We start from the raw sequence: 41,147 nt of genomic DNA, 5'->3' as shown, positions 1-41,147 counted from the left end.
AGGACGGCGCAGCCTTCGAAGCTGGCGGTAATCCTGTGGGAGGACGGCGCAGACTTCGAAGCTGGTGGTAATCCTGTGGGAGGACGGCGCAGCCTTCGAAGCTGGTAGTAATCCTGTGGGAGGACGGCGCAGCCTTCGAAGCTGGCGGTAATCCTGTGGGAGGACGGCGCAGCCTTCGAAGCTGGCGGTAATCCTGTGGGAGCGGCCTTGTGTCGCGAAAGGGCCGCAACGCGGCCCCAGTGTTCAGTACAGGAGAAAGGTCACGTCAGCGGGTACAACGCTTCATCGAACTGCGCCAGGCGCGGGAACACCAGTGGCTGGTCGTCCGAGAGCTGCTCCAGACGCTGCCGGTATTGCTGCAGAAAGTCCTGCCGCGCAGCAGCACTGATGTAAGGCACATGCCAAGCCACGAACGGCGGCAGCACTTCGAACCCGACATAGGCCAGCGTGCCCCGCAGGATCGGCCGCAGCATGTCTTCCAGCGGCCCGTGAATCGCGCCATCGCCAAACATGTGCTCGCGCCCGCCCAGGGTCACGGTCACCAGCGCCCTCTTGCCGGCCAAGCCGCCCTGGTCGTAGAAGCGCTTGCCGCCATAGCACACCCCCGACACCAGCACACGGTCGATCCAGCCCTTGAGCATGGCCGGGCCCGAGAACCAGAAGATCGGGAAGTTCAACACCAGCAGATCGGCCCACAACAGCTTGTCCAGCTCCTGCTGGATATCTGCGGCAATGGCACCGCGCTTGACGCCCTGACGCTGCTCCAGCGCATACACGAGGTACTCGGGGTTCTCGCGCTGGGTAAAGTCATCGGCACTGGCCACCGGGTTCCAGCCCATGGCGTACAAGTCACTGACCTGCACCTGATGACCTTGGGCACGGAAGGTTTCCACAGCCTGGTCACGCAGGGCTGCCGTGAACGATTGCGGTTCGGGGTGAGCGTGGACGATCAGTACATTCACAAGCATTCTCCTCACACAAAACAGGTTATCTTGCCGCAGTGGTTCAGCACTGCACCGCTTTGACCTCGACGAACTCCGCCAGGCCCTCCTCGCCCCACTCACGGCCGTTGCCCGACTGCTTGTAGCCCCCGAACGGTGCCTGGTAGTTGAACGCGCCACCGTTGATGAAGCACTGCCCGGCCCGTATCTCCCGCGCCAGAGCCAGGCCCTGCTCGCGGCTGCCGGCCCACACTGCACTGGACAAGCCGAATGGCGAGTCATTGGCCAGGGCCAGCGCCTGGGCCTCGTCGGCGTAGGGGATCAGGCACAGCACCGGACCGAAGATTTCTTCCTGGGCAATGCGCATGCGGTTGTCGACGTCGGCGAACAACGTGGGCGCCACGTAGAAGCCGCGCTCGAAGCCGCCGTGATTACCACCGCACAACAAGCGCGCGCCCTCCTCCTGGCCCTGGCGAATGTAGTCGAGCACCGTGCGCCGCTGGCCTGCCGAACACATCGGCCCTAGGAAACTGGCGGGGTCACGCGGGTCGCCCATGACCAGTGCGCGGGTCTCGGCCTGGGCAATGTCCAGCGCCTCGGCATAGCGGCTGGCCGGCAGCAGCATGCGGGTCAGTGCCGTGCAGGTCTGCCCCGAGTTGATCATCACGTCCTGCACGCCATAGCGCACCGCAGCGTGCAGGTCGGCATCGGCGGTAATCAGCAACGGTGACTTGCCACCCAGTTCCAGGCACACCCGCTTCACCGTCGGCGCGGCCGCTTGTGCCACCCGCACCCCAGCACCGGTTGAGCCGGTGAACGACACCATGTCCACCTGCGGGTGCCGAGCCAGGGCTTCACCGACCTTGGCACCTGGGCCGCTGACCAGGTTGAACACCCCTGCCGGCAGGCCGATGGCGTCGATCATTTCGGCCAGCACAAATGCGTGCAGCGGCGTTTCCTGGCTGGGTTTGACCACCACCGTGCACCCGGCAGCCAGGGCCGGCGCCAGCTTGCCGATCATCTGGTGCAGCGGGTAGTTCCACGGGTTGATGAATGCGCACACGCCAACGGCTTCGCGGTACACCAGCGAATTGCCGACTTCGCGCACCTCGTCCATCAGCCTGGCCAGTTCGGCGTATTGCTCCAACCCGGCAATCGGGCCTTCGACCTGCACCGCCTGGCACCACTGCACCGGCATGCCCAGCTCGTCGGTAATAACCTCGGCCATTTGCGCCGCGCGGTTTTTCAGCTGTGCGACCAATGCCCGGATGTACCCGGCGCGCACGCTGGACGGTGTGCGCGACCAGCCATCGAAGGCCCGCCGCGCCGCCATCACCGCCCGCTCGACATCGGCCTCGGCGCCCAAGGGTACCCGGCCAATGGCCTGCTCGGTGGCCGGGTCGATCACCTCGGCCATGCCCTGCCCGCTCGGCACCTGCCAGGCCCCGTCGATGTACAGCCGTGCATACTCACGCATCGGTCTGCCCCTGCATCAGCTCGCCGGCGCAGCGGGCGATGCGCTGGCAGGCATCGGCCAGCGCCTCATTGCCCAGCACCAGGCCCAGGCGGATATGCCCGGCAGCGCTCGGGCCGAATGCCTCGCCGGCGAGCACCGACACGCCTTGGCTGTCCAACAGGTAGTCGGCGAAAGCCTGGGCGCTAAGGCCGGTTTCACGGATGTCGACCATCACGAACATGCCACCATCGGGCTTCAATGCCTTGAGGCCCGGGCAGCCGGCCAGCTGCTCGCACACCAGATCGCGCCGCTCGCGGTAGGCTTCGCGCATGGCGTCCAGCTCGGGCAACGGCTGCTCCAGCGCCACCACGGCGGCATCCTGGACGAAGTCCGGCAAGCCGTAGAGCATGCACAGGGCGAGGTTTTCCAGATGCGTGGCCAGTGCCGTCGAGCTGACCACCCACCCCATGCGCCAGCCGGTCATGGCATGCGACTTGGACAGGCTGTTCAACGTTGCAGTGCGCTCGGCCATGCCCGGCAGGCTGCCGGGGCTGACATGCTCGCCTTCATACAGCAGCTCGCTGTAGACCTCGTCAGAGATCAGCCACAGATCATGGGCAATGCACAGTTCGGCCAGCGCCTCCCAGGTGGCGCGCGGCAGGCTCGCCCCCGAAGGGTTGTGCGGGCTGTTCAGCGCCAAGGCGCGGGTGCGCGGGGTAATGCGCTCGGCGACGTCACGCGGGCACACGCGAAAGCCATTCTCGGGCTTGACCGGTACCGGTACCACCTTGGCGCCACAGGCGCCGAACACGGCCTCGTAAGTGACATACATCGGTTCGGCAACGATCACCTCATCGCCTGGGTCGAGTATGCACTGGGCCACGCAGAACAGCGCGCACTGGGCACCCGCCAGCACGGTCACCTGGTCGACGCTCACCGCCTGGCCACTGCGCTGCCGGTGACGGTTGGCGATGGCCTGGCGCAGCGCCAGCTTGCCGCGTACATCGGCGTAATGGGTATGGCCAGCGCGCAGGCTGTCGATGGCCGCCTCGACGATAGGCGCGGGAGTGTCGAAGTCCGGGTCACCCACCGACAACAGCAGGATGTCCTTGCCCTCGGCCTGCAGCGCCAGGGCGCGGTAGTGGATATCCCAGGCCGCGGCGCCGTCGCCGGCGATGCGTTGGGTGAGCTTGGCGTAGCGCATGGCAATCTCCTTTCAATGGCGGTTTCAGTCGACGAGGATCTTCGGGTTGGAACTGCCCCATACGGTGTACAGATCGGCGAGCAACGCGCCGTTGATTTCTTCCATCTCGGCCTGGGTGATTTCGCCCCCGGCCTGCTTGCCAAACAGCACCACTTCGTTGCCCCCCTTCACATCAGGGAAGTCGGTGACATCGACCATCAGCGTGTTCATCGACACCTTGCCCACCACCGGCACACGGTGGCCGTTGATCAGCACATGGCCCTTGTTGGTGAATACCCGGCGGTAGCCGTCGGAGTACCCGACCGTAATGTTGGCCAGGCGCGAATCACGGGCCAGGGTGAAGGTGCGGTCATAGCCCACGGTGTTGCCAGCCGGATAGCTGTGCACCGCAGCCACGTGCGATTTGAACTGCATCGCACGCTTGTACTCGGTGCGCGCCGGCACGGTGTCGCCGAACAGCGCGCCCCCCGTTCGTACCATGTCCAGGCGCGCTTCCGGCACCTCCAGCGTAGCGAACGAGTTGGCGGCGTGCAGGGTGAGCTTGCTGCGGTCGAGCTTCGCGTGCTTGATCAACCAGTCGGTCTGCTCGTTGAAGGCCGCCAGGCCCTTGCGGACATCGTCCTTGTCTTCCACGGCGAAGTGGGTCATCAGCGCGACCAGCTTGAGGTGCTTCTGGTCGGTGATCTGCAGCGCTTCGCCACGGCCGGACCAGGTGGCCATCTCCACCCCGTTGCGGCTCATGCCGCTGGAGTTGAGCGCCATGTGAATGCGCAAGGTCTTGCCATGGCGCGCGGCGATGGCATCGGCCTGGCGGGCAAATTCCGCGCTGCCCACCAGCTCTTCCATGTCGTACTGCAAGCCATCTTCCAGCTCGCTTAGGCTGGCCAGGCGTACCCGCACCAGTTGCCCGGTGAAGCCACTGGCGCGGACCACGCGGGCCTCCTCGTTGCTGGCCACCGCCACGCAGGGCACGCCCTGGGCGATGATCGATGGCATTACCAGGCCGATACCGTGGCCATAGGCATCGGCCTTGAGCACGGCGCACAGCTTGGACTTGCCGGCCAGCTCGGCCTGCAGCGTGCGGATGTTGTGCTGCAGGGCGCTGGCGCTGACTTCGACCCAGGCATTGCTGTTTTGCACGGTCAGGGCGTTGGTACCGTTGTCCATCGACAACGGGGGGGCGGCATACAGTGGGGCTTGGCCGGTGATCAGCAGGGCCAGGGATGCGGCCAGAAGTGTACGGCGAAATGGCATGTGGGTTTCTCTTGTTCTTTTGGTTGTTCGCGGCTTAACAGACGCAGGTGTGTTTGAGTTCGATGAAGGTCACGCCGGGTGTGGCGAAACCGCTGGCCAGGTCGGCCTGCAGCGCGTCCAGATCACGCGGCTGGCGCACCGCGCAACCAAAGGCACGGGCCAGGCCGATGAAGTCCGGATTACGCGGCAGCACGCCGACCGGCTCGATGTTCAGGCCGAGCATGTCATCGCGGATCTGCCCGAGGGCGTCGTTGTTCCACAGCAGCACCACCAACGGCCGGTCCAGTTCCTCTACAGCCGTGGCCAGCTCCTGGGCGGTATAAAGGAAACCGCCGTCGCCCACCAGCACCAGGCCTGGGCGATGGTCGGTGGCAAGCATGCCGCCAATACCGGCCGGCAGGCCGTAGCCGAGTGTGCCGTAGCCGGTAGGATGCAGCCAGCTGCGCGGCGCCCGGCTGGCGAAGGCGTAGTTGCCGGTGTAGGCCAGTTGGGTCATGTCGCTGCTGATGAACGCATCGTCGGGCAGCACGGCGGCAATGCGGTCAAGAATCGCCTGATGGATGGCCTGCAACGGTGCATGCCCATGACGAATGGCCTGGCGCAGGTCGCTCACCGCTTCGCTGGCCTGAGCAGGGTCTCGGTCGAGTGCTGGCAGGTGTTCGAGCAAGCCGGCCAGGGTTTGCCGGGCATCACCTTGCAAGGCAATGGCACAGGGGTAGAAGTCGTTGAACTTGCGCGGGTCGATGTCCACGCGCAGCAGCTCGCCAGTGATCGGCAGGCGCTCGCGCCAGAAGTCGGTGTCGGCCATTTCGGTGCCCACGGCAAGCACCACATCAGCCTGGCTGATCAGCTGCCAGCCGGGTTCCACGCACAGGCTGGAACCGGCATTCAGGGGCGCCTGCGGCGGCAGCAGGCCCTTGCCGGCCACGCTGGTGAATACCGGTGCCGCCAGCCGGGCGCTCAACTGCGCAAGTTGTTCGGCCGCATGCAGCGCACCACCACCCGCGATGATCATCGGCCGCTCGGCCGCTGCCAGCTTCAGGGCAGCCTGGTCGAGGCTTTCGCGGCACGGCTGGCCACGCTCGGGGCGGCGCACCACCTCATCGCTCCAGTCACGGCTGACGGGTGCGGCCAGCACGTCCAGCGGCACCGAAATGTGCACCGGGCGCGGCCGTTCGCTGTCGAACACGGCCCAGGCGCGGGCGATCAGCTCGGGCAGGTCATCGCCACGCAACGCCACGGCCGAGAACGCGGTGATCGGCGCAGTCATGGCGCGCTGGTCCTGGGTTTCATGCAGGCAGCCCCAGCCCTTGCCCAGGCTGGCGGTGTGGTTGACGCTGGAAATCACCAGCATCGGCACCGAGTCGGCATAGGCTTGGCCGATGGGGGTGGCGACGTTGGTCACGCCTGGGCCGGTAATGACGAAGCACACCCCCGGCTTGCCACTGACCCGCGCATAGCCGTCGGCCATGAAGCCGGCGCCCTGCTCGTGGCGGGTCAGTACATGGCGAATGCCACTGCCCGGCAGGCCGCGGTAAAGCTCCAGGGTGTGCACCCCAGGGATGCCGAACACGGTCTCCACACCGTAGTTGGCCAACAACCGCACCAGCGCCTGGCCGGCCGTCAGGGTAAGGTCATTCATGTCGTTCTCCTTGCGCCTGGCCGAGGCGGATCAGCGCGTCGACCGCGGTGGTGCCGTGGGCACCGACCATCAATGGGTTCACATCCAGCTCCAACAGCTGCCCGGCGTTTTCGCAGGCGTAGTCGGCCACCGCACGGATAGCTGCGACCAAGGCGTCGAGGTCGGCAGCCGGGCGGCCACGGAAGCCTTGCAGCAGGCTGGCACTGCGCAGGTTCAGCAGTGCGGCGCGGATGGCGCTGTCGGTGGTGGGCAACAACAGGCTGACACTGTCCTTGAGCAGTTCGACCAGCACGCCGCCGGCACCGATCACCAAGGCCAGGGCAAAGTCGTGTTCACGTTTGATGCCCACTATCAGCTCGGCCAGCGGCGGCTCGGCCATGGGTTCGAGCAGTACCTGGTCGAACGCGACGTGCGGGGCGTAGGCAGCGATGCGCTGGCGCATCTGCAACAGTGCAGCTTCCAGGGCGGCGGCATCACGCAGGTTCAGCGCCACCGCACCGGCTTCGGTCTTGTGCGGCAGCTGTGCGCTGACCGCCTTCAGTACCAGCGGGTAACCCACGCGGGCAGCGTCTGCCACAGCGCGCTCGGGCGTACTCAGCACACCTGCCGGCACCGGCAGACCGAAGGCGCGCAGGGCCTGCTTGGATTGCCATTCGTCCAACAGTCGGCTTTCGCCCGTGAGGGCCTGCGGGCACAGCGGTACCCGCGCAGCCTCGCCCTGGTCCAGCAACCGCTGGCGGTTCCTTTGGTAAGCGACGATGCGCCCCCAGGCCGCCAGGCCATCTTCCACGCCCTGCAGGGCTGCGATGCCCCGCGCATGCAGGCGCTCACGCGCACTGGCAGGCAACAGTTCCGGGAAAGCCGAGGTGACGAAGCCGATCTTGCCGTGGCGTTCAACGGCATCGCAGTATAGCCCCAGCAGCAGGTCACATTCCTTGCGCTCGCCGGTGAACGCCGCCGGGTAGTCCAGCACCAGCATCGCCGCGCCCGCGGCGCCGCTCAGGGTACTGTCGAGCATGCGTTGCAGGGCGGCCTCATCGCCCCAGATGGCAGTGGTGAAGTCCAGTGGGTTGACCAGGTTGGCATAGCCCGGCAACACCTCGGCCAGTGCCGCCACCTGCCCTTGCTCGAGCTTCGGCAGTTGCAGATGGTGGCGTTCGGCATAGTCGGCAATCAGGCCGGCATCGCCGCCTGAGCAGGCCAGCGCAATCAGCTCGCCATCTGCCGGCAAGCGTCCGCAGGCTGCGGCCTTGAGCGTTTCGACAAAGCTCACCGGGCCGCTGACGCGGATCACGCCCAGGCGCTGGAACAGGCTGTCGTACAACGCATCGGAGCCGGACAACGAGCTGGTGTGGCTGAGCGCCAGTTCAGCGCCGATCTGCGAAACGCCCGTCTTCAATGCAATGATCGGCGTACCCTGCTGCAATGCCTTGTAGGCGGCGCGTGCAAAGCCCGGCACGTTCTTCAAGCCTTCCAGGTGCAACCCGATGGCCGTTACCCGTGGGTCGTCGAGCAGCACATCCATCAGCTCGGCCACACCCAGTTGCGCCTGGTTGCCGACCGAGGCCATGTAGGCCACCGGCAGCGAGCGGTCGCTCATGGACAGGTTGTAGGCAAAGTTGCCGCTCTGGGTGAGGATCGCCACGCCCTTCTCCACCTGCTGGCCGCCATGGGCCACCGGCCAAAGGGCTGCACCGTGCAGGTAGTCGAGCAGGCCATAGCAGTTGGGGCCGAGCAGGGCCATGTTGCCGGCCGCAGCGAGCAGGCGCTGCTGCAACTGGCAGCCCTCTTCGCCGCTTTCGGCAAAGCCGGAGGCATAGCAGATGGCACCCCCGGCGCCACGCGCGGCCAGCTCGGCAACGCACTGCAACGTCAGCTCACGGTTGGTGGCGATGAACACCGCGTCCGGGGCGTAAGGCAAGTCGGCCACGCGGGCCACGCAAGGGATGCCTTCCAGGCTTTCATGCTGCGGGTTGACCAGCCACAGCTCACCGCCAAAGCCGCCTTCGGCGCAGCGCTTGAGCGCCCGCGCCATGCTGCGCCCGCCAACGAAGGCCAGGTGCCGGGGCGCCAGCAGGCGCTTGAGGTTGTCACGAATCGATTGCGACATGGGTGTTCTCCTGGCGCTCAGCGCAGCAGCGGGCGCAGCAGTTCGCGGGCGATGATGTGCCGCTGGATTTCCGAAGTACCCTCCCAGATGCGCTCGATACGCGCGTTGCGCCAAATGCGCTCAACCGGCCCTTCATCCATCAGGCCCATGCCACCGAAGATCTGCACGGCTTCGTCGGCGACCTTGCCCAGCACTTCGCTGGCAAACAGCTTGGCCATGCCGGCTTCACCGTCGGTCATGTTGCCCTGGTCCATCTTCCAGGCGGTGTGCAGGGTGAGCATCTCCGCGGCGCGGATCTGCGTGGCCATGTCGGCCAGCTTGAACGACACCCCCTGGTAGCTGCCGATGGCCTGGCCGAACTGCTTGCGGTCGGCGGCCCATTGCAGTGACAGGTCGAGGGCGCGCTGGGCCTGGCCCACGCAGTTGGCGGCGACCATCACCCGGCCGGCGGTAAGCCAGGCATTGGCCACTTCCCAACCTTTGCCCACTTCGCCCAGCACCTTGCTGGCCGGCACCCGGCAGTCGTCGAAGAACAGCTCGTAGGTGTGATAACCACGGTTGCTCACACACTTGGGACCACGGCGGATGGTCATGCCCGGCGTACCCCGGTCGACCAGCAAGGCGGTGACCGCATTGCGCTTGCGCCCGTTGTGCTCGTAGGTGTCAGTGACCGCGAAGACAATGGCGAAATCGGCGTGGCCGGCGTGGCTGATGAAGTGCTTGCTGCCGTTGATGACAAAGTCATCGCCCTGGCGCACGGCGCGGGTCTTGATGGCGTTGGCATCGGAACCGGCACCCGGTTCGGTGAGGGCAAAGCAGTCGGTTTTCTCGCCCTGCACACAAGGCAGCAAGTAGTCGTTGATCTGCTCGTCCTTGCAGGCCATGAGGATTTTCGACGGCCGTGCAACGAAGACATGCAGCGCCCAGGACACCTTGGACAGCTCGCGTTCGATCAGCGCCTGGGACAGGTAGTCCAGACCGCCCCCTCCCACTTCCTCGGGCATGTTGAATGCATAAAAACCGGCTGCGATGGCCTTGCCACGGATCTGCGCGGCCAGTTCGGGCGACACAGCGTCGGCGCGGTCCACCGCTTCCTCATGGGGCAGCAGCTCCTTGGCAACAAAGCTGCGTACCGCTTCCACCAACATTTCTTGTTCTTGGGTCAGTTGGAAATTCATCTGCGAAGGTCCTGATGAGGGTCGGGTATCGGATTACTGGCCGGTAAAACGGGGGGCGCGGCGTTCAACCGAGGCTTGCAGGGCCTCGGCGCCATCCTGGCTGCGGCCGCACAGCAGGCCGGCGTGGCGCTCGGCCTCCAGCTGCTCGGCGAGGGTGCGCCGGGCGCCGTCGCGGATCAGCTGCTTGGTCTGCGCATAGGCGAACGTCGGGCCATTGGCCAGGCGCCCGGCCAACTCGGCCGCCACGGCGGGCAGTTGCTCGTCGGCGCAGACTCCGCTGACCAGCCCAGCCGCCAGGGCACGCTCGGCGCCCCACAGTTCATCGAGGAACAACAAGCGCTTGGCCTGCTCGCTGCCGATCAGCCGTGGCAGGTGCCAGCTGGCGCCAGCATCGGGGCTGTAGCCCATGCTGGTGTAGCCGGCCTTGAAGCGCGCCGAGGCGGCGGCGATGCGCAGGTCGCAGCACAGGCTGAGGTCCATGCCACCGCCCACGGCGGTGCCGTTGATGGCGGCGATGGTGGGTTTGTCGAGGCTGTGCAGGCGCAACATCAGGGCATGGGCAGTTTCGGTCCAGCCATAGCTTTCCAGGGTGCCGGCAGCTTCGGCGGCAGCCCATTCGGCCAGGTCGGCGCCAGCGCAGAAGCTGCGGCCGCTGCCGGTCAGCACCACCACGCGTACGGCGGGGTCGTCGGCATGGCTGTCGAGCAAGGCGTGCAGTTGCTTGAGGGTGGGAATGTCCAGCGCATTGCGCTGCTCGGGGCGGTTGAGGGTGATCCAGGCAACGCCAGCTTCGACCTTGCTCAACAGTGACGACGACGGGGTAGTCATGGGGGCCTCGGTGTTGTTGTGATGGTTTTGGAGGGCTTGACGAGGAAGATACTAAACGAGTGTTCAACAAGACGGGATGGGCTGTTACAACTTCGCACAACTCGGTGTTTGGCGTTACACAAGGGCGTTCGTCGTGAGGTCTTCATGGGCTGTGAGATCGCACGCCGCGCGGGCGGTGCTCGATCTCACAGGTGCTGAACATGCAGCGATTGACACCCGCCGGCGACGAGCTGCGGCGTCAAACCCCTGGTGCGCTGGGTGCGAAGGCCCCCTGCCGGCGGCGGTTGACGAAGAAGTACGCCGCATAGCACAGGGCAATGAAGCCAAAGCCCCAGTACAGCGACGGTCGTTGGGTTTCATCCAGCGCCAGGAACACGAACAGCGAGCTGCACAGGGTGATGCACAGCAGCGGCACCAGCGGGTACAGCGGCGCCATGTACTTCAGGTCCTGCAGTTGCCCGCCGTCGCGCAGCCAGGCCTTGCGGAAGCGGTACTGCGCCAGGGCGATGACGATCCAGGTCACGGTGCCGGACATACCGCTTACCGCCATCAGCACCATGAACAGCGTGTCAGCCGCAACGAAGCTGGTCATCAGCGAAATCAGCGCAAAGCACAGGGTGATGCTCAGCGCCCGCAGCGGCACGCCACGCTTGCTCAGCGGCGACAGGCTTTTCGGTGCCATGCCAGTCTTGGACATGGCCCAGAGGATGCGCGTGGAGGCATACAACCCGGAGTTACCCACCGAGAGGATGGCCGTGAGGATGACGAAGTTCATCAAGTCGGCGGCGTAAGGGATGCCGACCATGTCGAACACCTGCACGAACGGGCTTTCCATCAGCCCGGCCTGCTCGTGCGGCACAATGGCCGACAGCACGGCAATCGCCAGCACATAGAAGATCAGCACGCGGAACACCACATTGCGCACCGCCCGCGGGATGCTTTTTTCCGGGTGCTCGGTCTCACCAGCCGCCACCCCCATGATTTCGCAACCCTGGAAGGCATAGACCACGGTCATCATCACCGCGAACACTGCCGACAGGCCGTGGGGGAACAGCGACTCGCCCACCAGGTTGTTCAGCATCGGTGCGGGTGCCCCGCTGCTCAGGGGGATGGCACCGAAGATCACCAGCAGGCCAATGACGATGAAGCCGAGGATGGTTGCCACCTTGATGCCCGAGAACCAGTACTCGGCCTCGCCAAAGGCACGCGTGGCCAGGGCGTTGAGGCCGAACAGCACCACCACGAACAGCGCCGACCAGTACCAGATCGGCACCTCCGGGAACCAGCGGGTCATCAACATGCCGGCAGCGGTGAACTCCAGGCCTACGGTGGTGGCCCAGCTCATCCAGTACACCCAGCCGATCATGAAGCCGGTGGCCGGGCCAATGTACTTAGTGGCGTGGGCCTGGAACGAACCGGACACCGGCATCTGCACCGACAGCTCACCCAGGCAGACCATCACCAGGTACATCAGCAAGCCGGCGACCAGGTAAGCCAGGATCGCGCCCACCGGCCCACCCTGATTGATGGTTACGCCCGAGCCCATGAACAGGCCGGTTCCAATAACCCCACCCAGCGACAGCATGAAGATGTGTCGGCTTTTCAGGGCGCGGGTGAGCTGGATCTTTTCAACGTTGTCAGTCATGGCGCACCTCACCATTGCGGCAGGTACGTTTGGCGATGCGAACGAGGGGCTGAGCGCTACGGCATGTCATTATTCTTGTCTCCAATAAGCCTCATGGACCGTGTGCAACACGGTTGCCATGGATTATTGGAAACGGATGTAAGGCGCCGTTGTACGAACGGATCGAAGATGTAAAAAGTCGTAAGCTTTTTGTACGTCAGCTCTGGATCAGCTGTTCCAGGGTCGCACGGGCCTGGCCGAGCTGGCTTGCCAGTGGCTCGGCCAGTGCGTTCAGCGCCTGCCCATCATGCTGGCGGGCTGCGTCTTCCAGGCGTCGCAACAGCGCAGCCAGGCCAGAAAAACCCAAGGAGTCGCAACTGCCGGCCAGGCGATGGGCCAGGTGCAGCACCTCGGTAAAGTCCTGGGCCGGCAGCGCCTCGGCCAACGCCGTGGCGTGCTGCTCCAGTGACTGGCGCAACACATTCAGCAGGCCCTGCAGCTTCTGCTCGCCCAGCAGCGAGCGGTGGGTGGCCAGCAGCGACCAGTCCATGTTCGCGTCAATACCGGCCTCTTCAGTCGGCGTTGCGTCGGCCAGCGCCTGGCGCAGGTTGGCCAGTCGCAGGGGCTTGGCCAGCACACCTTGCATGCCGGCTTCCAGGTAATCCGACAGTTGCCCCGGTTGCACGCCAGCGGTCAGCGCCACTATCCGGCTGTGGTGGTTAGGCCCGGGGGTGGCGCGAAGCTGCCGGCACAGTTCCACCCCGCTCATGCCGGGCAGGTGAACGTCCAGCAGGATCAGGTCGAAGCGCCGCTGTGCGCACAACTGCAGGGCCTGCCCGGCATCCTCGGCAAAGCTCACCCGGTGGCCATCGCGCACCAGCAGGCCGCTCGCCACCTCACGGTTCAGCGCGACGTCCTCGACCACCAGGATATCCAGGCTGGCGCTGACCGACTGGGCCGGGGTATTGGCCGCAACCGGCTGCCCAAGGGCGATGTCGAGTTCGAACCAGAAGCAGCTGCCCTGCCCTTGTACACTGTCCAGGCCAATGCAGCCCCCCAGCTTTTCCACCAGGTGCTTGCAGATCGCCAGTCCCAGACCGGTGCCGCCGTAGCGGCGTGCCACGGCCTCGCTGGCCTGGACGAAGCGGTCGAAGATTTTTGCCTGTACGGCCGGCTCGATGCCGATGCCATTGTCACTGACCGACACCCGCAGGCGCTGCGTGGTCGCCTCGCTGACCAGCACCTGCACCTTGAGCCGCACCTGGCCGTGCTCGGTGAATTTGATGGCATTGGCCAGCAGGTTGCTGAGCACCTGACGCAGGTACTGCTCGGCGCCGTGCTGGTAACCGGCTAATTGCTCATCAATCTCCAGATGCAGTGTGTCGCCGTTGTCCGCGGCCATGGGTTCGAGCAGCGCCAGCACTTCCTGGCACAACTGGCGCAGCGAAAAGCCGACCAGCTCGGCGCGGCTCTCACCTTCTTCGAGCCGGGCGAAATACAGCACTTCGTTGAGAATCGCCAACAGCCCCTCGCCGGCCTTGTACAAGGCTTCCAGGCGCTGACGGTCGGCCGCTTCCAGCCGGCCACCGCGTAGCAGCTCGGCCATGCCCAGGATACCGTTGAGCGGGGTGCGCAGTTCGTGGCTCATGGTCGCCAGGAAGCGTGACTTGGCCAGGTTGGCGGCCTCGGCGTCATCCTTGGCCCGGGCCAGGCTGGCGGTACGTCGCTCGACCATGGCCTGCAGTTCGTCGCGCTTGTCTTGCAACGCCAGGCGGTCGCGTTCGCGGCGTTCAATGTCGCTGAGGATGGCGCGGCGCATATCGTCCAGGGCATTGGCCACCGTGTCGATCTCGTCAGGGCGCGATGAACGGCGGCGCCCCAGGCGCAACGGTTCCTGCCATTGGCCGGCGCCAATACGCCGGGCGAACTCGGCCATCACTTGCAGATGGCGGGTGACCAGGCGATAGAACAGCCCCGACAGCGCCACTGCCAGGCCACACAGGAACACGCCCATCCACAGCAGGCTGGCAAGGCCGGTGGCATACAACCGATGGTGCACCGCACCCAAGTCGATACTCACTTCAAGCTCACCCAGGTGCCTGGCGGGGCCCGAGGGGGGCTGATAATCCAAAGGGAAGCGCTCGATGCGCAGCGGCCCCTTGGGTTCGGCCTCCCCTCGCAGCAGTTGAAAGTCGTCGCTAACCAAGCGCACCCGGGCCACGTCGGAAAAATCCACCAGGCCGCGCAATTGCGTATCCAGCTGCGCCTCGTCCAAGTCCCACAGGCTGCGCTCCAGGCTGGCGAGGTAGCCTGCGCGGATCAACACCATGCGCGCCTCGATGTCGCGCATCTCGCGGCGGTATTCGAAATACAGCTGCACGCTACTGGCCAGTACGGTAAAGCACAGGCTGAACAACAGGATGAACCGCAGCAGGCGGCGCAGCAGGCCATCGGTGTGCAGGCGAATCATCGGGCATCTGCCGGCAGGTTGATCATGTCGCGGTAGGTGACCTCGCTCTGCTCCAGCCAGCGCGCGATCTCGCCAGCCTGGTTCATGCGCCGCAACTGCGCGTCGATTTCGTCCATGTGCTGGCTCAGGGGTGATTGCCGCGATACGGCTACCCGCAGGTAGTCCACGCTCAGCGCGCTGGGCAATACGCGGATGTCCTGCGCGCCGGGCAGGTGCTCGATGAACAGTTGGCCGGTGCGCCGCTCCTGGATCACATAGTCGATGCGCCCGCGGATCAGCTTGCCGAAATTCTGCTGGCTGGAAGACACCCGCTCGATGTTCTGGTGGCGGGCGACGAAGCGGTCGAACTCGGCGCCGTAGCTTTCGCCGTACAACAGGCCGCCGCGGTAAACCGCCAGGCCCTCCAGCTGCTGGAACTGCACCGGTCGCTTGCGGTTGTAGAACACGGCCACTTCCTCGCGCACCACCGGCTCCGTGGAAAAACGCATGCGCTGGTCACGCTGGTCGCTGTTGTAGGCCAGGACCACGTCCACCCGCCCGGCGGCGGCGTCCATCAGGCAGCGCTTCCAGTTGCCCAGCACCACGGTTTGCACCTCGTAGCCCATGCGCGCGAACAGTTCGCGCACCACGGTTGGGGCTAGGCCGCGCACCTGGTGGCCGTCGCTCCAGGAAATGGGCGGGTACACCGGGTAGTCACAGTAACGCACGGGTTCACTGCCACTGGCGTGCAGAGTGGGCCACGTCAAGGCCAGCGCCAACCGCCAGGCGCGATGAATCATGCTGCCACGCTGGCAGTGAACAGGTAGCCGGTGCCGTGAATGGTGATGATCAACTGCGGTTCGGCCGGGTCGTCATGCAGCTTGCGCCGCAGGCGGCCGACCAGCACGTCGATGGAGCGGTCGTTGGGCACCCACTCGCGGTTGCGAATCTGGTCCATCAACTGGTCGCGGCTGAGGGTGTGGCCGCTGTTGCGCAGGAACACGCTGAGCAACTGGAACTCGCCGTGGGTCAGCAGGGTTTGCCCGCCACGGGCGTCGATCAGGCGCCGGCGGTCGGTATCCAGCGCCCAGTCGGCGAACTGCTTCAGCGATTGCGCGCAGGCCGGGGCGGGGTGCGCCTCGCGGGCATGGCGCACGCGGCGGATCAGGTTTTTCGCCCGGGACACCAGCTCGCGGGGGTTGAGTGGTTTGATCACGTAGTCATCTGCACCGCATTCCAGGCCAACGATGCGGTCTATGTCGTCATTGCGCCCGGTGACGAGGATGATGCCAACCTCCGAGCGCACCCGCAGTTCGCGGGTCAGGGTGAGGCCGTCCTTGCCGGGCAGGCGGATGTCCAGCAGCACCAGGTCGACATCCTGGCTGGCGAGCAGGGCTTCGGCCCTTTCCGCGGTGTCGGCGCAGTGTACGTCGTAGCCCTCCTGGGACAGGTAGGCCTGCAGCAAGTCACGAATAAGCGGATCGTCATCGACGATCAATACCCGAGGCGTCATTGCGTGTTGTCTCTTTTTTATTGGTGTTGTTCTACACACTCGCGACAGCAGCGTACTCGTTACTGAACAGGTGATCAACAGCCCTCGGGCAGGCTGAAGCGCCTCCGGCCGCCGGCCTGCAGGCCGTCGACCCACGCCTCGCAGATGATCACGCCCTGCTCGGGGCTGAAGGTGCCGGGGTTCAGGCCCGACTCCAGCCACAGGCCGTCGAGCAAGGCGCTCAGGCTGATGGCCGCCAGGTCGGCATCGAAGCCCTGCCAGCCCTCCTCTTCGGCCAGTCTGGCCAGTAGCTGGCCAAGTTCGTTGCGGTACTCGCCGTAGGAGTGGTCGTGCACCTGGTTGATCGCGTCGGCGGTCTTCACCGCGCCCCAGAAGGCCAGCCAGGCATCGAGCAATTGCGGGTCGAGCAGCTCGGCGCAGAACGAGGCACGGAAGAACGCCGACAACCGCTCGCGGGCATTGGGCGCAGCTTGGGCCATGGCCTCGCGCAACAAACCCATCACCCGACCGGTGACGGCCATGTAAGCCTCTGCCACCAGTTCGTCCTTGCCCGCGTAATGGTGGCTGATCAGCCCGACCGAGACCCCGGCCTCGGCCGATATCTTGCGGATTGAAGCCCCCTGGAAACCATGGCGCTTGAGGCACACCAGGGTCGCCTCGACCAGGTTGGCTTTGCGCAGTTCCGGCAGCATGCGGTGGTAGCGGGCTTCCTGAGTCATCGGTGGGTCTCTGGTTAGGGGCTGGACTGAACGACTGTACAACAAGCCGGACTGCGTGATAAACCCTAAGCGCCACTGCCCGGCAGGGCCCCCTCACAACAACAAAAGCGGCTGCCATGAACGACCTGATCACACGCGAACTGGACCAAGGCCTGCTGACCCTGGCCTTCAACCGCCCCGACAAGCTCAATGCCCTGAACACTGCCATGTACCAGCTGCTGGGCGACCTGTTGCTGGCGGCAGGTGAAGACCCTGCTGTCGATGCCATCATCATCACCGGTGGGCCGCACTGCTTCAGCGCTGGCAACGACCTTCGCGACTTCCTCGACAACCCGCCCAGCGACCTGGACAGCCCGGTGTTCCGCCTGATGCGGGTGGTCATGGGCCTGGATAAGCCGCTGATCGCAGCGGTCAGTGGTGCGGCGATCGGCATCGGGGCCACCCTGTTGCTGCACTGCGACCAGGTGCTGGTCAGCCGCTCGACCAAGCTGCGCATGCCTTTCGCACCGCTGGGTGTGTGCCCGGAGTTTGGTTCCAGCCTGCTGCTGCCGCGTGTGCTTGGCCAGGCCCGAGCGGCACGCTTGCTGCTGACCAATGCATTGCTGGATGGCGAACAGATGCTGGCCTGGGGGCTGGCCAATGAGCTGCATGAAAACGGCGAACAGTGCCTGGACGCTGCCCGCACACTGGCGCGGCAGCTGCAAGGCTACCCGCAGGCGGCACTGCGGATCAGCAAGCGGCTGCTCAAGGACAGCCAGCGGGCGGAGCTGGAGGCCACGGTGGCGCGGGAAAGCCGACTGTTCATCGAGTGCTTGCGTACTGAAGAAGCGCGGGCCGTGCTGCGAGGGCTGATCAAGGATTGAAGGGCCTGGCGCGACCTTTGTGGGCGCAACTGTCTTGCGCAAACGTTGTTGCACTAGTACCCGGTCATCTCCAGATACCCGCGCCCGCCCGCACTCCCGTTCAAGCGTACCGGCCCTTCCCAATACGGGAACCGTGTCTGCATCCACGCCTGCGGCTCAACGGCATCGACCTGCACATCCACCCCATGCTCCGGCACTTGCACCCGCCAGCGCGTCGGTACCTGCTTGCCGTTTTTCTGCCCAGACCAGGCCAGGGCCTGCAGCTGGATCTGTGCCGCGTCCAGCGCCACCACCTCCCCCTGTGGCCCTACCCAGGTCCCGGCGCGATACGGTTCCCCGTGGGTCTCCCGAACCTGGAACAGCATCAGCTTGGCGCCACTGTCCAGGTGCAGGGAAAACCAGTCCCAGCCGGTCTGCCCGGGCGCCAGCGGCTGACTGCTCCATTCCCGGTCCAGCCAGGCCTGCCCGGTAACCGCGATGCACAGGCTGCCATGCTGGACCTGCCCCTGGACCTGGTAGAACGGCTGGCTGTAATAGTACGAAGCCTGGCCCTTGCCTGATTTTTCGCTGTAGCCCTGCTCACCATGCAGCACCAAGGGAAGATCGCTGTGCAACTGCAAGTCATAGCGAAAACCGTCGCCACTTGCGACCATCTGCAGGTCTTCAATGCCGCCCCGGCCCTGTAACACCCAGTCATTGATCCATGCGCGAAACGGTTGGGCCTGCGCGCCAGCCTGGCCGATCCCCCCTCGCGCCAGGGTTTCAGCAGCCTGATGGCCACCCGGCCCGGTCAGTGCTGCATGCCCCATCCACAGGTTCGGGCTGTTCCAGTCGGTGGTCTCCAGGCCGGGGCGCAGGGCCGAGCGGAACAGTGTCCACTGGGCGCCCCAATCTCGGCCCTGGGCGTCCTTGAGGTTGGCGGTGACATACCACCACTCGATACGAAAGCCGTCGTGGGGACCGTGGTCATGCGGGAATACCAGACGATGATCGCGGGTCACCTGGCTAAACTCGCCAGCCTGCTGCCCGAGCCCGGCATAGCTCTGCGGTGCTGGCTGATCACAGCCGCACAACAACCCGCTCAGCAACAGCAACGCATTAAGCTTCATCGGCCAACGGCCTCAACAGTTCGCGCGGCTGGCGGCGCGCCAGCTGCCACAGCGGCCAGGCACAGGCGATCAGGCTGGTGAGCATGCCCAGCACAGTCATCTGCAGCAGTTGCATGGGGAACACATACAGCGGTAAACGCCAGCCGAATGCCTGCACGTTCACCACCGCGACCAGGCACCAGGCCAGCAGCAACCCAAGCGGGATTGCCAGCAGCACGGTGAAGCTGCTTAGCATGAGTGTCTGCCCCAGGCTCAGCCAGACCATTTGCATGCGCCGCACCCCCAGCGCCCACAGCGGTGCCAACTGGCCCAGCCGGGCCTGGCCCAGGGTCAGCAGGTTGATGAACAACGCCACACCGGCCACGCCAAGGGTAAGGCTGTTGAGGGCTGCGGTGGCGGCAAAGGTGCGGTTGAAGACGTCGGTTGACCAGCGTTTCAGGCGCGCCTGCTCGACCACCCGGCTGTCATCCAGGGCAAAGTGCTGTTGCAGCGCGGCCTTGAGCACCGGCACCCGTTCAGCGCTCAGGTCGACACTCAAGCCGGCCAGGGTTGCCTGTGGCCAGTGGGCGCGCAACCAGCCGGCATTGACCAGTACATGCCCCTTGGGGTTGCCGTAATCGGCATAGATCCCCACCACGGGCATGGCTGACGTGCCTGCGGGCAGCTTCAGGCTGTCGCCCAGTTGCAGGTTCAATCGCCTGGCCAACTGCTCACTGAGCATCACGCCTTGTCCGCTGGCCAGTTGCTGCCAGGCGCGCGAATGCTGTTCCAGCAATGGCCAGCGCGTTCGATAGGCGGGGTGATCGACAATGCCCTGCACTTGCACCGGCCAACCTTGCAGCTGCATGTCTGCACGCCAGCCGGGCAGGACCACGCTGGCCCCGGGCTGCTGCTTGAGCCACTCGACTATCTGCAAGCCTTGGGCCGTGTCCCGCGGGGTGACATACAGGTCGGCGGAGAGGCGCAGGTCAAGCCAACCGACAAACGTCTTGCGAAAACCCTCGGTCATGCTGCCCACACCAACACTGGCAGCCAGCGCCAGCAAAAGGGCGACCAACGCCAGGCTCAAGGCTGGCAGCTGCTGGCGGCTGTCAGCCACGAACCATTGCGCCAATGGCCGGTGGCAACGATGCGCCAGCCACGCCAGTACCCGATCGAGCAAGGCCGGCAACAGCAGCGCCGCCGCCAGCAGCAACCCTGCCAGCATGCCGAACGCGCTAAGCAGGCCAGCCCCGAAGACACCACAGCCCAAGGCCAGCAACAGCAGCAGGCCCGCTAGCAAAGCCTGCCGTTGCAACCACGGCCCCTGCGCCAGTCGCCAGGCCTGGGGTTGCGCCAGCGCCAGCAAAGGCAACCGGGCAGCACGCATTACACTCTCCAGCCCTGCCAGCAATGCCCCGAGTACACTTACCAGCACACCCAGCAGCCACCACCCCGCCGGCAGGCTCAACGTGCCGGCGACCTGGGCGCCATACAGACCACGCAGGCTGGCGGCCACGTCGGGCAACAGCCACGCGGCCAATGCGTAACCACTGGCCACCCCGGCCAGCCCACCCACCGCCGCGAACAGGCCCAGCTCCAGCACCAGGGCACCCAGCAGGGTCTTCAGGCTGATGCCGCACGCGCGCAGGTTGCGGATCAGCCCACGGCGCTGCTCCAGCGCCAGACCGATCGCGGCGTGGGCGATGAACAAGCCGACAACGAACGCCAGCAGGCCGAGGGCGGTCAGGTTGAGGTGGAAACTGTCGGTGAGGCGCTGCAAGCCGCCATCGTCCTGCCGCGGCTGCAGTTCAAGGTGGCGGGCAATATCCGCAGGCAACGGCCCGGGCGTATCAGCCAGCAGCAGACGAGACAACTGCCCCGGTGCGTTCAGCAACGCCTGCGCGTGGCCGATGTCCACCACGATGACCCCGGGAGCCAACGCAGGCTGCAAAACCATAGGCGGCAGCAACTGCCCTTCACTGTCGCGGGTCGGCTGCCCGGGGCTTGTGTTCAGCTGACGCAAGGTGTCTGGCCCAACCCAGGCTTGCCCGGGCGTGCCGATGAACGCTTGCAGGTCGAATGCCTGCACCTGCACCCCGGCAATGCTGCTGGCAGGCGGCAGGCTCAACGGCTCGATGCCGATCAGTCGCACACTGCGTGCGGGCTCGCCCGGCAAGCGCAAGCGCCCTTCCAGCACCGGCGAAACAGCCCAGCCCTGCCTGCGCAGTTGCACGTACAACGCCTGATCGAAGCGCTCGCCATTGCGCGCGATCAGTTGCGCCTGCAACGGCCCGGTCAATACCGCGCTGGCCCGGGCATAGTCGCTGCGTGCCTGGCTGTTCAATGCCTGCACACCGGTCCACAGCGCCGTGGCCAGCCACAGGCCAGTGAAGATGCTGAAGCACTGCACACGATGGCGCCGCCAGTGGCTGAGCAGCGCCAACAGGGCCAGCGACAAAAGCTTCATCAGCCCTGCTCGGGCCGCACACGGCCGGCCTGCAGGTAGCAACGGTGCTGCAAACGCGCCGCCAGCCGCGGGCTGTGGGTCACCATCAGTACCCCGCTGCCGGCTTCGGCGACCAACTGCAGCAACAAACTCAGCACCTCGTCACTGCTGGCCTCATCAAGGCTGCCGGTCGGTTCGTCAGCCAACAGCCAGGCCGGGCGCCCGGCAAGCGCACGGCCGATCGCGACGCGCTGCTGCTGGCCGCCAGACAGTTGTTCCGGGTAACGCTCGAGCAGGTCCGCCAGGCCCAGGCGCTGCGCCAGGTAAGCCGCCCAATGCGGGTCATGCCGCCCGGCGAGGCGGGCCTGGAACGTAAGGTTCATGCCCACGTCCAGGCTGCTGATCAGGTTGTACTGCTGAAACACCAGGCCAATCCCCTCCCGCCGCCACTGCGCCAGCGACGCTTCCGAACGGCCATCGAGCGGAACATCGTCGATCAGAATACGGCCGCTGTCCGCTCGGTCCAGGCCAGCCACCAGGTGCAGCAAAGTGCTCTTGCCGCTGCCCGACTCGCCCATCAGCGCCAGGCTGCTGCCCCGCGCCAGGCGCACGTCGACCCCCTGCAATATGGGAAGCGGGCCTTGGGGGGTGGGGAATGATTTGTAGAGTTGTTCGATGGCTAGCATCGAGTGGCCTTGATGGGTGGGGTGTCCCTTTAGGCATAGCAGGTTCGGCCAAGCCTGCTCCTGCACCGGCCGCTTTGATCGATCTCGCCGGTGCTTTCCTGTTCAGACGACGCGCTGCTGCGGCCGCCCCCTCGAATCGCAGGGGCGCCCCTTTAATGGATCCACTAAAAACCGATAATCGCACAAAATCCGCATTAAAAAAGCAAAATGCATTGACCATGCTCGCCAGTCTCAGCCTTAATGGATCCATTAAATAAAAACAAAACCCCGGAGAGCCTCCCATGTACCCTAAAAACACCTGGTACGTCGCCTGCACCCCCGACGAAATCGCCACCAAACCCCTGGGCCGGCAGATCTGCGGGGAAAAAATCGTGTTCTACCGCGCCCGAGAGAACCAAGTCGCCGCTGTCGAGGACTTCTGCCCGCACCGCGGCGCACCGTTGTCGTTGGGCTATGTCGAGGACGGCAACCTGGTGTGCGGCTACCACGGCCTGGTCATGGGTTGCGACGGCAAGACCGTGTCGATGCCGGGCCAACGGGTGCGTGGCTTCCCCTGCAACAAGACCTTTGCGGCCGTCGAGCGCTATGGCTTCATCTGGGTCTGGCCCGGCGACCAGGCACAGGCCGACCCGGCGCTGATTCCGCATCTGGAATGGGCGGTGAATGATGAGTGGGCCTACGGCGGCGGGCTGTTCCACATCGGTTGCGACTACCGCCTGATGATCGACAACCTCATGGACCTCACCCATGAAACCTATGTGCACGCGTCCAGCATCGGCCAGAAGGAGATCGACGAGGCACCGCCGGTCACCACCGTCACCGGCGACGAAGTGGTCACCGCCCGGCACATGGAAAACATCATGGCGCCGCCGTTCTGGCGCATGGCCTTGCGTGGCAACGGCCTGGCCGACGATGTACCGGTGGACCGCTGGCAGATCTGCCGTTTCACCCCACCTAGCCATGTGCTGATCGAAGTGGGTGTAGCGCATGCCGGCAAGGGCGGCTACCACGCCGAGGCACAGCACAAGGCATCGAGCATCGTCGTCGACTTCATCACCCCGGAAAGCGATACCTCGATCTGGTACTTCTGGGGCATGGCACGCAATTTCGCTGCGCACGACCAGACCCTGACCGACAACATTCGTGAGGGCCAGGGCAAGATTTTCAGCGAAGACCTGGAAATGCTCGAACGTCAGCAGCAAAACCTGCTGGCCTACCCCGAGCGCAACTTGCTGAAGCTGAACATCGATGCCGGCGGCGTGCAGTCACGCAAAGTGCTGGAGCGGATCATCGCCAAAGAGCGGGCGCCGCAGCCGCAACTGATCGCCACCAGCGCCACCCCTGCCTGAGGAACAGCCGACATGATCGATGCCGTAGTGGTATCCCGTAACGATGAAGCGCAGGGTATCTGCAGCTTCGAGCTGGCAGCGGCAGATGGCAGCCTGCTGCCGGCGTTCAGCGCCGGCGCCCATATCGACGTGCACCTGCCCGACGGGCTGGTGCGCCAGTATTCGCTGTGCAACCACCCCGAAGAACGCCATCGCTATCTGATAGGCGTGCTCAACGACCCGGCTTCGCGGGGCGGCTCACGTAGCCTGCACGAGCAGGTGCAGGCCGGCGCCCGGCTGCGTATCAGTGCGCCGCGCAACCTGTTCCCGCTGGCCGAGGGGGCGCAGCGCAGTGTGCTGTTTGCCGGCGGCATCGGCATTACCCCAATCCTGTGCATGGCCGAGCAGCTGTCCCACTGCGGCCAGGCCTTCGAGCTGCACTACTGTGCCCGCTCCAGCGAGCGGGCGGCGTTTATCGAGCGGATTCGCAGCGCGCCGTTCGCTGATCGGCTGTTCGTGCATTTTGACGAGCAGCCGGAAACGGCGCTGGACATCGCCCAGGTGCTGGGCAACCCGCAAGATGATGTGCACCTGTATGTATGCGGGCCCGGCGGGTTCATGCAGCATGTGCTGGACAGCGCGAAGGGGCTGGGCTGGCAGGAGGCCAACCTGCACCGCGAGTACTTCGCCGCAGCACCGGTGGATGCCAGCAACGATGGCAGTTTCTCGGTGCAGGTGGGCAGCACGGGCCAGGTGTTCGAGGTGCCAGCCGACCGGACCGTAGCGCAGGTGCTGGAAGAGAACGGTATCGAGATCGCCCTGTCGTGCGAGCAGGGTATTTGCGGCACCTGCCTGACACGCGTGCTGCAGGGCACACCGGACCATCGCGATCTGTTTCTCACCGAAGAGGAACAGGCCCTGAACGATCAGTTCACGCCCTGCTGCTCGCGCTCGAAGACGCCGCTGCTGGTGCTGGACATCTGACCCGGCTTACGACGAGGGCAGGATGACTTTCATGCCCGCGTCCGCCGCTGCCCCGCCAAAGGTTTCGGCATAGCGCAAGGTGGCATTGGCGTGCTCGCGCATGATCGCTTCGGCGCGGGCACCCTGGCGGTTGACCAGGGCGTCGAACACGGCGTGGTGCTGCATGTGGGCGAAGTTGAAGCGCCGGTACTCGCGAGCCAGGTCATGGCGGTCCACCGCCAGTGCGGTGACCGAGGCGAATGGCAGGTGATCGTTGCGCGCCAGGGCAACGGCAATGGCCGGGTTGTGGCTGGCGTCGATGATCACCTGATGAAAGCGCATGTTCAGGTCGTGATAGACCTGCAAGTCGTCTTCGCTCACAAAGCCCTTGTCGAACAGCTGATCGCCGTCGACCAGGCACTGTTGCAGCGCAGCGCGTGCTTGCACCGACAAGCCACGTTCTGCAGCCTGACGCGCCGCCAACCCCTCCAGCACACCGCGCACCTCGACCGCACCCGCGATGTCATCGGCGCTGACCGAGCGCACCTGAAACCCCCGGCCACCAAAGCGCACCAGCAGGCCTTCCTGTTCGAGGGTGCGGAATGCCATGCGCACCGGCATGCGTGAAACGCCGAACAGTTCGGCGGTTGGGACTTCCATCAAGCGCTCGCCGGCCGCCAGCTCGCCCGAAGCGATCATCTTGCGCAACGCAACCAGCACCATTTGACCGGGTTTGCTCATCCAGGCGACTTCCAAAGACATGAGCGGGCATCTTAGCGCAAGCCGTGGGGTTGCTGCTGACCTGTTGTAGGAGCGGGTTTACCCGCGAAGCAGGCAACGCGGAACATGGCACCGGCTGCGCCGGTGTTCGCGGGTGAACCTGCTCCTACGGGGGGCGCGCGCCAAGAAACCAACCTGGCGCAAGACATGCGCCGTAGATGTAGGAGCGGGTTTACCCGCGAAGCAGGCAACACGGAACATGGCACCGGCTGCGCCGGTGTTCGCGGGTGAACCCGCTCCTACGGGGAGAGCGCGCGCCAAGAAACCAACCTGTCTCAAGACATGCGCCGTAAATGTAGGAGCGGGTTTACCCGCGAAGCAGGCGACGCGGTGCATGGCACCGGCTGCGCCGGTGTTCGCGGCTGAACCCGCTCCTACGGGGAGCGCGCGCGCCAAGAAACCAACCTGTCTCAAGATATGCGCCGTAAATGTAGGAGCGGGTTTACCCGCGAAGCAGGCGACGCGGTGCATGGCACCGGCTGCGCCGGTGTTCGCGGCTGAACCCGTTCCTACAAGGTCAGCGGGTAGCTGACGATCAGTCGCGTCTGGTCGAAATCGCTGTTGAAGCTGCGCCGGTTGGTCGCGTTGTTCAGCCGGATGTTGAGGTTCTTCAAAGCCCCACTCTGAAAGGTGTAGTTCACCTCGGTATCGCGCTCCCACTCCTTGCCATTGCTGCCCGCCGCCGTGGTGGCGTTCTCGCCATGCCCGTACCGCACCATGGCCAGCAGCCCTGGCACACCGAGCGCGGCAAAGTTGTAGTCGTAACGCACTTGCCACGAACGCTCGTCAGCATTGCTGAAGTTGCCGTTGAACATGTCGTTGCCCAAGGTTCGCCCACTGCTGCCATACACCGACATCCACTGGCTGTCACCACTGACCTTCTGCAACCCCAGGTACAGCGTGTGGCCACTGTACGAAGCTGACAGCAAGGCGTAGCCGGTGCGGCTCTGGATGTCGCCGATGCGCGCCTGTCCGTCATCCCGGTCGATGAAGTAGCCAAGGTTGGCCCCCAACGTCCACTCCCCTACCCGCTGACTGTGCAGCAGGTTGAAGTAGCTTTGCTGGTAGATGTCCTCCAACTGCGAGTGCCAGGCGCCGATCAGTGTTCGCTGCTGGTTGAAGCGGTACTCGGCGCCGGCGTAGTTGAAGCCGTCCGAGGTGACCCCGGGCGCGGCCCAGGCAGACAGGTCCTGCATGTCCGAAGAGTGGCGCAGGCTCACCTCGCGGTACTGGCCGGCCTGCAGGCTCAGGCCTTCGATTTCCCGCGAGTCGAGCATGGCACCACGGAAGGTCTGCGGTAGCAGGCGGCCATCGTCGTAACGCAGCAGTGGAATATCCGGCAACAACTCCCCGACCTTCAGCTCGGTCGCGGACATACGCAGCTTCGCCGCCAGCCCGGCTCGACCGTAGTCGTCGGCCGCCCGCCCGTCATCGTGCACCGGCAACAGTTCAGAGCCGCTGGTCCCGCCGCCGCTGTCCAGCTTCACGCCGAACAGGGCGATACCGTCCAGGCCAAAACCGATCAGCCCCGGGGTGTAGCCCGAGCTGAACTTGAAGATGAAACCCTGGGCCCACTCTTCAACCTTGCCCTTGGCGGCCCCCGGGTCGCGGAAATCGCGGTTGAAGTAGTAGTTGCGCAGTGTCAGCCCACCCTTGGCATCTTCAAAGAAGCCCCCCTCTTGCGCCCAGGCCGGCAAACCAAGGCCAAACGCCAACGAAACTGCCAGGGCCGAACGGGCCAGCGTGCAGGTTGTGTCCATCATTATTATTGTTCTCCACGTTCAATAGGCGCAGCAGACCGCCCCAGGCCAGCATGACCCGGAGCAGCAAGTTGCATTCAGATACCCGGCCAGGCCGGGTTGCACTCAGTGGCTCAGTGCATCAGCAGGCAAGGCGGACGCAGGCTTGGTCGTGGGGCGCAACAGCAGCAGGCAACCCGCGGCAAGCACGAACACGCTGGCAAACACGCCGTACAGATGCAGGGGTTGCCAGCCACCATCGAGCAGCACGCCAGCCACGGTCGGCGACAGGATTGCGCCCATGCGGCCGATGCCGATCCCCCAACCCACGCCGGTGGCGCGTACCGATGCGTCATAGACCACCGGCGACAAGGCATACAGCCCAGCCACGCAGCCGTTGGAAAACAGCCCGATCAGCAAGCCCAACGCCAGCGCCGCAGTGACCGAGGCACCATTGGCCACGAACAGCACCAGCAGCGCGGCGGTAATGAGCATGAACAACGCCAGCACGCGCGTCAGTGGCCAGCGCGAAGCCAGGCCGCCGATCAGCGCCGCGCCAAGGATGCCGCCCACGCTCAACAGCACCCCGCCGGTGATGCCTTGCTGGGCTGACAAGCCGGCGGCCACCAACAGTTTCGGCGTCCAGCTCATGACGAAGTAGAAGCCGAACATGACCAGGAAGAACAGCAACCAGATCACCAGCGTGGTGCGGCGCATGGCCGGTGCCAGCAGTTGCCTGAAACCGCTGCTGGCATCCTCTGCCCTTGCGGCAACAGCCGGCAGTTGCGCCAATGCCGGCTGGCCGAGGCGCACGGCCAGGCGGTTGACCCGGGCCAGCGCATTGGCCGGCCGGCGTGCCAGCAGAAAGTCCAGCGACTCTGGCAACCACAGCAGTACCAGCGGGATTACCAGTACGGTGACGATGCCGCCAAACAGAAATACCGAGCGCCAGCCCCAATGCCCCAGCAGCCATACCGCCAGCAAACCGCCCAGGGTCGCGCCCAGCGCATAGCCAGTGGACTGCAGGCTCACCGCCAAGCCGCGCCAGCGTTTGCTGGCATATTCACTGGCAATCACATTGCTGCTGGCCAGGATGCCACCGATGCCCAGCCCGGTCAGGCCGCGCAGCAGCGCCAGTTGCAGCGGGCTCTGGCTCAGTGCCGAGAGCAGCATGCCGATACCGGACAGCGCCAGGCACAGCAGGATCAGCGGGCGTCGGCCAAAGCGGTCAGCCCACGGCGCGATGAACAATGACCCGGCCGCCATACCGAACAAGCCGGCACTGAGCAGAAGCCCGACCTGCGCCCCATTCAGGCCCCACTCGGCAGACACCGAGGCGGCGGTGAAGGCCATGACCAGCACGTCGAAGCCATCGATCATGTTGAGGATGATGCAAATACCAATGGCCAGGCACTGAAAGCGACCCATTGGGTCGTTGTCCAGACGTTGCTTGAGATCGGTATTCATGGGGTCACCTGCCGGCCAGGCTTGGCCACAGGCGAGAGGAACGATGCGCACGCGCAGGCGCAACGGGAGGAACCCTGACGGTTCAGTGCCGCTGGATAGCCATTCATGACTGGACCCTTTTTGTAATTGTTATCGCATACGGCAGGAGGGCTCCGGCCGTTGTCAGGCGCTAATCAACCAGATAATGGATCCACAGACAACGTTACGAAAGCACTGCCTATCAATCAGGCGCGACCAACCTCAGCTCATCGTTAGGGAAAATCATATTTTTTATAATTAAATTCAATAGGTTATAAATTTAAAACCAAAGAAACTTGATGTTCGATTAACGAACACAATCGAATTATGGATCCACAAACCATCAAAAACCACCCCTTGACTCACCACCATGACTACGCAATGAACAAATCTTCATGTTCCCCCTCAGCGCCCTGATCATGGGGCGCACAGCCGATGCCAGCCAGCCAGCAGCCGGGACTCGCCTTGAGGGTGCGGTGCGGGTTGCGTAGCATCCGCGACCCGATCGCGCGCGTATTGCCACCCCTCAGGATCGATTCACAGATGCCGCAACCCATCCCGTTAAAGGACCACGAAAAGGAAAAACACCTGGTCAACCGTCGGCTTCTGGCCTGCGCTGCCATGGTGTTCAGCCTGTGTGCTGTCCTGGTGGGCCGGCTCTATGTGCTGCAAGTGCTGCAGCATGACCAACAAACGGCCGTGTCGGAAAACAACCGCGTGCACGTGCTGCCCATCGCCCCCGAACGCGGGCTGATCTATGACCGCAACGGCGTGGTACTGGCCGACAACAAGCCCAGCTTCGACCTGACCATGACCCGCGAGCGATCAGGCGGCGACTCGGCCAAGGTGCTCGACACCCTGACGCAGGTGCTGGGCCTGACCGAAGACGACCGTAAGCAGTTCGACAAGGACCTGCGCCGTGGCCGCAAACCGTTCGAGCCCGTGACCCTTATGGTGGGCTTGAGCGAGGAGCAGATCGCCCTGGTAGCGGTGAACCAGTTCCGCCTGCCGGGCCTGGAGGTGGAGCCGCAGTTCATCCGTGAGTACCCACTGGCCGGGCATTTCGCGCATTCAGTGGGCTATGTGGGACGCATCAACGAGAAAGAAGCCAAGACGCTCGACAGCACGGAGTACCGCGGCACCCAATCGATTGGCAAGACCGGCATCGAGCGCTTTTACGAAAGCCAGCTGCATGGCCACGTGGGCTACGAAGAGGTCGAGACCAACGCTCAGGGGCGGGTGATGCGCGTGCTCAACCACAAGGACCCGACCCCTGGGCAGGATATAGTCCTCACCCTGGACGCCCATTTGCAGATAGCCGCAGAAAAAGCGCTGGGTGACCGCCGTGGCTCGGTGGTGGTATTGGACCCGGCCAATGGTGACGTACTGGCGATGGTCAGCAATCCCAGCTTCGACCCCAACCTGTTCGTCAAGGGTATCAGCTTCAAGCAGTATGCCGCGCTGCGCGACTCCATCGACCGCCCACTGTTCAACCGCGTCCTGCGCGGCCTGTATGCGCCTGGCTCGACCGTGAAGCCTGAAGTGGCCATCGCTGGCCTCGACAGCGGGGTGATCACCCCTGGCAGCCGGGTGTTCGACCCGGGCTACTACGAACTGCCCAACTATGACCACAAGTACCGCAACTGGAACCGCAGCGGCGACGGCTGGGTGGACATGTACACCGCCATCATGCGCTCCAACGACACCTACTTCTACGACCTGGCGCACAAGCTGGGCATCGACCGCCTGCACGACTACATGGCCGAGTTCGGCCTGGGCCAGAAGGTGTCGCTGGACATGTTCGAGGAAGCCTCCGGGCTGATGCCCTCGGCCGAGTGGAAGCGCGCCACACGACGCCAGGCCTGGTTCCCGGGCGAGACGCTGATCCTTGGCATTGGCCAGGGTTACATGCAGGTCACCCCCCTGCAGCTGGCCCAGGCCACCAGCCTGCTGGCAAGCAAGGGCGTGTGGCACCGTCCGCACCTGGCCATGACCGTGGGTGGCGATACGCCGATCGACCCAAACCCCATGCCCGACATCGTGCTGCACGACAAGCATGCCTGGGACCAGGTCAGCCAGGGCATGCAGATGGTCATGCACGACCCGCGCGGCATTGCCCGCGCCGCAGCGGCAGGCGCGCAGTATCGGATCGCCGGCAAGAGTGGTACCGCGCAGGTGGTGGCGATCAAGCAGGGTGAGCGTTACAACCGCAACAAGACCCTGGAGCGCCACCGCGACAACGCCCTGTTTGTCGGCTTTGCTCCGGCTGAGCACCCCAGTGTGGTGGTGGCGGTCATGATCGAGAACGGTGAGGCTGGAGGCCGGGTCGCAGGGCCGGTGGTGCGGGAAGTGATGGATGCTTATCTGCTGGATGAGCAAGGGCACCTGAAGCCGGAGTATGCGGGCGGCGCACCCACTCGGGGTGTGCCACACACATGATTTGGCGTAGCCGCTGTGCAGGCGGCTTTAGTCGCGAATGAGTCAGGATGCCGTGCGCGGCATCAGCTCATACGGGTGTTTCCACCCCGGCAGCGCCTGGATACGGGCTTTCCAGGCCTCGATGTGCGTGAACGCTGCCAACGGGATACCGGTGTCTTCTGGCATGAACACATACCCCGCCAACGACAGGTCGGCGATGGTCAACCGACCACCAACCATGAATGGCGTCTTCGCCAGGTGCGCGTCGACAATACGGTAAGCCGCCGTGGCACGCTCGCGCAGGAACCGCGTGACATCGGTTTCGCCGGTGTTCTTCAGGCAGAACAGAAAGCGCAGCGCAGCGTAATAGCTGGTGAACTTATGGTTGTCGAACAGCATCCACCGCCAGATCTCACGCTTTTCATCTTCATCGCGAGGCCCGAACTGGCCGGTCTGTTCGGCAAGGTATTCGAGGATCAGCGCAGACTGGGTGAAGCGCTTGCCAGCGTGTTCCATCACCGGCACCTCGCCCTGCTCATTCACCTCATCGCGCCAGGTCTGCTCACGCGTCTGGCCATGGAAGAAGTCGACGAACACCGGCTGCCAGTTCTGGCCGGTGAGTTCAAGCATGAGCGCAGCCTTGTAGGCGTTGCCGGATTCGGCGAAGCAATGCAGCCTGTAGTCGGACATGGGCGAACCTTCAGTTTCCTTTGAATGATCGGCAGGGCGCTCTGCGGGTTTGCCCGCGAAGCCCTCCACCCAAGCAAATCACGCGCGTCCCGACGCGGTCAATCCACGACGCGCTCCGTCGACACCTTGAAACCGTGCGTTCAGCCACATCATCAGCGGCAGGTGCACCTTCATCCCCGCCACGCTCCTGCCAGCAGAAGGGAACTACCCGAACGCCTCAACCGTCTTAGACACTGAGTGGTTTATTTCCCTGTGCTTCACGTTACTGGAGAACACGACATGCGCCACCTACTGCTCGCCCCTGCGCTGCTGCTCCTGGTGCCTGCCGGTGCTGCCCTGGCCCGCGTCGATGCGGGCGACGTCGCCACCTCGGCCGGTATTTCCGCTTCGCTGTATTCGACCTTCAAGGATGACAAACGGATCATCCCGGCCCGTGACGAACTTTCAGCGTTCGTCGCCAGCGGCGGTGCCATCCGCGGCGCCTATGTGGAGTCGGCGCTTGAACAGGCCCGCAAGGACCATCCTGGGCTGCAGGCCAACGACGAAGAGCTGGCCCGGGCCATCCTGTCGCAAGATGACCCTGTGGCTGACCATTGAGTAAACCTGTACCGGCCCTTTCGCGGCGGTTCGACGCGAGAGGGCCGATACAAGGCCGCTTCACGCCCAGCCATCCATACGCATGGTCGCCCTGACCAGGCGCTGCTCTTCCTGCTCGATCTCCCGCAAACTGTCGCGTATGCCGTTGATATGCTCACGCGCCGCCCGCTGCGCCTGCTCGGGCAGTTGCTCCATGACTGCGCGATACAACCGCGCATGCTGCCGATCAATCTGGCGTTTCTGCGCTGGCCGGCAGTACAAGTTGTTGACCGACGCAAACACCGTGCTCAACGTCAGGTCACTGAGCGATTGCAGGGTATGCACCAGCACCGGGTTATGCGACGCCTCGCTGATCGCCCGGTGAAAGGCATGGTCACGGCGGGCATGCTCACGGGCATCGAGCGCCTGCGCAGCCTCGTGCGCAGCCAGCATTTCTTCGTAACGCCGGCGGATCAGCAGGCGGTCGACGTCGGTAGCCCGCAACGCCGCCAGCCGCGCCGACTCAGCCTCCAGCAACGCCCTGACCTCCAGCAGGTCGAACAGCGTGCGCGGTTGCGAACTGAACAGGTGCATCAAAGGCGTAGCACCCGCCTGCCCGGTGAGATCGGCGACGAACGAACCCCGCCCCTGTTCGGTGTCGATGATGCCGCGCCCACGCAGAACGCGCAGGCCCTCGCGCAAGGCCGAACGTGAACAGCCAAGCTTTTCCACCAGCCGCCGCTCCGATGGCAGCGCCTGGCCCACCTTGAGCACGCCTTCGACGATAAGCCGCTCGACCCGTTCGGCCACCTGGTCGGCGACCTTGGCCTTGCCTTCAGTACCCACTGCGCACACCCCTGCTGGTAGGACCACTTTGACTTATAGCGCCAATCTAGCCAGACAGAACCGTGAATAAACAGTACTGCCCGAAGAAACTGGTAGGACCAGTCAACATCTCGCTCGACCCCGAACGCTAGCACGCGCACGCTGCATCGGTGACCGCTTCGCCAACAACAACAAAAACCGTTGCGAGTGAGCCAATGAATATCCTGTATGACGAACGCGTCGATGGCGCGCTGCCCAACGTGGACCTGGCCGCCCTGTTGCAGGCGCTGCGCGATGCACTGCCGGACCTTGAAATCCTGCACCGCGATGAAGACCTCAAACCGTACGAATGCGACGGCCTGTCGGCCTACCGCACCGTGCCACTGCTGGTGGCGCTGCCCGAGCGCCTGGAGCAGGTGCAGACGCTGTTGAAGCTTTGCCACCAGCGCGGCGTACCGGTGGTTGCGCGTGGCGCCGGTACCGGCCTGTCTGGTGGTGCCCTGCCGCTGGCCAAGGGCATCCTGCTGGTGATGGCGCGCTTCAACCGTATCCTCGAGGTCAACCCACAGGGGCGTTACGCCCGCGTGCAACCGGGCGTACGCAACCTGGCCATCTCCCAGGCCGCCGCACCCCATGGCATGTATTACGCACCCGACCCTTCCTCGCAAATTGCCTGCTCGATCGGCGGCAACGTCGCCGAAAACGCCGGTGGCGTGCACTGCCTCAAGTACGGCCTGACCGTACACAATGTGCTCAAGGTGGAAATCCTTACGGTCGAGGGCGAACGCCTGAGCCTCGGCAGCGATGCCTTGGACAGCCCCGGCTTCGACCTGCTGGCATTGTTCACCGGCTCCGAAGGCATGCTCGGTATCGTCACCGAAGTCACCGTCAAGCTGCTGCCCAAGCCCCAGGTGGCGCGGGTGATACTGGCCAGTTTCGACAGCGTCGAGGACGCCGGCCGGGCAGTCGCCGACATCATCGCTGCCGGCATCATTCCCGGCGGCCTGGAGATGATGGACAACCTGGCGATCCGCGCCGCTGAAGACTTCATCCATGCCGGCTACCCGGTGGACGCGGCGGCGATCCTGCTGTGCGAACTGGATGGCGTGGAAGCCGATGTTCACGACGACTGCGCGCGCGTCGCCGCCGTGCTGACCCAAGCCGGGGCCCGCGAGGTGCGCCTGGCCTGCGACGAAGCCGAGCGCGTTCGCTTCTGGGCCGGGCGCAAGAACGCCTTCCCGGCCGTGGGGCGCATCTCCCCGGACTACTACTGCATGGACGGCACCATCCCGCGCCGCGAGTTACCACGGGTGCTCAAGGGCATCAGCGACCTGTCCGCGGAGTACGGCCTGCGGGTGGCCAATGTGTTCCATGCCGGCGACGGCAACATGCACCCTTTGATCCTGTTCGATGCCAACCTGCCCGGCGAGCTGGCGCGTGCCGAAGCGATCGGCGGCAAGATTCTGGAACTGTGTGTGAAGGTGGGCGGCAGCATCACCGGTGAACACGGCGTGGGGCGCGAGAAGATCAACCAGATGTGCGCGCAGTTCAACAGCGACGAAATTACCCTGTTCCACGCGGTGAAGGCCGCCTTCGACCCCCAGGGCCTGCTCAACCCCGGCAAGAACATTCCCACCCTGCACCGCTGCGCCGAATTCGGCGCCCTGCACGTGCACCAAGGGCAACTGCCCTTCCCCGAGCTGGAGCGCTTCTGATGAGCATGGACCGCGACATGAGCCAGGCGCTGTTGGAGCAGGTCAACCAGGCGCTGAACGAAGGTACGCCGCTGCGTATCCAGGGCAGCAACAGCAAAGCGATGCTCGGCAACCCGGTGGCCGGCGAAGTACTCGACACCCGCAACCACCGCGGCATTGTCAGCTACGACCCCACCGAGCTGGTACTCACGGCCCGCGCCGGTACCCCCCTGCGCGAGATCGAGGCCGCCCTGCACGAGGCCGGCCAGATGCTGCCCTGCGAACCACCCCACCTGGGCCCCGAGGCCACCTTGGGCGGCATGGTCGCGGCCGGGTTGTCTGGCCCGCGACGGCCGTGGGCCGGGTCGGTGCGCGACTTTGTACTGGGTACACGGGTGATCACCGGCCACGGCAAGCTGCTGCGCTTTGGTGGCGAGGTGATGAAGAACGTCGCCGGCTACGATGTGTCACGCCTGATGGCAGGCAGCTTCGGATGCCTGGGGCTGCTGACCGAGGTTTCGCTGAAAGTGCTGCCACGGCCGCGCCTGTGCCTGAGCCTGCGCCTGCCGATGGGCCGCAATGAAGCGCTGGCCGAGCTGGCCGAATGGGGCCAGCAACCGCTCCCGATCAGCGCCGCCTGCCATGACAGCGAAACGCTGTACCTGCGCCTGGAAGGCGGCGAAGGGTCGGTGCAATCGGCACGCCAGCGGTTGGGGGGCGAAACGCTCGATAACCGCTTCTGGCGCGACCTGCGCGAGCAGCGCCTGGCGTTCTTTGCCGACGCCGCCCCCCTGTGGCGCCTGTCCGTACCCACCGTCACCGGCGAGCTGGACCTGCCCGGCCAGCAACTGATCGACTGGGGGGGTGCCCAGCGCTGGCTCAAGACCTGCGCACCGGCGCAGGCCATTCGCGACCAGGTCGCCAGGGTGGGCGGCCACGCCACCTGCTACGCCCCCGGTGCAGCCAGCAGCCCGCCGCTGCCGGTTGCACTGATGCGCTATCACCGCGCCCTCAAGCAGCAGCTCGATCCCCAGGGGGTGTTCAACCCTGGTCGCCTGTACCCGGACCTATGAGGCCAGCCCATGCAAACCAACCTTAGCGAAACCTCGCGCCGCCTGGCCCGCGCCGACGAAGCCGAGCGCATCCTGCGCACCTGCGTACATTGCGGCTTCTGCACCGCCACCTGCCCCACTTACCAGTTGCTGGGCGACGAACTGGACGGCCCGCGCGGGCGCATCTACCTGATCAAGCAGATGCTCGAAGGCGAGCCGGTCACCGCCAGCACCCAATTGCACCTGGACCGCTGCCTGACCTGCCGCAACTGCGAAACCACCTGCCCATCGGGGGTGAAGTACCACGACCTGCTGGACATCGGCCGCGCAGTGGTCGAGCAGCAGGTGCCACGCCCACTCGGCCAGCGCCTGTTGCGCCTGGGCCTGCGTGCGGTGGTGCCGCGCCCGGCACTGTTCAAGGCCCTGACCCGCAGCGGCCAGGCGTTGCGCCCGCTGCTACCGGCCTCACTCAAACGCAAGTTGCCGGTGCAGGTAACGACACCCGGCCCGCGTCCGGCAGTGCGCCATGCGCGCCGGGTACTGATGCTGGAAGGTTGCGTGCAGCCAGCCCTGTCACCCAATACCAATGCCGCGGCTGCGCGGCTGCTCGACCGCCTGGGCATCAGTGTGCAACCCATCCTGCAGGCCGGATGCTGTGGCGCGGTGGACTATCACCTGAATGCTCAGGAGCAAGGCCGGCAGCGGGCACGGCGCAATATCGACGCCTGGTGGCCCGCCATCGAAGCGGGTGCCGAGGCGATCGTGCAGACCGCCAGCGGCTGCGGCGCGTTTGTCCGCGACTATGGCCATCTGCTGGAGAAAGACCCCCATTACGCTGCCAAGGCGGCACGGGTCAGTGCACTTTCCCGCGATCTGGTGGAAATCCTGCGCGATGAGCCAATCGAACAATTGGCCCTGTGCGCCGAACAGCGCCTGGCCTTCCACTGCCCATGCACCCTGCAGCACGCACTGAAGCTGGGCGGCGCGGTAGAGGCGCTGCTGACACGGCTTGGCTTTACCCTGACCTCGGTGCCCGATGGCCACCTGTGCTGCGGCTCGGCAGGGACCTATTCGCTGACCCAACCTGAACTGTCACTGCAACTTCGCGACAATCGTCTGAATGCGCTGGAAAGCGGTAAACCGCACGTCATTGCCACAGCCAACATAGGCTGCCAGGCCCACCTCGATGGGGCTGGACGCACACCCGTGCGCCACTGGATCGAAATCGTCGAAGCCGCCTTGAACCCGGAGCCCGCCCATGCTTAGCAAGTTCGCTATCGGCCAGACCGAAATCGCCCGCGTACTGACCGCCGCCCGCCAGGAAGCCCAGGCCCGACAATGGAGCGTGACCATCGTCGTGGTCGACGACGGCGGCCACCCACTGGCCCTGGAACGCCTGGACGGCTGCGCACCGGCCAGTGCCTACATCGCGATGGAAAAGGCCCGCACCGCCGCACTGGGGCGCAAAGAGACGCGGGATTATGAAGACATGGTCAATGGCGGCCGCACGGCCTTCGTGACCGCTCCCCTGCTGACCAGCCTTGAAGGTGGTGTGCCGCTGCGGGTGAACGGCCAGGTGGTGGGCGCCATTGGTGTATCCGGCGTCAAATCCGAACAGGATGCCCAGGTGGCCAAGGCGGGAGCTGCTGCCTTGTAGACCTGGGGTTCGACCACCGCCCAGCATCTTAAGACGTTTCCTACGCCGCCCTCAGAAGCGCCCTACTTGCTGCCTCTGCCCGCAGAAAACATGATCGGCACTGGAGGACGCAAGGTCGCGACCCAGAGGAGGCTCCGCATGCACCCGTACGCCCGCCCCATCGCCGAACTGCGCAGCAGCCTGCGCGAAATGCTGGCCCATGACATGACCAACCCCGACAACGACCCGCACTTGTCGGGGGTCATGTTCTTCTGCGCCACCGATGAACATTCCCGGCAATTGATCGAACGCATCGAGTTGCTGGCCAGCGAGGTGTTCTTCGACGCGAACGGGCGGGCCATTTCAGAGCATATGAAAGCTTCGGCGGTTGAAGGCGTGCGCATCAAGCGCAACCGCAACGCGCCGGAGGATGAAACCGTGATACGCATTGCCCTGGCAGAAAAAGGCTATATCACCGTCAGCACCGCCCGGCTCTGAGCGGTTGGCTCGGCCTCTTCGTCGCCTGTGACAAGCCCTGAGTCGCAGCCGATCCGCTATCCTGAGCAATCCTCCGCTCCGGACCCGCCCATGGAACTGCACATTCGCCTGGAGGGCCGCAAAGGCCTGGCCGACCAGCTTTACCAGCAACTGCGCGACGGTATCGACAGCGGCCACCTGGCCGCCGGTACCCAACTGCCGCCCACCCGTCTGCTGGCTGAACAACTGGGCGTATCGCGCAAGACAGTGGCCGAGGCCTATTCGCGGCTGACCTACGATAACCTGCTCAGCGGCGTGGTCGGCCGTGGCACGTTCGTCACCCCACGCCATCCGCTGCGCAGTAACGAATCAGCCACCATACCCCTGGCCGGCGCCGCCTCCCTCGAGCGCTGGCAGCAGCGCGCCACCGTGCTCAGCCAACGCCAGGTGCAGGCGCCATCGCGCTATGACTTCGTCGGTGGTGCTTCGAGCAAGGCACAGTTCCCCTTCGACCAGTGGCGCAGTTGCCTGAACTACGCACTGCGCCGCAGCCAGCGCCACCCCGAGCGCCAATTCCCGGCCCAGGGCTTGCCGGAACTGCGCGAAGCCATTGCCCACCACATCGCCTACTCGCGCGGGGTGCACTGCAGCGCAGCCGATCTGCTGGTGTGCAACGGCGCCCAGCAGGCGCTGGACCTGATCGCCCGGGTGCTGGTCGAACCGGGCTGCCAGGTGGCCATGGAAGATCCTGGCTACCCGCCGGCACGGCAATTGTTCCTGGCCCTGGGTGCACGCCTGCAATCGGTGCCGGTGGACGATGAGGGCCTGTGCGTGGAACAGATCGCCGACGGCACCCGGCTGATCTACGTCACCCCCTCGCACCAGTTCCCGCTGGGCATGCCGATGAGCGAGCCACGCCGGCATACCCTGCTTGCGCGCGCCGCCGAGCTGGGTGCACTGATCATCGAAGACGACTACGACTGTGAGTTCCGCTACCACGGGCCAGCCTCGGACGCGCTGCAGCGTCTGGACCGGCATGGGCTGGTCGCCTATGTCGGGACCTTCTCCAAGACTTTGCTGCCCGAGCTGCGCCTGGGCTATGCCGTATTACCGCCTGCCGTACTGCAGGCCGCTTGCGTGGCCAAGCACCTTAGCGATTGGCACAGCCCTACCCTGCTGCAGTGGGCGCTGGCGCGCTTCCTTGGCGAAGGCCACCTGAACAAGCACATCCGCCGCTGCCACGAGGTCTACAGTGCACGCCGCGAGCGCATCCTGGCGCGCCTTGGCGGCGATCTGGCACCGTGGTTCAGCGCCATCCCCGCCAGCGCAGGCTTCCACCTCAGTGCCTTGGCTACGCCCGCAGTGGATGTGGAACTGTTGGCCAACCTCGCGCGCAAGGTAGAGGTCGGCCTGTATTCACTGGCACCCTTCTTCAGCGAGGCGCCGGTCCGCCCGGGGTTATTGATGGGCTTCGGCGCCATCGAACTGCTGGATATCGACCCGGCGCTGGACCGGGTACGCGATACCCTGCAACGCCTCAGTTGACCGGTGCGGCCTTGCCGGTTGCGGCCGGCCGGGCGATAGCCGTCGCATAGCCGCGCGGGTTGAAGCACGCCGTCACCAGCAGCATTGCCATCACGGTCACGGTCAACAGCGTCCACGAAGCCTGGAAGTCGCCACTGACATCCCGCAGCCAACCCGTGATATACGGCACGATGCCGGTGATGATAAAGCCGATACCCTGTACGAACGCCGCCAGGCTGCCGGCCTCGGCAGGCGTTTTCAGGTGTTCCAGGGTCAACGTCAGGCACTGGCTGAAGCAGGCACCCAAGCCAAAGCCGATCATGGCGACCCAAAGCCCGGAAGCCGCCGCAGGTGCCAGCAAAAGCCCCAGGAAACCCGCCAGCTGGATCGCCAGCGCCAGCCACAAACCCGGGCGCCTGTCGGCCCAACGTCGCAGCAGCAGCGGCAGGCCAAGCGCACCGAGCACCTGAAAGACGGTCATCAGGCCCACCAGGTCGGCACCGCCCTGAGCGGTGCCGCCGCGCTCGATGTGGTAAGCCGGCAACCAGGCCACCATGCTGGTGTAGCCGCCGTTGATCAGGCCGAAGTACAGGGCCAGCAACCACGCCCGGCGGGTGCCGAACCAGTGCCCGCCTGCGGCCCCAGACAGCTTTGGCGCCTCCTGCCTTGGCCGCAGCACGGCCCAGGCCAGCACCGCCAGCACGGCCGGGATCGCCCAAACGCCCAGGCCCGCCTGCCAGTAACCGAAATGGCCGCTGATGTGTGGACCGAGTACTGCCGCCAAGCCGCCGCCGCTCATCAGCGCCGCCGAGTACAGCCCCATCGCCCCGGCCAGACGGCCAGGGAACCAGCGGTTGACCAGCCCCGGCATCATGCCCTGCACCACCGCCACGCCCAGGCCGGCGACCAGCGCACTGGCGATCAGCGCCCAGGCACTGTCCAGTTGCAGGCGCCACAGGCAGGCCAAGGCAATGGCGGTCAGGCCCCCAAGCATGCCGCCGTGCTCGCTGACCCAGCGTCGCAGCCACGGTTGCAACAGGGGCACCAGGCCCATGCACAGCACCGGTAGCGCCGTCAGCAAGGCGGCCTGCTGGTAACCCAGGCCGGTGCTGGCGCGCATAGGTTCGAGTAACGGGCCGATACTGGTCAGGATCGGCCGCAGGTTCAACGCCAGCAGGATCACCAGCAGCAGGTTCAGTACAGCGCTCATTGTGAGTCGGTTCTCTTGTAGCAGGAACTGGCCATTATCCCGGCTCGGCTGGCTTGGCAGAAATGAAGAGATTGGATGCAGGTCAGTGGCCACCTGAATGGACGATTGGCCTCCCGCTTATGTGCAAAATTGGCTATCGGGGTGGCCAATGAGCGGCGCTACAGTAGCGCCATATCCACCCCCACCCGCCTGGAGACTGACATGCACAACCGTATCGAATGGGCCAAACACGCGCCGCAAGCCTACAAAGCCATGGTCGGCCTGGAGCAGGCGCTGGCTAACAGCGGCCTTGAAAACTCGCTGCTGGAACTGATACGCCTGCGCGCTTCGCAGATCAACGGCTGCGCCTACTGCGTCAACCTGCATGCCAACGATGCGCGCAAGGCCGGTGAGTCCGAAGCACGCCTGCAGACCTTGTGCGTGTGGCAGGACACCAGCTACTTCACGCCGCGTGAACGTGCTGCGCTGGCCTGGGTCGAGAGCCTGACCCGCTTGCCAGAACAGGGTGCGCCGCAGGGCCAATATGAAGCCCTGCAGGAACACTTCGAGCCGGCCGAGGTGGCCAACCTGACCTTGGCGATTGCCACCATCAATGCCTGGAACCGGTTCGGCGTCGGCTTTGCCATGGTGCCGGCCTGATCCTTTCGGGCGGCCTGTGCAGGCCTATTCGCGGGCAAGCCCGCTCCTACAATTCTGCGCCCTGTAGGAGCGGGTTTACCCGCGAACACCGGCAGAGCCGGTGCCAT

General features: G+C 65.0%; 34 protein-coding genes. 12 read left to right on the top strand and 22 right to left on the bottom strand.

Features of this window, described 5'->3' with window-relative positions; all coding sequences use genetic code 11:
* Window positions 1-260: 260 nt before the first annotated feature.
* The 13 genes from ACTJJN_RS25260 to ACTJJN_RS25200 all read right to left on the bottom strand — a co-directional run bounded on the left by ACTJJN_RS25260 (window position 261) and on the right by ACTJJN_RS25200 (window position 16,918).
* Window positions 261-962: an NAD(P)H-dependent oxidoreductase gene (locus ACTJJN_RS25260; RefSeq protein ID WP_440781724.1), complete on the bottom strand. Its 702-nt coding sequence runs from the start codon at window positions 960-962 to the stop codon at window positions 261-263.
* A 43-nt stretch (window positions 963-1,005) separates the two neighbouring features.
* Entirely contained in the window at window positions 1,006-2,418 is a 1,413-nt protein-coding gene (locus ACTJJN_RS25255) for an aldehyde dehydrogenase family protein (RefSeq protein WP_440781723.1), read from the bottom strand.
* Window positions 2,411-3,601, bottom strand: a complete 1,191-nt coding sequence (locus ACTJJN_RS25250) for a pyridoxal phosphate-dependent aminotransferase (RefSeq protein ID WP_014756241.1) — start codon at window positions 3,599-3,601, stop codon at window positions 2,411-2,413. The genes ACTJJN_RS25255 and ACTJJN_RS25250 overlap by 8 nt, the downstream gene beginning before the upstream one ends.
* Window positions 3,602-3,625: 24 nt before the next feature.
* On the bottom strand, window positions 3,626-4,855 hold the full coding sequence (alr, locus tag ACTJJN_RS25245) for an alanine racemase (RefSeq protein WP_012051976.1): 1,230 nt from the start codon (window positions 4,853-4,855) through the stop codon (window positions 3,626-3,628).
* 34 nt (window positions 4,856-4,889) lie between these two features.
* A complete protein-coding gene (locus ACTJJN_RS25240) occupies window positions 4,890-6,497 on the bottom strand; it encodes a 5-guanidino-2-oxopentanoate decarboxylase (protein ID WP_012051975.1) in 1,608 nt (535 codons plus the stop codon).
* Window positions 6,490-8,607 (bottom strand): acetate--CoA ligase family protein, encoded by a 2,118-nt coding sequence (locus tag ACTJJN_RS25235; RefSeq protein ID WP_012051974.1) that lies wholly within the window; start codon window positions 8,605-8,607, stop codon window positions 6,490-6,492. Before ACTJJN_RS25235 ends, ACTJJN_RS25240 begins: the two co-directional genes overlap by 8 nt.
* A 17-nt stretch (window positions 8,608-8,624) precedes the next feature.
* The gene (locus ACTJJN_RS25230; RefSeq protein WP_003256129.1) at window positions 8,625-9,785 is read right to left on the bottom strand and encodes an acyl-CoA dehydrogenase family protein; all 1,161 of its coding nucleotides are present in this window, start codon (window positions 9,783-9,785) and stop codon (window positions 8,625-8,627) included.
* Between the two features lie 33 nt (window positions 9,786-9,818).
* Entirely contained in the window at window positions 9,819-10,613 is a 795-nt protein-coding gene (locus tag ACTJJN_RS25225; RefSeq protein ID WP_440781721.1) for an enoyl-CoA hydratase/isomerase family protein, read from the bottom strand.
* 238 nt (window positions 10,614-10,851) lie between these two features.
* The gene (locus tag ACTJJN_RS25220; RefSeq protein WP_014756236.1) at window positions 10,852-12,258 is read right to left on the bottom strand and encodes an amino acid permease; all 1,407 of its coding nucleotides are present in this window, start codon (window positions 12,256-12,258) and stop codon (window positions 10,852-10,854) included.
* 196 nt (window positions 12,259-12,454) lie between these two features.
* Window positions 12,455-14,707 carry an ATP-binding protein gene (locus ACTJJN_RS25215; RefSeq protein WP_440781720.1) on the bottom strand — a complete coding sequence of 751 codons (2,253 nt, stop codon included), beginning with the start codon at window positions 14,705-14,707 and terminating at the stop codon, window positions 12,455-12,457.
* Window positions 14,704-15,486, bottom strand: coding sequence for a substrate-binding periplasmic protein (locus ACTJJN_RS25210; RefSeq protein WP_440781718.1), 783 nt, complete (start codon window positions 15,484-15,486; stop codon window positions 14,704-14,706). Before ACTJJN_RS25210 ends, ACTJJN_RS25215 begins: the two co-directional genes overlap by 4 nt.
* Entirely contained in the window at window positions 15,483-16,199 is a 717-nt protein-coding gene (locus ACTJJN_RS25205; RefSeq protein ID WP_003256139.1) for a response regulator, read from the bottom strand. Before ACTJJN_RS25205 ends, ACTJJN_RS25210 begins: the two co-directional genes overlap by 4 nt.
* 74 nt (window positions 16,200-16,273) lie before the next feature.
* Window positions 16,274-16,918 (bottom strand): TetR family transcriptional regulator C-terminal domain-containing protein, encoded by a 645-nt coding sequence (locus ACTJJN_RS25200; protein ID WP_014756232.1) that lies wholly within the window; start codon window positions 16,916-16,918, stop codon window positions 16,274-16,276.
* A 116-nt stretch (window positions 16,919-17,034) separates the two neighbouring features.
* Here ACTJJN_RS25200 and ACTJJN_RS25195 point away from each other — a divergent pair, with 116 nt between their 5' ends.
* Complete coding sequence (locus tag ACTJJN_RS25195; protein WP_019751073.1) at window positions 17,035-17,781, top strand: enoyl-CoA hydratase-related protein; 747 nt, start codon at window positions 17,035-17,037, stop codon at window positions 17,779-17,781.
* Between the two features lie 53 nt (window positions 17,782-17,834).
* On the opposite strand, the gene ACTJJN_RS25190 is transcribed toward ACTJJN_RS25195, so the two are convergent.
* The 3 genes from ACTJJN_RS25190 to ACTJJN_RS25180 are packed head-to-tail and all read right to left on the bottom strand — an operon-like array spanning window position 17,835 to window position 22,004.
* On the bottom strand, window positions 17,835-18,890 hold the full coding sequence (locus ACTJJN_RS25190) for a lipocalin-like domain-containing protein (protein WP_440781716.1): 1,056 nt from the start codon (window positions 18,888-18,890) through the stop codon (window positions 17,835-17,837).
* Complete coding sequence (locus tag ACTJJN_RS25185; protein ID WP_440781715.1) at window positions 18,880-21,339, bottom strand: ABC transporter permease; 2,460 nt, start codon at window positions 21,337-21,339, stop codon at window positions 18,880-18,882. Before ACTJJN_RS25185 ends, ACTJJN_RS25190 begins: the two co-directional genes overlap by 11 nt.
* On the bottom strand, window positions 21,339-22,004 hold the full coding sequence (locus tag ACTJJN_RS25180) for an ABC transporter ATP-binding protein (RefSeq protein ID WP_440781714.1): 666 nt from the start codon (window positions 22,002-22,004) through the stop codon (window positions 21,339-21,341). The genes ACTJJN_RS25185 and ACTJJN_RS25180 overlap by 1 nt, the downstream gene beginning before the upstream one ends.
* 281 nt (window positions 22,005-22,285) lie before the next feature.
* Between ACTJJN_RS25180 and ACTJJN_RS25175 the strand changes: the two genes are divergently transcribed.
* Window positions 22,286-23,353, top strand: coding sequence for an aromatic ring-hydroxylating oxygenase subunit alpha (locus tag ACTJJN_RS25175; protein WP_012051966.1), 1,068 nt, complete (start codon window positions 22,286-22,288; stop codon window positions 23,351-23,353).
* 12 nt (window positions 23,354-23,365) lie between these two features.
* On the top strand, window positions 23,366-24,316 hold the full coding sequence (locus ACTJJN_RS25170) for a PDR/VanB family oxidoreductase (protein ID WP_440781713.1): 951 nt from the start codon (window positions 23,366-23,368) through the stop codon (window positions 24,314-24,316).
* Between the two features lie 6 nt (window positions 24,317-24,322).
* On the opposite strand, the gene ACTJJN_RS25165 is transcribed toward ACTJJN_RS25170, so the two are convergent.
* The 3 genes from ACTJJN_RS25165 to ACTJJN_RS25155 form a co-directional block, all read right to left on the bottom strand.
* Window positions 24,323-25,036 carry a GntR family transcriptional regulator gene (locus tag ACTJJN_RS25165; protein WP_003256147.1) on the bottom strand — a complete coding sequence of 238 codons (714 nt, stop codon included), beginning with the start codon at window positions 25,034-25,036 and terminating at the stop codon, window positions 24,323-24,325.
* A 548-nt stretch (window positions 25,037-25,584) separates the two neighbouring features.
* Window positions 25,585-26,838: an OprD family porin gene (locus tag ACTJJN_RS25160; RefSeq protein WP_014859091.1), complete on the bottom strand. Its 1,254-nt coding sequence runs from the start codon at window positions 26,836-26,838 to the stop codon at window positions 25,585-25,587.
* Window positions 26,839-26,940: 102 nt separating this feature from the next.
* Window positions 26,941-28,281 carry an MFS transporter gene (locus ACTJJN_RS25155; protein WP_440781712.1) on the bottom strand — a complete coding sequence of 447 codons (1,341 nt, stop codon included), beginning with the start codon at window positions 28,279-28,281 and terminating at the stop codon, window positions 26,941-26,943.
* 561 nt (window positions 28,282-28,842) lie between these two features.
* Between ACTJJN_RS25155 and mrdA the strand changes: the two genes are divergently transcribed.
* Entirely contained in the window at window positions 28,843-30,738 is a 1,896-nt protein-coding gene (gene mrdA / locus ACTJJN_RS25150) for a penicillin-binding protein 2 (protein ID WP_003256152.1), read from the top strand.
* Between the two features lie 42 nt (window positions 30,739-30,780).
* Here the strand turns inward: mrdA and ACTJJN_RS25145 are convergent, their stop codons facing one another.
* On the bottom strand, window positions 30,781-31,407 hold the full coding sequence (locus ACTJJN_RS25145; RefSeq protein ID WP_012051960.1) for a glutathione S-transferase family protein: 627 nt from the start codon (window positions 31,405-31,407) through the stop codon (window positions 30,781-30,783).
* Window positions 31,408-31,686: 279 nt separating this feature from the next.
* Here ACTJJN_RS25145 and ACTJJN_RS25140 point away from each other — a divergent pair, with 279 nt between their 5' ends.
* Window positions 31,687-32,004: a DUF2388 domain-containing protein gene (locus ACTJJN_RS25140; RefSeq protein WP_017148260.1), complete on the top strand. Its 318-nt coding sequence runs from the start codon at window positions 31,687-31,689 to the stop codon at window positions 32,002-32,004.
* A gap of 60 nt (window positions 32,005-32,064) precedes the next feature.
* On the opposite strand, the gene glcC is transcribed toward ACTJJN_RS25140, so the two are convergent.
* On the bottom strand, window positions 32,065-32,829 hold the full coding sequence (glcC, locus tag ACTJJN_RS25135) for a transcriptional regulator GlcC (protein ID WP_017148259.1): 765 nt from the start codon (window positions 32,827-32,829) through the stop codon (window positions 32,065-32,067).
* Window positions 32,830-33,023: 194 nt separating this feature from the next.
* Here glcC and glcD point away from each other — a divergent pair, with 194 nt between their 5' ends.
* The 6 genes from glcD (at window position 33,024) to pdxR (ending at window position 39,212) form a co-directional block, all read left to right on the top strand.
* The gene (glcD, locus tag ACTJJN_RS25130; protein WP_332729945.1) at window positions 33,024-34,523 is read left to right on the top strand and encodes a glycolate oxidase subunit GlcD; all 1,500 of its coding nucleotides are present in this window, start codon (window positions 33,024-33,026) and stop codon (window positions 34,521-34,523) included.
* A complete protein-coding gene (gene glcE, locus ACTJJN_RS25125) occupies window positions 34,523-35,575 on the top strand; it encodes a glycolate oxidase subunit GlcE (protein ID WP_121783275.1) in 1,053 nt (350 codons plus the stop codon). Before glcD ends, glcE begins: the two co-directional genes overlap by 1 nt.
* Window positions 35,576-35,584: 9 nt before the next feature.
* Window positions 35,585-36,820 (top strand): glycolate oxidase subunit GlcF, encoded by a 1,236-nt coding sequence (gene glcF, locus ACTJJN_RS25120; protein WP_088512339.1) that lies wholly within the window; start codon window positions 35,585-35,587, stop codon window positions 36,818-36,820.
* The gene (locus ACTJJN_RS25115; RefSeq protein WP_440781711.1) at window positions 36,813-37,211 is read left to right on the top strand and encodes a heme-binding protein; all 399 of its coding nucleotides are present in this window, start codon (window positions 36,813-36,815) and stop codon (window positions 37,209-37,211) included. Before glcF ends, ACTJJN_RS25115 begins: the two co-directional genes overlap by 8 nt.
* Before the next feature lie 138 nt (window positions 37,212-37,349).
* A complete protein-coding gene (locus ACTJJN_RS25110) occupies window positions 37,350-37,688 on the top strand; it encodes a hypothetical protein (protein WP_004576022.1) in 339 nt (112 codons plus the stop codon).
* A gap of 90 nt (window positions 37,689-37,778) precedes the next feature.
* Window positions 37,779-39,212, top strand: coding sequence for a MocR-like pyridoxine biosynthesis transcription factor PdxR (gene pdxR, locus ACTJJN_RS25105; RefSeq protein WP_440781710.1), 1,434 nt, complete (start codon window positions 37,779-37,781; stop codon window positions 39,210-39,212).
* Here the strand turns inward: pdxR and ACTJJN_RS25100 are convergent.
* A complete protein-coding gene (locus ACTJJN_RS25100; RefSeq protein ID WP_440781709.1) occupies window positions 39,205-40,401 on the bottom strand; it encodes a CynX/NimT family MFS transporter in 1,197 nt (398 codons plus the stop codon). The genes pdxR and ACTJJN_RS25100 overlap by 8 nt on opposite strands.
* A gap of 201 nt (window positions 40,402-40,602) precedes the next feature.
* On the opposite strand from ACTJJN_RS25100, the gene ACTJJN_RS25095 reads away from it, so the two are divergent.
* On the top strand, window positions 40,603-41,040 hold the full coding sequence (locus ACTJJN_RS25095; protein ID WP_440781708.1) for a carboxymuconolactone decarboxylase family protein: 438 nt from the start codon (window positions 40,603-40,605) through the stop codon (window positions 41,038-41,040).
* Window positions 41,041-41,147 lie beyond the last annotated feature (107 nt).

The sequence above is a fragment of the Pseudomonas sp. 22515 genome (genome assembly GCF_052044625.1).
Taxonomy (GTDB): domain Bacteria; phylum Pseudomonadota; class Gammaproteobacteria; order Pseudomonadales; family Pseudomonadaceae; genus Aquipseudomonas; species Aquipseudomonas alloputida.
Note: the sequence above shows the minus strand (reverse complement) of the source record. Positions and strands in the feature narration are given on the sequence as shown.

What these genes read in the sequence shown, in the direction of transcription:
- ACTJJN_RS25255 (WP_440781723.1), bottom strand. Translation starts at nt 2,418, where the DNA reads ATGCGTGAGTATGCACGGCTGTACATCGACGGGGCCTGGCAGGTGCCG.
- ACTJJN_RS25250 (WP_014756241.1), bottom strand. Translation starts at nt 3,601, where the DNA reads ATGCGCTACGCCAAGCTCACCCAACGCATCGCCGGCGACGGCGCCGCG.
- alr (WP_012051976.1), bottom strand. Translation starts at nt 4,855, where the DNA reads ATGCCATTTCGCCGTACACTTCTGGCCGCATCCCTGGCCCTGCTGATC.
- ACTJJN_RS25240 (WP_012051975.1), bottom strand. Translation starts at nt 6,497, where the DNA reads ATGAATGACCTTACCCTGACGGCCGGCCAGGCGCTGGTGCGGTTGTTG.
- ACTJJN_RS25235 (WP_012051974.1), bottom strand. Translation starts at nt 8,607, where the DNA reads ATGTCGCAATCGATTCGTGACAACCTCAAGCGCCTGCTGGCGCCCCGG.
- ACTJJN_RS25230 (WP_003256129.1), bottom strand. Translation starts at nt 9,785, where the DNA reads ATGAATTTCCAACTGACCCAAGAACAAGAAATGTTGGTGGAAGCGGTA.
- ACTJJN_RS25225 (WP_440781721.1), bottom strand. Translation starts at nt 10,613, where the DNA reads ATGACTACCCCGTCGTCGTCACTGTTGAGCAAGGTCGAAGCTGGCGTT.
- ACTJJN_RS25220 (WP_014756236.1), bottom strand. Translation starts at nt 12,258, where the DNA reads ATGACTGACAACGTTGAAAAGATCCAGCTCACCCGCGCCCTGAAAAGC.
- ACTJJN_RS25215 (WP_440781720.1), bottom strand. Translation starts at nt 14,707, where the DNA reads ATGATTCGCCTGCACACCGATGGCCTGCTGCGCCGCCTGCTGCGGTTC.
- ACTJJN_RS25210 (WP_440781718.1), bottom strand. Translation starts at nt 15,486, where the DNA reads ATGATTCATCGCGCCTGGCGGTTGGCGCTGGCCTTGACGTGGCCCACT.
- ACTJJN_RS25205 (WP_003256139.1), bottom strand. Translation starts at nt 16,199, where the DNA reads ATGACGCCTCGGGTATTGATCGTCGATGACGATCCGCTTATTCGTGAC.
- ACTJJN_RS25200 (WP_014756232.1), bottom strand. Translation starts at nt 16,918, where the DNA reads ATGACTCAGGAAGCCCGCTACCACCGCATGCTGCCGGAACTGCGCAAA.
- ACTJJN_RS25195 (WP_019751073.1), top strand. Translation starts at nt 17,035, where the DNA reads ATGAACGACCTGATCACACGCGAACTGGACCAAGGCCTGCTGACCCTG.
- ACTJJN_RS25190 (WP_440781716.1), bottom strand. Translation starts at nt 18,890, where the DNA reads ATGAAGCTTAATGCGTTGCTGTTGCTGAGCGGGTTGTTGTGCGGCTGT.
- ACTJJN_RS25185 (WP_440781715.1), bottom strand. Translation starts at nt 21,339, where the DNA reads ATGAAGCTTTTGTCGCTGGCCCTGTTGGCGCTGCTCAGCCACTGGCGG.
- ACTJJN_RS25180 (WP_440781714.1), bottom strand. Translation starts at nt 22,004, where the DNA reads ATGCTAGCCATCGAACAACTCTACAAATCATTCCCCACCCCCCAAGGC.
- ACTJJN_RS25175 (WP_012051966.1), top strand. Translation starts at nt 22,286, where the DNA reads ATGTACCCTAAAAACACCTGGTACGTCGCCTGCACCCCCGACGAAATC.
- ACTJJN_RS25170 (WP_440781713.1), top strand. Translation starts at nt 23,366, where the DNA reads ATGATCGATGCCGTAGTGGTATCCCGTAACGATGAAGCGCAGGGTATC.
- ACTJJN_RS25165 (WP_003256147.1), bottom strand. Translation starts at nt 25,036, where the DNA reads ATGAGCAAACCCGGTCAAATGGTGCTGGTTGCGTTGCGCAAGATGATC.
- ACTJJN_RS25160 (WP_014859091.1), bottom strand. Translation starts at nt 26,838, where the DNA reads ATGATGGACACAACCTGCACGCTGGCCCGTTCGGCCCTGGCAGTTTCG.
- ACTJJN_RS25155 (WP_440781712.1), bottom strand. Translation starts at nt 28,281, where the DNA reads ATGAATACCGATCTCAAGCAACGTCTGGACAACGACCCAATGGGTCGC.
- mrdA (WP_003256152.1), top strand. Translation starts at nt 28,843, where the DNA reads ATGCCGCAACCCATCCCGTTAAAGGACCACGAAAAGGAAAAACACCTG.
- ACTJJN_RS25145 (WP_012051960.1), bottom strand. Translation starts at nt 31,407, where the DNA reads ATGTCCGACTACAGGCTGCATTGCTTCGCCGAATCCGGCAACGCCTAC.
- ACTJJN_RS25140 (WP_017148260.1), top strand. Translation starts at nt 31,687, where the DNA reads ATGCGCCACCTACTGCTCGCCCCTGCGCTGCTGCTCCTGGTGCCTGCC.
- glcD (WP_332729945.1), top strand. Translation starts at nt 33,024, where the DNA reads ATGAATATCCTGTATGACGAACGCGTCGATGGCGCGCTGCCCAACGTG.
- glcE (WP_121783275.1), top strand. Translation starts at nt 34,523, where the DNA reads ATGAGCATGGACCGCGACATGAGCCAGGCGCTGTTGGAGCAGGTCAAC.
- glcF (WP_088512339.1), top strand. Translation starts at nt 35,585, where the DNA reads ATGCAAACCAACCTTAGCGAAACCTCGCGCCGCCTGGCCCGCGCCGAC.
- ACTJJN_RS25115 (WP_440781711.1), top strand. Translation starts at nt 36,813, where the DNA reads ATGCTTAGCAAGTTCGCTATCGGCCAGACCGAAATCGCCCGCGTACTG.
- ACTJJN_RS25110 (WP_004576022.1), top strand. Translation starts at nt 37,350, where the DNA reads ATGCACCCGTACGCCCGCCCCATCGCCGAACTGCGCAGCAGCCTGCGC.
- pdxR (WP_440781710.1), top strand. Translation starts at nt 37,779, where the DNA reads ATGGAACTGCACATTCGCCTGGAGGGCCGCAAAGGCCTGGCCGACCAG.
- ACTJJN_RS25100 (WP_440781709.1), bottom strand. Translation starts at nt 40,401, where the DNA reads ATGAGCGCTGTACTGAACCTGCTGCTGGTGATCCTGCTGGCGTTGAAC.
- ACTJJN_RS25095 (WP_440781708.1), top strand. Translation starts at nt 40,603, where the DNA reads ATGCACAACCGTATCGAATGGGCCAAACACGCGCCGCAAGCCTACAAA.